This is a genomic window from Sphingomonas yabuuchiae, from assembly GCF_001477495.1.
In the GTDB taxonomy this organism is placed as follows: domain Bacteria; phylum Pseudomonadota; class Alphaproteobacteria; order Sphingomonadales; family Sphingomonadaceae; genus Sphingomonas; species Sphingomonas yabuuchiae_A.
Genome location: NZ_LDTF01000095.1, coordinates 1 through 42,282, shown reverse-complemented (window position 1 = coordinate 42,282; position 42,282 = coordinate 1). Strand labels below are relative to the sequence as shown.

The 42,282-nt window shown below is 65.5% G+C and carries 54 protein-coding genes and 1 tRNA gene; 35 read left to right on the top strand and 20 right to left on the bottom strand.

Annotation, left to right across the window (positions count from 1 at the left end; genetic code table 11):
- The 13 genes from NS355_RS15375 to NS355_RS15315 all read right to left on the bottom strand — a co-directional run.
- Positions 1-1,141: M16 family metallopeptidase (locus NS355_RS15375; RefSeq protein ID WP_167345472.1), on the bottom strand; the 1,141-nt coding region annotated here is incomplete at its 3' end.
- A 27-nt stretch (positions 1,142-1,168) separates the two neighbouring features.
- On the bottom strand, positions 1,169-1,381 hold the full coding sequence (locus NS355_RS15370; RefSeq protein WP_058746482.1) for a hypothetical protein: 213 nt from the start codon (positions 1,379-1,381) through the stop codon (positions 1,169-1,171).
- A gap of 9 nt (positions 1,382-1,390) precedes the next feature.
- The gene (gene tgt / locus NS355_RS15365) at positions 1,391-2,521 is read right to left on the bottom strand and encodes a tRNA guanosine(34) transglycosylase Tgt (RefSeq protein ID WP_058746481.1); all 1,131 of its coding nucleotides are present in this window, start codon (positions 2,519-2,521) and stop codon (positions 1,391-1,393) included.
- A complete protein-coding gene (locus NS355_RS15360) occupies positions 2,518-3,024 on the bottom strand; it encodes an EF-hand domain-containing protein (protein ID WP_058746480.1) in 507 nt (168 codons plus the stop codon). The genes tgt and NS355_RS15360 overlap by 4 nt, the downstream gene beginning before the upstream one ends.
- On the bottom strand, positions 3,021-4,058 hold the full coding sequence (gene queA / locus NS355_RS15355) for a tRNA preQ1(34) S-adenosylmethionine ribosyltransferase-isomerase QueA (RefSeq protein WP_058746479.1): 1,038 nt from the start codon (positions 4,056-4,058) through the stop codon (positions 3,021-3,023). Before queA ends, NS355_RS15360 begins: the two co-directional genes overlap by 4 nt.
- Positions 4,055-4,837 (bottom strand): peptidylprolyl isomerase, encoded by a 783-nt coding sequence (locus tag NS355_RS15350; RefSeq protein WP_209445114.1) that lies wholly within the window; start codon positions 4,835-4,837, stop codon positions 4,055-4,057. Before NS355_RS15350 ends, queA begins: the two co-directional genes overlap by 4 nt.
- A 214-nt stretch (positions 4,838-5,051) precedes the next feature.
- Positions 5,052-5,555 (bottom strand): pantetheine-phosphate adenylyltransferase, encoded by a 504-nt coding sequence (gene coaD / locus NS355_RS15345; protein ID WP_084788008.1) that lies wholly within the window; start codon positions 5,553-5,555, stop codon positions 5,052-5,054.
- Complete coding sequence (locus NS355_RS15340) at positions 5,552-6,451, bottom strand: polyprenyl synthetase family protein (protein WP_058746477.1); 900 nt, start codon at positions 6,449-6,451, stop codon at positions 5,552-5,554. The genes coaD and NS355_RS15340 overlap by 4 nt, the downstream gene beginning before the upstream one ends.
- A 2-nt stretch (positions 6,452-6,453) precedes the next feature.
- The gene (locus tag NS355_RS15335) at positions 6,454-6,693 is read right to left on the bottom strand and encodes an exodeoxyribonuclease VII small subunit (protein ID WP_007406073.1); all 240 of its coding nucleotides are present in this window, start codon (positions 6,691-6,693) and stop codon (positions 6,454-6,456) included.
- Positions 6,694-6,740: 47 nt separating this feature from the next.
- The gene (locus tag NS355_RS15330; RefSeq protein ID WP_082442044.1) at positions 6,741-6,920 is read right to left on the bottom strand and encodes a hypothetical protein; all 180 of its coding nucleotides are present in this window, start codon (positions 6,918-6,920) and stop codon (positions 6,741-6,743) included.
- Positions 6,917-8,689 (bottom strand): sensor domain-containing diguanylate cyclase, encoded by a 1,773-nt coding sequence (locus tag NS355_RS15325; RefSeq protein WP_084788010.1) that lies wholly within the window; start codon positions 8,687-8,689, stop codon positions 6,917-6,919. Before NS355_RS15325 ends, NS355_RS15330 begins: the two co-directional genes overlap by 4 nt.
- Before the next feature lie 165 nt (positions 8,690-8,854).
- A complete protein-coding gene (clpA, locus tag NS355_RS15320; protein ID WP_058746476.1) occupies positions 8,855-11,173 on the bottom strand; it encodes an ATP-dependent Clp protease ATP-binding subunit ClpA in 2,319 nt (772 codons plus the stop codon).
- A gap of 188 nt (positions 11,174-11,361) precedes the next feature.
- A complete protein-coding gene (locus NS355_RS15315) occupies positions 11,362-11,556 on the bottom strand; it encodes a DUF1192 domain-containing protein (RefSeq protein WP_056430762.1) in 195 nt (64 codons plus the stop codon).
- A 127-nt stretch (positions 11,557-11,683) separates the two neighbouring features.
- On the opposite strand from NS355_RS15315, the gene NS355_RS15310 reads away from it, so the two are divergent.
- The 4 genes from NS355_RS15310 (at position 11,684) to NS355_RS15295 (ending at position 14,748) form a co-directional block, all read left to right on the top strand.
- Positions 11,684-12,691: an NAD(P)H-quinone oxidoreductase gene (locus NS355_RS15310; RefSeq protein ID WP_058746488.1), complete on the top strand. Its 1,008-nt coding sequence runs from the start codon at positions 11,684-11,686 to the stop codon at positions 12,689-12,691.
- A gap of 94 nt (positions 12,692-12,785) precedes the next feature.
- Positions 12,786-13,490: a hypothetical protein gene (locus NS355_RS15305; protein ID WP_058746487.1), complete on the top strand. Its 705-nt coding sequence runs from the start codon at positions 12,786-12,788 to the stop codon at positions 13,488-13,490.
- A 157-nt stretch (positions 13,491-13,647) separates the two neighbouring features.
- Entirely contained in the window at positions 13,648-14,325 is a 678-nt protein-coding gene (locus NS355_RS15300; RefSeq protein WP_058746486.1) for a DUF1013 domain-containing protein, read from the top strand.
- A 114-nt stretch (positions 14,326-14,439) separates the two neighbouring features.
- Positions 14,440-14,748, top strand: coding sequence for a hypothetical protein (locus NS355_RS15295; protein ID WP_058746475.1), 309 nt, complete (start codon positions 14,440-14,442; stop codon positions 14,746-14,748).
- A gap of 194 nt (positions 14,749-14,942) precedes the next feature.
- Here the strand turns inward: NS355_RS15295 and NS355_RS15290 are convergent.
- A tRNA-Trp gene (locus tag NS355_RS15290) sits at positions 14,943-15,018 on the bottom strand.
- Positions 15,019-15,322: 304 nt separating this feature from the next.
- Between NS355_RS15290 and rpsL the strand changes: the two genes are divergently transcribed.
- The 27 genes from rpsL (at position 15,323) to NS355_RS15155 (ending at position 32,699) form a co-directional block, all read left to right on the top strand.
- Complete coding sequence (gene rpsL, locus NS355_RS15285) at positions 15,323-15,694, top strand: 30S ribosomal protein S12 (RefSeq protein ID WP_007406072.1); 372 nt, start codon at positions 15,323-15,325, stop codon at positions 15,692-15,694.
- A 66-nt stretch (positions 15,695-15,760) separates the two neighbouring features.
- Complete coding sequence (rpsG, locus tag NS355_RS15280; protein ID WP_042491196.1) at positions 15,761-16,231, top strand: 30S ribosomal protein S7; 471 nt, start codon at positions 15,761-15,763, stop codon at positions 16,229-16,231.
- 147 nt (positions 16,232-16,378) lie between these two features.
- Complete coding sequence (gene fusA, locus NS355_RS15275; protein WP_058746474.1) at positions 16,379-18,454, top strand: elongation factor G; 2,076 nt, start codon at positions 16,379-16,381, stop codon at positions 18,452-18,454.
- 135 nt (positions 18,455-18,589) lie between these two features.
- Positions 18,590-19,783 (top strand): elongation factor Tu, encoded by a 1,194-nt coding sequence (gene tuf / locus NS355_RS15270; RefSeq protein WP_058746473.1) that lies wholly within the window; start codon positions 18,590-18,592, stop codon positions 19,781-19,783.
- 541 nt (positions 19,784-20,324) lie between these two features.
- Positions 20,325-20,633: a 30S ribosomal protein S10 gene (rpsJ, locus tag NS355_RS15265; protein WP_007406109.1), complete on the top strand. Its 309-nt coding sequence runs from the start codon at positions 20,325-20,327 to the stop codon at positions 20,631-20,633.
- A gap of 285 nt (positions 20,634-20,918) precedes the next feature.
- Positions 20,919-21,653, top strand: coding sequence for a 50S ribosomal protein L3 (rplC, locus tag NS355_RS15260; protein ID WP_056430750.1), 735 nt, complete (start codon positions 20,919-20,921; stop codon positions 21,651-21,653).
- A 3-nt stretch (positions 21,654-21,656) separates the two neighbouring features.
- The gene (rplD, locus tag NS355_RS15255; protein WP_056430747.1) at positions 21,657-22,283 is read left to right on the top strand and encodes a 50S ribosomal protein L4; all 627 of its coding nucleotides are present in this window, start codon (positions 21,657-21,659) and stop codon (positions 22,281-22,283) included.
- Positions 22,276-22,587, top strand: coding sequence for a 50S ribosomal protein L23 (locus tag NS355_RS15250; RefSeq protein WP_058746472.1), 312 nt, complete (start codon positions 22,276-22,278; stop codon positions 22,585-22,587). Before rplD ends, NS355_RS15250 begins: the two co-directional genes overlap by 8 nt.
- Positions 22,588-22,591: 4 nt before the next feature.
- On the top strand, positions 22,592-23,443 hold the full coding sequence (gene rplB, locus NS355_RS15245) for a 50S ribosomal protein L2 (RefSeq protein WP_042491179.1): 852 nt from the start codon (positions 22,592-22,594) through the stop codon (positions 23,441-23,443).
- Between the two features lie 6 nt (positions 23,444-23,449).
- The gene (gene rpsS, locus NS355_RS15240; RefSeq protein ID WP_037569384.1) at positions 23,450-23,728 is read left to right on the top strand and encodes a 30S ribosomal protein S19; all 279 of its coding nucleotides are present in this window, start codon (positions 23,450-23,452) and stop codon (positions 23,726-23,728) included.
- Positions 23,728-24,105, top strand: coding sequence for a 50S ribosomal protein L22 (gene rplV / locus NS355_RS15235; RefSeq protein ID WP_042491177.1), 378 nt, complete (start codon positions 23,728-23,730; stop codon positions 24,103-24,105). The genes rpsS and rplV overlap by 1 nt, the downstream gene beginning before the upstream one ends.
- A complete protein-coding gene (gene rpsC / locus NS355_RS15230; RefSeq protein WP_056430744.1) occupies positions 24,105-24,815 on the top strand; it encodes a 30S ribosomal protein S3 in 711 nt (236 codons plus the stop codon). The genes rplV and rpsC overlap by 1 nt, the downstream gene beginning before the upstream one ends.
- 12 nt (positions 24,816-24,827) lie before the next feature.
- Positions 24,828-25,262, top strand: coding sequence for a 50S ribosomal protein L16 (gene rplP, locus NS355_RS15225; RefSeq protein ID WP_007406071.1), 435 nt, complete (start codon positions 24,828-24,830; stop codon positions 25,260-25,262).
- Positions 25,262-25,462: a 50S ribosomal protein L29 gene (gene rpmC / locus NS355_RS15220; protein WP_007406063.1), complete on the top strand. Its 201-nt coding sequence runs from the start codon at positions 25,262-25,264 to the stop codon at positions 25,460-25,462. The genes rplP and rpmC overlap by 1 nt, the downstream gene beginning before the upstream one ends.
- A 12-nt stretch (positions 25,463-25,474) precedes the next feature.
- The gene (rpsQ, locus tag NS355_RS15215; protein ID WP_058746471.1) at positions 25,475-25,747 is read left to right on the top strand and encodes a 30S ribosomal protein S17; all 273 of its coding nucleotides are present in this window, start codon (positions 25,475-25,477) and stop codon (positions 25,745-25,747) included.
- Between the two features lie 234 nt (positions 25,748-25,981).
- Positions 25,982-26,350: a 50S ribosomal protein L14 gene (gene rplN / locus NS355_RS15210; RefSeq protein ID WP_007406105.1), complete on the top strand. Its 369-nt coding sequence runs from the start codon at positions 25,982-25,984 to the stop codon at positions 26,348-26,350.
- Positions 26,350-26,667 carry a 50S ribosomal protein L24 gene (rplX, locus tag NS355_RS15205; RefSeq protein ID WP_007406132.1) on the top strand — a complete coding sequence of 106 codons (318 nt, stop codon included), beginning with the start codon at positions 26,350-26,352 and terminating at the stop codon, positions 26,665-26,667. Before rplN ends, rplX begins: the two co-directional genes overlap by 1 nt.
- Positions 26,660-27,241: a 50S ribosomal protein L5 gene (rplE, locus tag NS355_RS15200; protein ID WP_042491169.1), complete on the top strand. Its 582-nt coding sequence runs from the start codon at positions 26,660-26,662 to the stop codon at positions 27,239-27,241. The genes rplX and rplE overlap by 8 nt, the downstream gene beginning before the upstream one ends.
- Before the next feature lie 57 nt (positions 27,242-27,298).
- On the top strand, positions 27,299-27,604 hold the full coding sequence (rpsN, locus tag NS355_RS15195; RefSeq protein ID WP_042491166.1) for a 30S ribosomal protein S14: 306 nt from the start codon (positions 27,299-27,301) through the stop codon (positions 27,602-27,604).
- Positions 27,605-27,616: 12 nt separating this feature from the next.
- Positions 27,617-28,012, top strand: coding sequence for a 30S ribosomal protein S8 (rpsH, locus tag NS355_RS15190; protein WP_042491163.1), 396 nt, complete (start codon positions 27,617-27,619; stop codon positions 28,010-28,012).
- Positions 28,012-28,545 (top strand): 50S ribosomal protein L6, encoded by a 534-nt coding sequence (gene rplF / locus NS355_RS15185; protein ID WP_042491159.1) that lies wholly within the window; start codon positions 28,012-28,014, stop codon positions 28,543-28,545. Before rpsH ends, rplF begins: the two co-directional genes overlap by 1 nt.
- On the top strand, positions 28,545-28,901 hold the full coding sequence (rplR, locus tag NS355_RS15180; protein WP_058746470.1) for a 50S ribosomal protein L18: 357 nt from the start codon (positions 28,545-28,547) through the stop codon (positions 28,899-28,901). Before rplF ends, rplR begins: the two co-directional genes overlap by 1 nt.
- Position 28,902: 1 nt before the next feature.
- Positions 28,903-29,622 carry a 30S ribosomal protein S5 gene (gene rpsE, locus NS355_RS15175; RefSeq protein ID WP_076714917.1) on the top strand — a complete coding sequence of 240 codons (720 nt, stop codon included), beginning with the start codon at positions 28,903-28,905 and terminating at the stop codon, positions 29,620-29,622.
- Positions 29,623-29,628: 6 nt separating this feature from the next.
- Entirely contained in the window at positions 29,629-29,805 is a 177-nt protein-coding gene (rpmD, locus tag NS355_RS15170) for a 50S ribosomal protein L30 (protein WP_007406145.1), read from the top strand.
- 149 nt (positions 29,806-29,954) lie between these two features.
- Positions 29,955-30,485, top strand: a complete 531-nt coding sequence (rplO, locus tag NS355_RS15165; protein WP_058746469.1) for a 50S ribosomal protein L15 — start codon at positions 29,955-29,957, stop codon at positions 30,483-30,485.
- A 157-nt stretch (positions 30,486-30,642) separates the two neighbouring features.
- Positions 30,643-32,007 carry a preprotein translocase subunit SecY gene (gene secY, locus NS355_RS15160; protein WP_058746468.1) on the top strand — a complete coding sequence of 455 codons (1,365 nt, stop codon included), beginning with the start codon at positions 30,643-30,645 and terminating at the stop codon, positions 32,005-32,007.
- Between the two features lie 44 nt (positions 32,008-32,051).
- The gene (locus NS355_RS15155; RefSeq protein ID WP_058746484.1) at positions 32,052-32,699 is read left to right on the top strand and encodes an adenylate kinase; all 648 of its coding nucleotides are present in this window, start codon (positions 32,052-32,054) and stop codon (positions 32,697-32,699) included.
- Between the two features lie 290 nt (positions 32,700-32,989).
- On the opposite strand, the gene argB is transcribed toward NS355_RS15155, so the two are convergent.
- Both argB and NS355_RS15145 read right to left on the bottom strand, forming a co-directional pair.
- Positions 32,990-33,889 carry an acetylglutamate kinase gene (gene argB / locus NS355_RS15150; RefSeq protein WP_058746467.1) on the bottom strand — a complete coding sequence of 300 codons (900 nt, stop codon included), beginning with the start codon at positions 33,887-33,889 and terminating at the stop codon, positions 32,990-32,992.
- 49 nt (positions 33,890-33,938) lie between these two features.
- Positions 33,939-34,592 (bottom strand): queuosine precursor transporter, encoded by a 654-nt coding sequence (locus NS355_RS15145; RefSeq protein WP_058746466.1) that lies wholly within the window; start codon positions 34,590-34,592, stop codon positions 33,939-33,941.
- 246 nt (positions 34,593-34,838) lie between these two features.
- On the opposite strand from NS355_RS15145, the gene NS355_RS15140 reads away from it, so the two are divergent.
- On the top strand, positions 34,839-36,248 hold the full coding sequence (locus NS355_RS15140; protein ID WP_058746465.1) for a M20/M25/M40 family metallo-hydrolase: 1,410 nt from the start codon (positions 34,839-34,841) through the stop codon (positions 36,246-36,248).
- A 90-nt stretch (positions 36,249-36,338) separates the two neighbouring features.
- On the opposite strand, the gene NS355_RS15135 is transcribed toward NS355_RS15140, so the two are convergent.
- Both NS355_RS15135 and NS355_RS15130 read right to left on the bottom strand, forming a co-directional pair.
- Entirely contained in the window at positions 36,339-38,171 is a 1,833-nt protein-coding gene (locus NS355_RS15135) for a methyl-accepting chemotaxis protein (protein ID WP_058746464.1), read from the bottom strand.
- Between the two features lie 137 nt (positions 38,172-38,308).
- Positions 38,309-38,782 carry a hypothetical protein gene (locus tag NS355_RS15130; RefSeq protein ID WP_058746463.1) on the bottom strand — a complete coding sequence of 158 codons (474 nt, stop codon included), beginning with the start codon at positions 38,780-38,782 and terminating at the stop codon, positions 38,309-38,311.
- A 145-nt stretch (positions 38,783-38,927) separates the two neighbouring features.
- Here NS355_RS15130 and NS355_RS15125 point away from each other — a divergent pair, with 145 nt between their 5' ends.
- Entirely contained in the window at positions 38,928-39,254 is a 327-nt protein-coding gene (locus tag NS355_RS15125) for a hypothetical protein (protein WP_058746462.1), read from the top strand.
- Between the two features lie 97 nt (positions 39,255-39,351).
- On the opposite strand, the gene rpoZ is transcribed toward NS355_RS15125, so the two are convergent.
- On the bottom strand, positions 39,352-39,696 hold the full coding sequence (gene rpoZ, locus NS355_RS15120) for a DNA-directed RNA polymerase subunit omega (RefSeq protein WP_042486773.1): 345 nt from the start codon (positions 39,694-39,696) through the stop codon (positions 39,352-39,354).
- A 147-nt stretch (positions 39,697-39,843) separates the two neighbouring features.
- Here rpoZ and NS355_RS15115 point away from each other — a divergent pair, with 147 nt between their 5' ends.
- On the top strand, positions 39,844-41,031 hold the full coding sequence (locus tag NS355_RS15115; protein ID WP_058746483.1) for a phospholipase D-like domain-containing protein: 1,188 nt from the start codon (positions 39,844-39,846) through the stop codon (positions 41,029-41,031).
- 133 nt (positions 41,032-41,164) lie between these two features.
- On the opposite strand, the gene NS355_RS15110 is transcribed toward NS355_RS15115, so the two are convergent.
- Positions 41,165-41,779 (bottom strand): class I SAM-dependent methyltransferase, encoded by a 615-nt coding sequence (locus NS355_RS15110; RefSeq protein WP_056438713.1) that lies wholly within the window; start codon positions 41,777-41,779, stop codon positions 41,165-41,167.
- 144 nt (positions 41,780-41,923) lie between these two features.
- Between NS355_RS15110 and NS355_RS15105 the strand changes: the two genes are divergently transcribed.
- Entirely contained in the window at positions 41,924-42,247 is a 324-nt protein-coding gene (locus NS355_RS15105; RefSeq protein ID WP_058746461.1) for an antibiotic biosynthesis monooxygenase family protein, read from the top strand.
- Positions 42,248-42,282: the final 35 nt, after the last annotated feature.

The window sequence follows — 42,282 nt, the reverse complement described above, 5'->3', positions numbered from 1 at the left end:
TCTTCGCCTCGGCCAGTTCGGTGGCGGAGACGGGCGCGTCGCGCAGTCGGGCGACTTCCTTCTTCAGCGCGGCCTCGCCCTCGGCCACCGGCTTGCCGCTCGCCATCATCGCATAGAGGACGATGTTGCCGGTCGATTGCTTGGTGTCGAGGAAGGTCGCGGCCGACTGCGCCAGCTGGTCGCGGTACACCAGGTCCTCGTACAGCCGCGAGCTTTCGCCCGCCGACAGGATCGCGTTCAGCACCATCAGCGCAGGGGTGTCGGCGCTGCGCTCGGGCGGGATGTGATAGCTGATCAGGACGGCGGGCAGCGGCGTATTGGGCTCGTAGACGGTGCGCGATACCGCCTCCGTCCGTGCCGGTTCCTGCACGGTGACGCGCGGGATGGCGGTCGCGGGCCGCTTGATGTTCGCGAAATACTGATCGACCCAGCGGTTCAGCTGCGCGGGGTCGAAATTGCCCGAGACGACCAGCACCGCATTGTCGGGCCGGTAATAGGTCGCGTGGAAGGCACGCACATCGTCGATGCCCGCCGATTCCAGTTCCTCCAGGCTGCCGATACCCGGCCGCGCATAGGGGTGCACGCTGTACGCCAGCTTGGGGTAATAGATGGAGAACAGCTTGCCGTATGGCTGGGCGAGGGTGCGCTGGCGCAGTTCTTCCTTCACCACGTCGCGCTCGCTGGCGAAGCTCTTGGGCTCGACGACCAGCGCGGCCATGCGGTCGGCTTCCGCGAACAGCAGGCGCTGCAGGTGGTTGGCGGGTACCACCTCGAAATAATTGGTGTAGTCGTCGGCGGTGGAGGCGTTGTTGTAGCCGCCGACATCCTCGGTCAGGCGATCCATCTGTTCGGGGACGAGATTGCGCGTCGCCTTGAACATCAGATGTTCGAACATGTGCGCAAAGCCCGAGCGGCCCTTGGGATCGTCCTTCGACCCGACATCATACCAGACCTGGACCGAGACGTTGGGCGTCGTCGTGTCGCGAATGGCATAGACGCGCAGGCCGTTGGGCAGGGTGCGCGTGGTGAAATCGATGGGCTTCACGCTTTCCGTGCGCGCCGGACTTGGCGCGGTCTGCGCCCCGGCCAGCGAGGGAAGGGCGGCAACGCCGAGCAGAAGCGCGGCACGGAAAAGGCGCATGAAAACCCTCGTTTCAGTGGATGCGGATTATTTGGACTTGTTGCGCGTGCCGTACAGCACGGCCGCCGCGATCGCGGCCGAGCCGATGCCGACGCCCAGGCCGATCTTGCCCATCGGCCAGTTGCGCGTCTTGTCCTTGATCGACGTGGCGGTCGCCTCGGCGGCGGCGACGGCGTGATCCTTGGCCTCCTTGGCGGCGGCGAGGATTTCGTTGGGGGCGTCTTCGCTATGATCGGTCATGCTACTCTCCTACTGGCCCGCAGCGTAGCGCGAGCGGAAGTCGTCCGCAAAGGCTGTGAGGCGACCCTCGCCGATGGCGGCGCGCAGATCGGCCATCATCTGCTGATAGAACCAGATATTATGCTCGGTCATCAGCATCGCGCCCAGGATTTCGCCCGCGCGGACCAGATGGTGCAGATAGGCGCGGCTCCAGGTCCCACAGACCGGGCAGCCACAGGCGGGATCGAGCGGCCCCTGATCCTCGGCGAAGCGCGCGTTGCGGATGTTGATCGGCCCCTGCCGCGTAAAGGCCTGCCCCGTTCGGCCCGAGCGGGTCGGCAGCACGCAATCGAACATGTCGACGCCGCGCTCGACCGCACCGACGATATCGGTCGGCTTACCCACGCCCATCAGATAACGCGGCTTTTCGACCGGCAGCTGACCCGGCGCGAAGTCGAGGCAGCCGAACATCGCCTCCTGCCCCTCACCGACCGCGAGGCCGCCGATCGCATAGCCGTCGAAGCCGATATCGATCAGCGCGTCGGCGGAGGACTTGCGGAATCCTTCGTCCAGCGCACCCTGCTGGATACCGAAGATCGCATTGTCCTCGGCATGCTGCCCGCCTGCGTCGAAGGCATCGCGGCTTCGCTTCGCCCAGCGCATCGAGCGTTCCATGGCGCTGGCCTGCACCTCGCGCGTCGAGGTCGTCGGGACCAGTTCGTCGAACGCCATGACGATGTTGCTGCCCAGCAGCCGCTGGATTTCGATCGAGCGTTCGGGACTGAGCAGATGGCGGGTGCCGTCGAGATGGCTCTTGAACGCGACGCCGTCCTCGGATCGCTTGGTCAGCTCGGCCAGGCTCATCACCTGATAGCCGCCCGAGTCGGTCAGGATCGGCCGGTCCCAGCCCATGAAGCCGTGCAGGCCGCCCAACCGGTCCACCCGCTCGGCGCCGGGGCGCAGCATCAGGTGATAGGTATTCCCCAGGATGATGTCCGCGCCGCTGGCGCGCACGTCGCCAGGCTTCATCGCCTTGACGGTCGCCGCGGTGCCGACAGGCATGAAGGCAGGCGTGCGGATTTCGCCGCGCTTCATGGTGATGGTGCCGGTGCGGGCGCGGCCATCGGTGGCGTGGATTGCGAACGAAAAGCGGGCGGTCATTTCTTGTCTCGGGGTCGGAGCGGGCCGGTCGGGCCATTGGCGTCGGCGGGGGTGGTTCGGATGGTCAGCGCCTCGGCACGGCTGATCGCGCCGTCCCGGTCGCGGTCGAAGCGCGAGAACAGGCGCGAGAAATGGGCCTGGAGTTCGGCCAGGGTGATGCGGTCGTCGCTGTTCTTGTCGACATCGAACGGGCTGGGCAGCGCATTACGATCCCCCAGCCAGCGTTCGGCCCAGTCGGCGAACTGGAGATAGCCGATCGATCCCTGATGCGCGGTGTCGATCGCATCATAGCTGCGCTTGACGCCCGCCTCCATCTCGGCACGGCTGGTCTTGCCGTCGCCGTCGCTGTCGAGCGTCGCGATCATCATCGCCACCGGCTCGACCACCATGGTCGCGGGCGTCTGCGCGAAGGGCCTGGGCCGCGCGGTGACGACGACCGTATTGTCCGCCTCCTGTGCGAGGGACTGTGTCGCCTGCATCAGAAGCAGTGCGAACAGGATCATGCACAGCGTTCCGGCAGCAGCAGCGAGGCATCGCCATAGGAATAGAAGCGGTAGTCGTTGGCGACCGCATGGGCATAGGCGGCCTGCATCCGATCCAGTCCCATCAGCGCGGAGACCAGCATGAACAAGGTCGAGCGCGGCAGGTGGAAATTGGTCATCAGCCCGTCGATGCCGCGAAAGCGATAACCCGGTGTGATGAAGATCGCGGTATCGCCCTCGAACGGACGGATCACGCCGTCCTCTCCCGCCGCACTCTCGATCAGGCGCAGCGAGGTGGTGCCGACCGCGATCACCCGGCCGCCGCGTGCCTTCACCGCGTTCAGCCGGTCGGCGGTGGCGGCGTCGATGCGGCCCCATTCGGCGTGCATCTTGTGGTCGACCGTATCCTCCGCCTTGACCGGCAGGAAGGTGCCCGCGCCGACATGCAGGGTCAGCGTGGCATGCTCGATCCCCGCCGCCGCCAGCGATGCCAGCAGCTCGGGCGTGAAGTGCAGCGCCGCCGTGGGCGCGGCGACCGCACCGGGCTCGTTGGCGAACATGGTCTGATAGTCGTCGGCGTCCTTCTCGGTGACGCCGCGCTTCTGCGCGATATAGGGGGGCAGGGGCATGGTGCCCGCCCGCTCCAGCAGCAGCTCGACCGGCTCGTCCCCGGCGAAGTCGAGCGCGAAGCTGCCATCCTCGGCCCGGTCGCGCGCCGTGGCGGATACGCCCGCGCCGAAGTCGATCACGTCGCCGTCGCGCAACCGCTTGGCGTTGCGGATGAAGGCGCGCCAGCGCCGTGTGCCTTCGCGCTTGTGCAGGGTCGCGCCGATCCGCGCCTCGCCCCGCACGCCTTCCAACTGCGCGGGGATGACGCGGGTGTCGTTGAACACCAGCAGGTCGCCCGCGCGCAGGGCCGCGGGCAGGTCGCTCACCCGCTGGTCGCGGGTGGCCTCACCGTCGAGGAGCAGCATCCGCGCCGAATCGCGCGGGGATGCCGGGTACAGCGCGATCCGCTCGGGCGGCAGCGCGAAGTCGAACAGATCTACGTTCACTTGATGGCCGTCGCCGCCTTCTTGGCCGGAGCCGCCTTGGGGGCGGCGCGGCGCGCCGGGGTGATGGCGACGGGCTTGGGGGCCGCGCCCGGCAGGGTCACGGGCGCACCCAGATTGGGAGCCGGCGCGGGAGCCATCGGCACATAGGCCGGGGGATTGTCCGCCGCGACATAGGCATGGACGATCCGGCTCGGGTTCGCAGGCGGCTCGCCCCGTTCGATCCGGTCGACATATTGCATGCCGTCGATCACCCGGCCGAACACCGTGTATTTCTTGTCGAGCGCGAAGCGCGGCTGGAAGACGATATAGAACTGGCTGTTCGCGCTGTTGGGATCGTCGGCGCGGGCGGCGGCCACCGATCCGCGGACGTGCGGCAGATAGTTGAATTCGGACGGCACGTTGGGCAGGTCCGACCCGCCGGTGCCGTCGCCCTTGGGATCGCCGCCCTGCGCCATGAAGCCGTCGATCACGCGGTGGAAGACGAGGCCGTCATAGAAGTGACGGCGGGTCAGCGTCTTGATCCGCTCGACCATCTTGGGCGCGACATCGGGGCGCAGCCAGATCGTCACCCGGCCGCCGGTCGACAGGTCGAGCAGCCAGAGATTCTCCTTGTCGGTGACGGGCGGCGGCGTGGCGCGGCCGCTGACATTGTCCTCCAGAACCTGGGCGGCCTTGGCGGGGGAGGTGAATTTGGGTGGGGTCTGGGACTGTTTCTGCGCCTGTGCCGGAACGGCGACCAGGCTGGCCATCATCATGGCAAGAGCGGCGAGAACGCGCATCATATCTCTACGACAAGGGGAGGAATGGGGAGGCTGTAGAGCAAATCGCCCCTTGCGCCAATCTGAACCTTCGACCTGATTTTCCTCCCCGGCACGGGGAGGGGGACCGTCGCGAAGCGATGGTGGAGGGGGCGTGCGGCAAAGGACGTCAGTTGCGGAGAGCCCCCTCCGTCAGGGCTTCGCCCTGCCAGCTCCCCGCAAGCGGGGAGGAGCTTCAGGAGCCCTTCCGCCCAATCTTCTCGACCCGTGCCACCACATCCGCGCATACGGTGGGCGTCACGAACTTGGCGATGTTGCCGCCGTACATCGCGATTTCCTTGACCAGCCGGCTGGCGATGGGTTGCAGCGCGACATCGGCCATCAGGAAGACGGTCTCGACCCGCGGATTGATCTGCTGGTTCATGCCCGCCATCTGGTACTCGTATTCGAAGTCGGCGACGGCGCGCAGGCCCCGGACGATGACGCGGGCGCCTTCGCGCTCGGCGAAATCCATCAACAGCGAATCGAAGGCGACGACGTGAATCTCGCCCGCGACATCCGCCACCTCGCGCCGGACCATCTCCATCCGTTCGTCCAGCGTGAACATGGGCGATTTGGACGGATTGGTGGTGACGCCGATCACCAGCCGGTCGACCAGCTTCGCGCCGCGCCGGATGATGTCCATATGGCCGAGCGTCACGGGGTCGAAGGTGCCGGGATAGACGCCGATGCGGGTCACCGGTCGCGCTCCACCACATAGGCGGCGATGGCACGGAGCAGATCGGCCTCGGGGCCATAGTCGCGGAGGTGCTCGATCGCCTGGGCGACCAGCATCCGGCATTGTTCGCGTGCCCGCTCGACGCCGAGCAGGCTGAGGAAGGTCGCCTTGCCCGCCTCCTGGTCCTTGCGCAGCTTCTTGCCCGCCGCCGCCTCGTCGCCTTCGGCGTCGAGCAGATCGTCGGCGATCTGGAAGGCGAGGCCCAGATCATGCGCATAGCCGCGCAAATGGGTGCGGCCCTCGGGGGGAACACGACCCAGGATTGCGCCCGCCTCGACCGCCGCGCAGATCAGCGCGCCGGTCTTCATTTGCTGAAGCCGGGTGACGGTGGCGAGGTCGAAGACCTGCCGCTCGGCCTCCAGGTCCATCTGTTGCCCGCCCGCCATGCCGCTGGGGCCGGAGGCGCGCGCCAGGTCGAGGATCAGCTCGGAGCGGACGAAGGGATCGGCATGCGTCGACGGATCGGCCAAAATCTCGAAGGCCAGCGCATGGAGGCAGTCGCCCGCCAGGATCGCGGTGGCCTCGTCGAACGCCTTGTGCACGGTCGGCTTGCCGCGCCGCATATCGTCATCGTCCATCGCGGGCAGATCGTCATGGATCAGCGAATAGACGTGGATCGCCTCCAGCGCGGTGGCGACCCAGCCCGCGCAATCGCGGTCCACGGCAAACAGGTGCGCGGTGGCGAACACGAGCAGCGGACGCAGCCGCTTGCCGCCGCCGATCGCGGCGTGGCGCATCGCGGCATAGAGCGAAGCACGCGGATCGCCCGGATCGGCGAGCAGCTCGGCAAAGCGGCGGTCGATATCCTCTGCGACTTCGGCCAAAGCCTCGGGCAGGGTGGCGGCGGCGAGCGTCACCCTCAACCCGCCTGAAACGGGCGCGTGCCCGCGGCCTTGCCCTCGGCATCCAGGCGTATCGCCTCGATCCGGGCCTGGGCGGCGTCGAGCCGTTCGGCGCAGCGCTGGCGCAGACGATCGCCGCGCTCATAGAGGCGGATCGATTCGTCGAGCGTCGCTTCGCCGCTTTCCAGTCGGCCGACGATCCTCTCCAATTCCTTGAGGGCGTCCTCGAACGTCAGTTCTTCGATGGGCGTATCCATGACGCCGCTATGCGTCACGCCCGGCGGGTGCGCAAGCAGCGTCGCGCTCAGCGCAGGCGGTTGACGGTCCAGGTGTAGAGAAACGACACACCGAACAGGCCCAGGTCGAGTGCGGCCTGCACCCGGCGGGGCGAGCGGTCGGTCAGGTCGTGGGTGATGAGGCGGACATCGGCCGTGGGATGGCGATAGGCCAGCGCGATCAGCGCCAGCACCAGTCCAGCCATCATGATCCGCCGTTCGCGCACAGTCCCTTCCCCTTGTGCACCGTCTTACGATGCGGGCGGATCGCGGGCAATAGGCCGCTCGGCGGCGGTGCGGGGTCGATCGGGACACCCCAGCAGGCGCGGTCGCGCCCGCCGTCCTTGGCGGCAAACAGGGCCTGATCCGCCTCGCGGTACAACAGGCGCCAGTCCGACTCGTCGGCAATCGGGCCGGTGCACAACCCCAGGCTGGCCGTGACGGTCAGCCCCGACGGATAGCCGGTGCCGCGCAGCCGGGCGAGCAGCGTTTCGGGGTCGGGCGCGCGTTCGGCATCGGCCAGCAGCGCGAACTCCTCGCCGCCGATCCGGGCGACCAGCATGTCGAGGCCCACCGCCTCGCCCAGCGTCCGGGCAAAGATGCGCAGCACCTCGTCGCCACCGTCATGGCCCAGCGTGTCGTTGATCCGCTTGAAATGATCAATATCCGCCAGGATCAGCGTCTGCGGACCGCTCCGCCCGATCGCCTGTTCCAGGAAGGCGCGGCGGTTGAACAGCCCGGTCAGCGGATCGGTATCGGCCAGACGGCGCGCCACCCGTTCGTCGGCGCGCGCCAGATCGCGTTCGCGGCTGAGCAGGTAGATGCGATAGGCGACGCCCAGGCTGGCGATCAGCGCCTCAACCCCCATCGACAACACGGTCGACTGGTCGATCCAGGGCCGCCACTCGATCAGGTGCAGCGCGTTGAGTACCCGGAACATCGCCAGCCCGATCGGCGTGCCCCAGGCGATGGCGAAGGCCCACAGGAAATTGCTCCGCCGCCGCCAGGCCCGCGCCAGCACCGCGATCAGGAAGATCAGCAGCACCATGAAGCCCATCAGCACCGCCTGATCCAGTGCGATGATCCAGCGCGGAGCGAGCAGCGCGAAGGCGATGTTGGGAATGGCGATCAGGATGAAACAGATCACCGCCATGCGGTCGAGCCAGCCTGAGAACACCTTCCGTTCGAAGAAATGGCGCGAGAAGATGACCAGGGTCATCGCGACCCCGCCCAGCATGATCGCGTTCCATCGATGCCGCTCGTTATTGTCGAGCCAAGGCAGCCACTGGCCGATCAGCCCCGAGGAGGACAGGGTATAGCCGGTGATGAAGAACAGCAGCAGGCAATAGACCGGCTGGAGCGGCTGGCGGAGCGCTGGCCACAGGGCCATGTTGTACACCGCCAGGCCGACCACGACGCCGATGATGACGCCATAGATCAGTCCGAGCGAGGACTCGACCGCCAGCATGTCGGCATGGATGCCGATCCGGGCGCCGCGCACGACGCCGCGCATATTGGCCGCGCCGTGTGCTTCCCACAGGATCCGCACGGGCCGGGTCCCCTCATGGGGCAGGGGCACCGCGATCATCGGGCCGAGCAGCAGATAGGGGGCAGTCGTCGCGCTGGTGAAGGCGACGGTACGGATTTTCCCATCGGCATACAGGATGTGCAGCGCCGTCGCGTCCTGCCACGTGCTGGCGAAGCTGACGGCCAGGCGGTCGCGAAGGTCGCCCGCCACCGGCGGCAGCGGTTGCGAGAGGACCCAGAAATCGCCGACGCCATAGGCGGACTGGTCGCCGGTGCAATCGAAACCGCGCGGCTGGGTCAGTTGGGTGCGGGCATCGTCGCCCGCGCGGATCGGGCGAATACAGGTGGTCAGGCTCTGGCCGACCTGGGCCTGGGCGTCCGCCAACGGCCACAGAACTGCCAGCACCGCCAGCAGCAACGCGCCTATCGTGATCGGCCAAGCGCCCTTCATGTGGTCCATCTGTCTGTGAAAGGCCGAAAATAGAGTTAACGGCGGCGTAACACAGATTGCATGTATCACCGCGCCTCATGGATGAGACAGCCTAAAATGCACATGAAAAGGGCCGGGTGTCGCCACCCGGCCCTTCTTCAATCGTCACCATTTTGGTGCAGTCGATCAGTTTGCGTCGATCGCGGCAGGCTTGCCACCCTTCTTGCGCGGCTTCTTGGGCGCCGCCGGTTCGATCGCGAAGGACAGCGCGCCGTCCTTCATCTTCACCGTCACTTCGCCGCCATGGACCAGCTTGCCGAACAACAGTTCCTCCGCCAGCGGCTGCTTGATCTTCTCCTGGATCAGGCGGCCCATCGGACGCGCGCCATACAGACGGTCATAGCCCTTTTCGGTGAGCCAGCTCTTCGCCGCCTCGTCCAGGCTGATATGGACGTGACGGTCGGCCAGCTGGAGTTCGAGCTGGAGGATGAACTTGTCCACCACTCGCGCCACGACCTCGGGCGGCAGGTAGCCGAAGGGCACGATCGCATCCAGGCGGTTGCGGAATTCCGGCGTAAACATCTTCTGCACCGCCTGCTCGTCCTCGCCCTCGCGGGTGAGAGTGCCGAAGCCGACCGTCTCGCGCGCCATGTCGGCGGCTCCCGCATTGGTCGTCATGATCAGGATCGTGTTGCGGAAATCGACCGTCTTGCCGTGGTGATCGGTCAGCTTCCCATTGTCCATCACCTGCAACAGGATGTTGAACAGATCGGGATGCGCCTTCTCGATCTCGTCGAGCAGCAGCACCGAATGCGGATTCTGGTCGACCGCATCGGTCAGCAGACCGCCCTGATCATAACCGACATAGCCCGGGGGGGCACCGATCAGGCGGCTGACCGAGTGACGCTCCATATATTCGGACATGTCGAACCGCTGGAGCGGAATGCCCAGGATCGTCGCCAGCTGGCGCGCGACCTCGGTCTTGCCGACGCCGGTGGGGCCGGTGAACAGATAGTTGCCGATCGGCTTGTCCGGATCGCGAAGGCCCGCCCGGCTGAGCTTGATCGCCGAGGACAGATTCTCGATCGCAGCGTTTTGGCCGAACACCACGCGCTTCAGGTCGGTTTCCAGCGTTTCCAGCTGCTGGCGGTCGTCGGTCGACACGCTTTTCGGCGGGATGCGCGCCATGGTGGCGATCACGGCCTCGATCTCCTTGGGCGTGATCGTCTTCTTGCGCTTGCTGACCGGCACCAGCATCTGCATCGCGCCGACCTCGTCGATCACGTCGATCGCCTTGTCGGGCAGCTTGCGGTCGTTGATGTAGCGCGCCGACAGCTCGACCGCCGACTTGATCGCATCGGGGGTGTACTTGACCTGATGGTGATCCTCGAACGCCGAGCGGAGCCCTGCCAGGATCTTGATCGTATCCTCGATCGTCGGTTCGTTCACGTCGATCTTCTGGAACCGGCGCAGCAGGGCGCGGTCCTTTTCGAAGTGATTGCGGAACTCCTTATAGGTGGTCGAGCCGATGCAGCGGATCGTGCCGCCCGACAGAGCGGGCTTGAGCAGGTTCGACGCATCCATCGCCCCGCCGCTGGTCGCGCCAGCGCCGATGACGGTGTGGATCTCGTCGATGAAGAGCACCGCGTGGGGCAGCTTCTCCAGTTCGTTGACGACCGCCTTGAGCCGCTCCTCGAAATCGCCGCGATACCGCGTGCCCGCCAGCAGCGCGCCCATGTCGAGCGAATAGATGACGGCGTTGAGCAGCACCTCGGGAACGTCGCCCTCGACGATCTTGCGCGCCAGGCCTTCCGCGATGGCGGTCTTGCCCACACCGGGATCGCCCACATAGAGCGGGTTGTTCTTCGACCGGCGGCACAGGATCTGGACGGTACGGTCCACCTCGGGGCCGCGCCCGATCAGCGGATCGACCTTGCCGATCTTGGCCTTTTCGTTGAGGTCGACGGTGAACTGCTTGAGCGCGCTTTCCGCCTTGCCCTTCTCAGGCGCTTTGGCGGGCTTTTCCTCCTCGACCCCCTTGGGCGGGGTGGATTCGCTCGTCGCGCCGCCCTTGCCGACGCCGTGGCTGATGAAGCTGACGGCATCCAGGCGGCTCATGTCCTGCTGCTGCAGGAAATAGACGGCGTAGGATTCACGTTCGGAGAACAGCGCGACCAGCACGTTCGCGCCGGTCACTTCGTCGCGGCCCGACGACTGGACGTGCAGGATCGCGCGCTGGACCACGCGCTGGAACCCGCTGGTGGGGGAGGGGTCGGTCGCCGCCTCGACCTTCAGCGCGTCGAGTTCGGTGTCGAGATACTGGGCGACCGTCGCCTTCAACTCGCCCGTGTCGACATGGCAGGCTTCCATCACCTTGGAGGCGTGTTCGTCGTCGATCAGCGCGAGAAGCAGGTGCTCCAGCGTGGCATATTCGTGGCGCCGCACGGTCGCGGCTTCCAGCGCCTTGTGAAGCGTGGTCTCGAGCGCGGGGGCGAAAGATGGCATCTACGATACTCCTTCCGAAGCGCCATGGACTGACGCCTCGTTTCGACCAATGTCGGGACGGGGAGGCCCGGCATCAAGCGGGTGTAACGCGCGGCCGCTGAACAAAGCGTATCGCGCGAAGCAAAAAACATTGTGCGACGAATAGGGGGCCGCCCGGGTGCATGCGCGCCGGGTGAGGCCCGCCCGCGTCACCGCTTGAAGAGCGCGTCGGCGCTGGCGCGGTGGAGCGTGGCGCGCTCCATATGGCGGCGGGTCCGCGCGATCTCCTGCTCCAGCACCGCGATCCGCGTCTCCAACTCGGCGAGCGAGAGCGGATCGAGATCGGTCTGGACCAATGCGGCCAGGGCGTCGGGAAGGCGGATCGGAGAATCGTCCTGTTCCATAATGGGATGCAGCGTTGACCCGGTGGCCGCCGATGTCAATAACGGTGCGACGAGAGCCGACGATGGGGGATGGCAGCCGGTGCACACGTTTGGCGAGGGAATGGGGATCGGCGATATCCCGACGACGATGACCGCCATCGACCCCGAAGAGGCGGGCGGTCCCGAGGTGCTGGTGCCTGTCCGGCGCCCGACGCCCAGTCCGGGCGCGGGCGAGGTGCTGATCCGCGTCGCCGCCGCCGGGGTGAATCGGCCCGACGTCATGCAGCGCCAGGGCCTTTACCCGCCGCCGCCGGGCGCCCCCTCGATCCCGGGGCTGGAAATCGCGGGCCAGATCGTCGCGGTCGGTGAGGGCGTGGGGCCGGAAATGCTCGGCCAGCCGGTCTGTGCGCTGATCGGCGGCGGCGGCTATGCCGAATATGCGGTGGCGGTCGCCGACCATTGCCTGACCGTCCCCCATGGACTGTCGATGGTGCAGGCCGCCGCCCTTCCCGAGACGCTGTTCACCGTGTGGACCAACGTCTTCGAGCGCGCCTATGCCGACCAGGGCGATACGCTGCTGGTGCATGGCGGGACCAGCGGTATTGGCACCATGGCGATCCTGCTGGGCCGCATCTTCGGGCTGACGGTGATCGTCACGGCGGGCTCGGACGAGAAATGCGCGGCGGCCGAAAAGCTGGGCGCGGCCAAGGCGATCAACTACAAGGCGGTCGATTTCGTCGAGGCGGTGAAGGACTTCACCGAGGGGCGCGGCGTCGACATCGTGCTCGACATGGTCGGCGGCGATTATGTGCCGCGCAACCTGAAATGTCTGGCCGAGGATGGCCGCCACGTCTCGATCGCGGTGCAGCGGGGCGCCAAGGCCGAAATCTCGATCTGGGAGATCATGCGCCGCCGCCTGATCCTGACCGGCTCGACGCTGCGCGGGCGGGACCGGGATTTCAAGGCGATGGTCGCCGACGAATTGTCGCGGCTGGTCTGGCCGCATGTCGAGGAGGGGCGGTTGCGCCCGGTCATCGATCGCAGCTTCCCGCTGGCCGAGGCCGCCGAGGCGCATCGTCGGATGGAGGCGGGCGACCATCTGGGCAAGATCGTCCTGACGATGGACGGGGCGGCGGACGGGGCGGCCGCCGACTAACCGGGACGCCGGTCTTGATCCCGCTGCAAAAGATTGCAACGGATCGCACGACCGGATCGGCCGTCTCCCCGCGCCGAGTCCATGGGGGATGGCGATGGTGCAGCGTGGTGGCCGGATCGGGCTGGTTTGCATGGGTCTGGCGACCGGATTGGCGATGGCCGCTCCGGCCCGAGCGCAGTCGGCCCGCGACCTGCTGACCCAGGCGTCGTTCGGCGATTCCGACGAGGCGAGCGCGCTGCGCCGGGTGTCGGGTGCCTATATGGTGGCGGCCAATGCCCTGAAGCGGACGCCGGACGATCACGAATCCCTGCTGATGCGGGCCACTGCACTCGGCTACCGCGCCAAGCTGACCGGCAATCGCAGCGACGCGATCACCGCCCGCCGCCAGTTCGAGGCGCTGGTCGCGCAGAATCCGCGCGATGCCGAGGCGCAACTCGCGCTGGGCGCCTGGCATATCGGCGCGGTCAAGAAACTGGGGGCGATCATGGGTCGCGCGGCGCTGGGCGCGCAGAAGGGCGTCGGCTTCGCCTCGCTCGACCGGGCGATCGCGCTGGGCGGCGACCGGGCGCTGTTTCCGGGACTGTCGGCGCTGCTGCGGCTGGAGCTGGACCCGCGCGACGCGCGCGGGCGGACCCTGGCGGAGGCGGCGGTGCGCGCCGGGACGGTGACGCCGATCGACCGGATCCTGCAACGCGCCTGCGCCGCCATCCTGACCTCGCTGCGCACCGGCGACGTGGCGAAGACGCGGGCGCTGGCCTCGCAATCGCTGCCTTTCGGGCGATTCGACGACGACAACTGACCGGCTGGACGCGGGCGTCGCCAACGTCTATCGCGCCATGTCCCGGCAGTTTGTGGCAGCGCACCTTGCTCTCGGGGACGGCTTTCATTAGATTTGTCGCAGCTACGGCCGCTCCGATGAGGGGCGGCTCTTTTATTTTCCGACTGGAGTGATCCCCGTGGCCCAGCCGCTCATGCCCCATGCGACCGCTTCCTGGCTGGTCGACAATACGTCGCTCTCGTTCGAGCAGATCGCGGATTTCTGCGGCCTCCACATCCTGGAAGTCCAGGCGATCGCCGACGACACGGCGGCGACCAAGCTGACCGGCCGTGACCCCGTGCGTGCGCACGAGCTGAACCAGAGCGAGATCGAGAAGGCGCAGGCCAACCCCGATTACCGCATGAAGATGACCAAGGGCCCCGAACAGGTCCGCCGCACCAAGGGCCCGCGCTACACGCCGGTCAGCAAGCGGCAGGACAAGCCGGACGGCATCGCCTGGATCATTCGCAACCACCCGGAAATCTCGGACGGCGCGATCTCGAACCTGATCGGCACGACCCGCACGACGATTGCCGCGATCCGCGACCGCAGCCACTGGAACATCGCCAACATCACCCCGAAGGACCCGGTGACCCTGGGCCTGACCACCCAGCGCGAGCTGGACTCGGCGGTGGCCAAGGCGGCCAAGGCGACCGGCGGCAATGCCGAGGCGCAGCCGACCGACACCCGTCTGGAAGGCGACCGCGAAGCCCTGCTCGCCTCGCTGCGCGCCGAGCGCGAACAGCAGAGCCGCGACGTCGACTCGGTCGGCCATCATGACGATGTGATCGACCCGCACTCACTGTTCCGCAGCTGAGCGCCGGCGACAGCTCGACGAAAAGGGGCGCCCACCATGGCGGTGGGTGCCCCTTTTGCATTTGGGGGAACGGCGTCTCCCCAGCCCCGTTGAACGGGCCAAAGGAGACCATGCATGTCCGAGCAGGAAAAGCCCTTCGACCATGATCGCGGCCATAGCGGCCAAGGCTATCACCGCGACGATGAGCGGGCGATGGGGCGTGCGGAACCCTCGGGCAGCGTGACCACCACACCCCCCGCGCCGGGAGAGGGCAATACGGATACGTCGCTGCCGGACGACAACGGCAAGCGCGCCACCGTCGATCCGAAGACGGGGGAGGTGCATGGCAGCGGGGCAGGGGCCGGTGGCGGCAATCGCGGCGACGAGATCGACGAAGTAGACCCCGCGACTCCGCCAGGTGTCGGGCCGCGCCCGGTAAACTGACAATCCTCCCCGCTCGCGGGGAGGGGGACCGCCGCGAAGCGGTGGTGGAGGGGGTGTACCGCAAGGGGTGTCCTGTGCGGAGGCCCCCCTCCGTCAGACCTGCGGTCTGCCACCTCCCCGTTCCGGGGAGGATGTACACGGAACGACGGCCACCGCGTAAGCAGTGTCGGGTAATCCGTCGATGTCATGAAAAGTGGCAGGAGTGCACGGACTCGAACCGTGGGCCCTCGGTTTTGGAGACCGATGCTCTACCAACTGAGCTACACTCCTGCGAGGCGGCCGCCATTAGCCCGGCTGATCGGGCGGGACAAGGCCAAATTTGCGATTTTCGCAAATCGTCCCGAAAGAGCAGGGGAGCGCCCTCTCGCGTCGACATTGACCATCGGCCGACTCCCGCGTATAGCCCGCCGCTGCACGAAGGGGATTTCTCGGGATTCGGGACTTATCCGTCGGGCAAGCTTGAACATTGCTGGATGCGAATAGGGCCGGGCGAAAGCCACGATGGCCCCTTTTTGTATTCCGAAGTGCTGTGATGGCTCCAGCAAAGTAACCTCATGGAAAGGTGAAGGCTTCAATGCCGACGATCAACCAGCTGGTCCGCAAGGGCCGCGAACTGCAGAAGGCCAAGTCCAAGGTCCCTGCAATGGAGCAGAACCCGCAGAAGCGCGGCGTTTGCACCCGTGTCTACACGACGACCCCGAAGAAGCCGAACTCGGCGCTTCGCAAGGTGGCCAAGGTCCGTCTGACCAACAGCCGCGAAGTCATTTCGTACATCCCGGGCGAAGGCCATAACCTGCAGGAGCACTCGGTCGTGCTCATCCGCGGCGGCCGTGTGCGCGACCTTCCCGGCGTGCGCTACCACGTGCTGCGCGGCGTTCTCGACACGCAGGGCGTGAAGGATCGCAAGCAGTCCCGCTCGAAGTACGGCGCGAAGCGTCCGAAGTAAGCCGGTCGGGCCTCTGCCGAGGCTCCTCGACCATCAAAGGCTGAAGTTTTGTAAGGAAATACGAGAATGGCTCGTCGTCGTCGTCCCGAAAAGCGGGAAATTCTGCCGGACCCCAAGTTCGGAGATGAGGTCCTGTCGAAGTTCATGAATTCGGTCATGCTGGACGGTAAGAAGTCCGTGGCCGAAGCCATCGTTTACGGTGCTCTGGAAACCGTCGAGACGCGCGCCAAGCGCGATCCGATCGGCGTGTTCCACGATGCGCTGAACAACATCAAGCCGGGCATCGAAGTCCGTTCGCGCCGCGTCGGCGGTGCGACCTACCAGGTTCCGGTTGAAGTCCGTCCGGAGCGTGCCCAGGCTCTGGCCATCCGTTGGCTGATCGGCGCGTCGCGCGCCCGTTCGGAGAACACGATGGCCGCCCGTCTGTCGGGTGAGCTGATGGACGCCGCGAACAACCGCGGCAACGCGGTCAAGAAGCGCGAAGATACGCACCGCATGGCGGAAGCGAATCGCGCCTTCTCGCACTACCGCTGGTAAGGGTCTTGCGGCGGACCGGATATATTTCCGGTCTGCCGCAACCTTTTCAGGGTGCGGTGCCGGCGGTCTTCCGCTGGTCACGCAAACAGCCTATATAAGGGGGAGCCGGGCCAACCGGCTCCCCCCTACGCTTGAGGAAGATCGATCATGGCCCGCAGCCATCCGCTCGAGAAGTATCGCAACATCGGCATCATGGCGCACATCGATGCCGGCAAGACGACCACGACCGAGCGCATTCTTTATTACACCGGCAAGTCCTACAAGATCGGCGAAGTGCACGAAGGCACCGCCACCATGGACTGGATGGAGCAGGAGCAGGAGCGCGGCATCACGATCACGTCGGCCGCGACGACCTGTTTCTGGAATGACAACCGCATCAACATCATCGACACCCCCGGGCACGTCGACTTCACCATCGAAGTGGAGCGTTCGCTCCGCGTGCTCGACGGGGCGGTCGCCTGCTTCGACGGCGTGGCGGGTGTTGAGCCGCAGTCGGAAACCGTGTGGCGTCAGGCCGACAAGTACGGCGTGCCGCGCATGTGCTTCGTCAACAAGCTCGACCGCACCGGCGCCGACTTCTATTTCTGCGTGAACTCGATCATCGAGCGTCTCGGCGCGCGTCCGGCGGTCCTGTATCTGCCGATCGGCATCGAGGGCGGCTTCAAGGGTCTTGTCGACCTGGTCGAGAACCGCGCGATCATCTGGCTCGAAGAGTCGCTGGGCGCGAAGTTCGAATATCAGGACATCCCTGAAGAGCTGGCCGAGAAGGCTGCGAAGTATCGCAGCGACCTGATCGAAATGGCCGTCGAGCAGGACGACGCCGCGATGGAAGCGTATCTGGAAGGCAATGAGCCGACCGTCGCCGAACTCAAGGCGCTGATCCGCAAGGGCACGCTGGAAATGGCGTTCGTCCCCGTGGTCTGCGGCTCGGCGTTCAAGAACAAGGGCGTGCAGCCCCTGCTCGACGCGGTCATCGATTATCTGCCTAGCCCGCTCGACGTTCCGGCCATCAAGGGCGTGAAGCTCGACGGCGAGACGCCGGACGAGCGTCCTTCGTCGGACACCGAGCCCTTCTCGGCGCTGGCGTTCAAGATCATGAACGACCCGTTCGTCGGTTCGCTGACCTTCGCCCGCATCTATTCGGGCAAGCTCGAGACCTCGTCGCAGGTCCTGAACTCGGTCAAGGACAAGAAGGAAAAGATCGGCCGCATGCTGCTGATGCATGCGAACAGCCGTGAGGACATCCAGGAAGCCTATGCGGGCGACATCGTCGCGCTGGCGGGCCTCAAGGATACCACGACCGGTGACACGCTCTGCGCGCAGAACGCCCCGATCATCCTGGAGCGCATGGAATTCCCCGAGCCCGTGATCGAGCTGTCGGTGGAGCCGAAGACCAAGGCCGACCAGGAGAAGATGGGCGTCGCGCTCAATCGTCTCGCTCGCGAGGACCCCTCGTTCCGCGTGACCTCGGACGCCGAGTCGGGCCAGACCATCATCAAGGGCATGGGCGAGCTCCATCTCGAGATCCTGGTCGACCGCATGAAGCGCGAGTTCAAGGTCGAGGCGAACGTCGGTGCGCCGCAGGTGGCGTATCGCGAATACCTCAAGAAGCCGGTCGACATCGACTACACGCACAAGAAGCAGTCGGGCGGCACCGGCCAGTTCGGCCGCGTCAAGGTCAAGCTGACCCCGGGCGAGCGTGGTTCGGGCTTCGTCTTCAAGGACGAGATCAAGGGCGGTAACATTCCGAAGGAATATATCCCCGCGATCGAGAAGGGCTTCCGTGAGACCGCGGAAACCGGTTCGCTGGTCGGCTTCCCGATCATCGACTTCGAAGTCCTGCTGTATGACGGTGCGTACCACGACGTCGACTCGTCGGCGCTGGCGTTCGAAATCTGTGCCCGCGGCGCCATGCGCGAAGCGGCCCAGAAGTCGGGCATCACGCTGCTCGAGCCGGTCATGAAGGTCGAAGTCGTGACCCCGGAAGACTATCTGGGCGACGTCATCGGCGACATGAACAGCCGTCGTGGCCAGATTCAGGGCACCGATACGCGCGGCAACGCGCAGACGGTCGAGGCGATGGTCCCGCTGGCGAACATGTTCGGCTATGTGAACGCGCTCCGCTCGTTCACCCAGGGCCGTGCGCAGTACTCGATGCAGTTCTCGCACTATGACGAAGTGCCGCAGAACGTTGCGGACGAGGTCAAGGCGAAGATGGCCTAATGGCGTCCGTCGCGCTCCCGGGGCAACCCGGGGCGCGACGATGCTAGGGGCTGGCAATCGCTTCAAACACCCGCTATGGGGCCGCGTTCGCGTGGCCTCGGATGCGGCACCGAATTCGATTCAGAAGGTAGGAAAATGGCAAAGGCAAAATTCGAGCGGAACAAGCCGCACCTCAACATCGGCACCATCGGCCACGTCGACCATGGCAAGACCTCGCTGACCGCGGCGATCACCAAGGTTCTGGCGGACAACGTCGCCGGCAACGCGGCGGTGGACTTCGCGAACATCGACAAGGCTCCGGAAGAGCGTGAGCGCGGCATCACCATCTCGACCGCGCACGTCGAGTATGAGACCGAATCGCGCCATTATGCGCACGTCGACTGCCCGGGCCACGCCGACTATGTGAAGAACATGATCACCGGCGCGGCGCAGATGGACGGCGCCATCCTGGTCGTGTCGTCGACCGACGGCCCGATGCCGCAGACCCGCGAGCACATCCTGCTCGCCCGCCAGGTCGGCGTGCCCGCGATGGTCGTGTTCATGAACAAGGTCGACCTGGTCGACGACGAGGAAATCCTCGAGCTGGTCGAGCTGGAAATCCGCGAGCTGCTCAGCTCGTACGAATTCCCGGGCGACGACATCCCCGTCGTCAAGGGTTCGGCGACCTGCGCGCTGTCGGGTTCGAACGACAAGTTTGGCAAGGATGCCGTTCTCGAGCTGATGAAGCAGGTCGACGAATATATCCCGCAGCCGGAGCGTCCGCTCGACAAGCCGTTCATGATGCCGATCGAAGACGTGTTCTCGATCTCGGGTCGCGGCACCGTCGTCACCGGCCGCGTCGAGACCGGCATCGTCAAGGTTGGTGAAGAAGTCGAGATCGTCGGCATCAACAACACCCGCAAGACGACCGTCACCGGCGTTGAAATGTTCCGCAAGCTGCTCGACTCGGGCCAGGCCGGCGACAACATCGGCGCGCTGATCCGTGGCGTGGCGCGTGACGAAGTCGAGCGTGGTCAGGTTCTGGCCAAGCCGGGTTCGATCACCCCGCACACCGACTTCCAGTCGGAAGTGTACGTCCTGTCGAAGGAAGAAGGCGGCCGTCACACCCCGTTCTTCGCGAACTACCGTCCGCAGTTCTACTTCCGCACGACCGACGTCACCGGCACCGTCGAGCTGCCTGAGGGTACCGAGATGGTCATGCCGGGCGACAACGTCGCTCTCGGCGTGAAGCTGATCGCTCCGATCGCCATGGACATCGGTCAGCGCTTCACTATCCGTGAAGGCGGCCGTACCGTCGGCGCGGGCGTCGTCAGCTCGATCGACAAGTAAGTCTCGGGCGAAAGCCTGAAACTTCTTCGGAATGGGCCGGCCCCGGCGACGGGGTCGGCCTTTTTTGTTTTTGTCTGGGGTCGATGACGCAACGCCCTCGCTCTCCCGCCGGGAGAGGGAAGGGGTCGGCCAACTCCCCCACCTCCGTTCGCACTGAGCGAAGGCGAAGTGCACGCCCGGCGGCCCGACCAAAGCGTGGCCTTCGACTTCGCTCAGGCTGAACGGAGGGCGGGGTTTGGGGCAATCGCCGCCCGGTTCCGTCCCCTCCAACAAAAACCGGTCGCCACCCCTTGCGGGCCCCGGTCCATATGCGTATAGGCACACGCCTTGAGGGAATCGGCTGGCACCGGAAACACCGGAGTCGGCCTTTTGCTTTTAGTGAGGGCAGGGTGGTTCGCCGCTCCTGTCGTAACCCAGAGTTTGTTTCGGCCCAGGGTCGCCTTCACGGCGGATGGTCGAGTGCCCGGTCGGACAGCCGATCGCACTTGCCGTTCGTCATGGTCGCGAGCCGAAAGCCCGCTCTTTCGCATCGGTAGGGATCATGGACAGCAATATCCGCATTCGTCTGAAGGCGTTCGACCATCGCGTGCTCGATCAGGCCACTGGCGACATCGCCGACACCGCACGCCGCACCGGCGCGCTCATCCGCGGTCCGATCCCGCTTCCGACGCGCATCGAGAAGTTCACGGTCAACCGTGGTCCGCACATCGACAAGAAGTCGCGCGAGCAGTTCGAGGTCCGCACCTACAAGCGGATGCTGGACATCGTGCAGCCGACCCCGCAGACCGTCGATGCGCTGATGAAGCTCGACCTCGCCGCAGGTGTTGATGTCGAGATCAAGCTGGCGTAAGAGGGCCAGCATTCCCGTGGTCGACGATTCCGTCCCACGGGATTTTGGCGTTTCTCCGGCCTGAAGCTTCCGGAAAAACGCGCCGAGGTCGCTCCCGTGATCCGGCACTCTTTAGGGATACCGCCCGGTGGTTTCGCGCAAGCGAGATGGTGCCGGGGCAGCGTCCCCCGTCTGATCGGCTTGCCGGTCGCCAGCCCGGGACGGGGGCTCGTTTCGCTTTAATCGGGCTGGATATGCCCCCCTTGAATGGTTCTTGGGGGCCTCTGTCGAGGAAGGAACAGGATCATGCGTACCGGCGTGATCGCGAAGAAGCTGGGGATGACCCGCCTGTTCCAGGACGATGGTCGGCACGTGCCGGTCACCGTCCTGGCGCTTGAAGGCGTACAGGTCGTCGCTCGCCGCGAGATGGATCGTGACGGCTACACCGCCGTCCAGCTTGGTGCAGGTGTCGCCAAGACCAAGAATGTTGCCAAGCCGCAGCGTGGCCACTTCGGCAAGGCCGAAGTCGAGCCCAAGCAGGTGCTGGTCGAGTTCCGCGTGAACGAAGACGGCCTGCTGGACGTTGGCGCGGAAATCTCCGCCGACCATTTCGTCCCCGGCCAGTATGTCGATATCCAGGGTCGTACCCAGGGTAAGGGCTTTGCCGGTGCGATGAAGCGCTGGAACTTCGGTGGTCTGCGGGCGACCCACGGCGTCTCGGTCTCGCACCGTTCGCATGGTTCGACCGGCAACCGTCAGGATCCGGGCCGCGTCTTCAAGAACAAGAAGATGGCCGGTCACATGGGCGACAAGAACCGCACGCAGCAGAACCTGGAAATCGTGTCGACCGACGTCGAGCGCGGCCTGATCTTCGTCAAGGGCTCGGTGCCCGGCTCGAAGGGTGGCTGGCTGATCGTCAAGGACGCGGTCAAGGTTTCGCGCCACGCGGACGCCCCGTTCCCCGCCAGCATCAAGGCGGCCGCCAACAACAACGCTTCTGCCGAGCCTGCTCCGGAAGCCACCGAGAGCCAGGAGGGCTAAGTCGTGAAGGTCAAGGTTCAATCCTTCGCCGGCACCGACGCCGCGGACATCGAGCTCAACGACGAGGTCTTCGGCCTCGATCCGCGCGCCGACATCCTGCACCGCGTTGTGACCTGGCAGCTGGAAAAGCGTCGCGCCACCGCGCGCGGCACCCGTGAGCGCGCCGATGTCGCCCGTTCGGGCAAGAAGCTCGGTCGCCAGAAGGGCGGCGGTGTCGCTCGTCACGGCGATCGTCGGGCCCCCGTCTTCATCGGCGGTGGTAAGGCGCACGGCGCCCGCGTCCGCGACTTCAATCCGGGTCTGAACAAGAAGGTTCGTGCTCTGGGTCTGAAGATGGCGCTGTCGAGCCATGCCAAGGCCGGTTCGCTGATCGTGATGAACGATCTGGCGGTCGCTGGTAACAAGACGAAGACGCTGCAGGGCGATCTGGCGAAGCTCGGCTTCGGCAAGACCGCGCTGGTCATCGATGGCGACGCCGTCGAGACGTCGTTCGCACTGGCCGCAGGCAACCTGAAGGAAATCAACGTCCTTCCGGCCGCCGGCGCCAATGTCTACGACATTCTGAAGCATGACACCCTGGTGCTGACGCGCTCGGCTGTCGAAAAGCTGGAGGCCCGTTTCCATGGCTAAGCAGCAGAAGGCGGTCGATCCGCGTCATTACGACGTGATCGTTGCGCCGCACATCACCGAGAAGGCGACGCTCCTGAGCGAGCAGAACGCCGTGGTGTTCAAGGTCGCCCCCGGTGCCACCAAGCCCGAGATCAAGGCGGCCGTCGAGGCTCTGTTCGACGTGAACGTCACCGGCGTGAACACGATCGTCCAGAAGGGCAAGACGAAGCGTTGGAAGGGTGCTCCCTACCAGCGTTCCGACATGAAGAAGGCGATCGTCACCCTCAAGGACGGTCAGTCCATTGACGTGACGACGGGGATCTGAGGCGATGGCACTCAAGCATTATAACCCGACGAGCCCGGCCCGCCGCGGCCTGATCCTCGTCGACCGTTCGGCGCTCTGGAAGGGCGCGCCCGTCAAGGCGCTCACCGAAGGCAAGCGCAAGACCGGCGGCCGCAACAACAAGGGCCATGTGACCAGCCGCGGCATCGCGGGCGGCCACAAGCAGCGCTATCGCTTCATCGACTTCAAGCGTCGCCAGTGGGACGTCGAGGGCACCGTGGAGCGGATCGAATATGATCCCAACCGCACCGCCTTCATCGCGCTCATCAACTATGGCACCGACGAAGCCGGCAAGGTCGACCAGTCCTACATCATCGCGCCCCAGCGTCTCGCTGTCGGCGACAAGGTGATCGCGGGCAAGAAGACCGACGTGAAGCCTGGCAACGCCATGGAACTGGGCCAGATGCCGGTCGGCACGATCGTCCACAACGTCGAAATGAAGCCCGGCAAGGGTGGTCAGATCGCACGTTCGGCCGGCACCTATGTGCAGGTCGTGGGCCGCGACAAGGGCATGGTCATCGTCCGTCTGAACTCGGGCGAGCAGCGCTACATCCATGCGAACTGCATGGCGACCGTCGGCGCGGTTTCGAACCCCGACAACGGCAACACCAACCTGGCGAAGGCTGGTCGCAACCGTTGGAAGGGCCATCGCCCGCTGACCCGCGGTGTTGCGAAGAACCCGGTCGACCACCCGCACGGCGGTGGTGAAGGCCGGACCTCGGGCGGCCGTCATCCGGTCACCCCGTGGGGCAAGCCGACGAAGGGTGCGCGCACTCGTCACAACAAGGCGACGGACAAGATGATCATCCGTAGCCGTCACGCCAAGAAGAAGGGCTAACACGCAATGGCTCGTTCCGTTTGGAAGGGTCCTTTCGTGGACCTCCATCTCCTGAAGAAGGCCGAAGTGGCTCAGGATGCTGGCAACCGCGCAGGTCCGATCAAGACCTGGTCGCGTCGCTCGACCATCCTGCCGTCGTTCGTCGGTCTGACCTTCAACGTCTACAATGGTCGCAAGTTCGTTCCCGTCTCGGTGAACGAGGACATGGTCGGCATGAAGCTCGGTGAATTCGCGCCCACGCGCTACTTCCCCGGCCACGCTGCCGACAAGAAGGGTAAGCGCTGATGTCGAAGCCCGCATCCCCCCGCAAGGTCGGTGACAAGGAAGCGCTGTCGGTCGGCACGCAGATCCGTGGTTCGGCGCAGAAGCTGAACCTGGTTGCGGCGCTGATCCGCGGCAAGAAGGTCGGCGACGCGATGAACATCCTCGCCTTCTCGACGAAGGCGATGGCCGTCGACGCGCGCAAGATCCTGGCCTCCGCGATCGCCAATGCCGAGAACAATCACAACCTCGACGTCGACTCGCTCGTCGTCGCCGAGGCGTCGGTCGGCAAGTCGATCACCATGAAGCGTTTCGCGACGCGCGGCCGTGGCAAGTCCACCCGCATCCTGAAGCCGTTTTCGCGGCTCCGCATCGTCGTCCGCGAGCAGGAAGAAGCATAATGGGTCAGAAGAGCAATCCGATCGGCCTGCGTCTCCAGATCAACCGTACCTGGGACAGCCGCTGGTTCGCCGAAGGCCATGACTATGGCCGCCTGCTGCTGGAAGATCTGAAGATCCGCCAGTTCATCATGAAGACGCTGCCCCAGGCCGCGATCTCGAAGGTCGTCATCGAGCGTCCGGCCAAGCTGTGCCGCATCTCGATCTTCGCGGCGCGTCCGGGCGTGATCATCGGCAAGAAGGGCGCCGACATCGAGAAGCTTCGCAAGAAGCTGGGTTCGATGACCTCGTCCGACGTGTCGCTGAACATCGTCGAGATCCGCAAGCCCGAGATCGACGCCAAGCTCGTCGCGCAGGGCGTGGCCGACCAGCTGGAGCGCCGTATCGCGTTCCGCCGCGCCATGAAGCGTGCGGTGCAGTCGGCGCTCCGTCTGGGCGCCGAAGGCATCCGCATCACCTGCGGCGGCCGTCTGGGCGGCGCGGAAATCGCGCGTACCGAATGGTATCGCGAAGGCCGCGTTCCGCTGCACACGCTGCGTGCGAACGTCGACTATGCCGAAGCGCAGGCGCACACCGCTTATGGCGTGTGCGGCGTGAAGGTGTGGATCTTCAAGGGCGAGATCCTGGGTCATGATCCCATGGCGCAGGACCGGCTGATGATGGAGGCTCAGACCTCCGGCGTGCGCCCGGCGCGCGACGATCATCGCCGCTAAGGATCAAAGAACATGCTGCAACCAAAGCGCACCAAGTTCCGCAAGGCCTTCAAGGGCCGCATCCACGGCGATGCGAAGGGCGGCACCAGCCTGAACTTCGGTTCCTATGGCCTGAAGGCCATGGAGCCGGAGCGTATCACGGCTCGCCAGATCGAGGCGGCTCGCCGCGCGATCACGCGTCACATCAAGCGCCAGGGGCGTTTGTGGATCCGCATCTTCCCGGACGTTCCCGTCTCGTCGAAGCCCGCCGAAGTCCGCATGGGCTCGGGTAAGGGTTCGCCGGAATTCTGGGCCGCCCGCGTGAAGCCGGGTCGCATCCTGTTCGAACTCGACGGTGTCGACGGCCCGCTGGCCGCCGAGGCATTCGAGCGCGCCGCGATGAAGCTGCCCATCAAGACCAAGGTCGTTGCCCGCCTGGGCGACACCTCGCACCTCGGAGGCGAGTAATGGCCAAGACTGAATATACCGGCCAGAGCGACGACCAGCTCGTCGAGGCGCTGGGCAACCTGAAGCGTGAGCAGTTCAACCTGCGCTTCCAGGCGGCCACGAGCCAGCTCGAAAAGCCCAGCCGGGTCAAGGAAGTCCGTCGCGACATCGCGCGGATCAAGACCATCCAGGCGCAGCGCACCGCTGCGGCTGCCAAGTAAGGACCGAGACACATGCCGAAGCGCGTGCTGACCGGGGTGATTGTCTCGGACAAGACCGACAAGACGGTCGTCGTCAATGTGGAGCGGAAGGTTAAGCACCCCCTCTACGGCAAGATCATCCGTCGGTCGAAGAAGTATCATGCTCACGATGAGAGCAATGAGTACAAGGCCGGTGAGACGGTGCGGATCGAAGAGACCGCCCCGATCTCGAAGCTGAAGACCTGGAAGGTCGTCGAGCGGGTCGATACCCACATGACGCCGGAACGGGCCTCGGCCGAAGGCTGAACCTTTTGACGTCTGGCCCCGTCTCTCCGGACCGGAGGGGCGGGGTTTGGATGTGAAGGCGCCCTTCGGGGCAAAGAGCGGATTGGTCGAAAGCGGCGGGGCGACTCGCTTGCCTTTCGAGCCAGGAGTGGCTATGGGGCCTCTCCCCCTGGCGCGGACACCCGCGCCGGGGGTCGTTTTTTAAGGCGGGGTAGGGTCGGTATCCTCCCCCAGAAGAGAGAAGGAAGCGGATCCATGATCCAGATGCAGTCCAATCTCGACGTCGCTGACAACAGCGGCGCGAAGCGGGTGCAGTGCATCAAGGTGCTGGGCGGCTCGAAGCGCCGTACGGCATCGGTCGGCGACATCATCGTCGTCAGCGTCAAGGAAGCGCAGCCGCGTGGCCGCGTGAAGAAGGGCGACGTTCACCGCGCGGTGATCGTGCGTACCGCCAAGGACATCCGTCGCGCCGACGGTTCGGTGATCCGTTTCGACGGTAACGCCGCCGTGCTGGTCAACAAGAACGAGGAGCCGATCGGCACCCGTATCTTCGGCCCGGTCGTGCGTGAGCTTCGCGGCAAGAAGCACATGAAGATCATCTCGCTGGCGCCGGAGGTTTTGTAATGGCCGCTGCACGCATCAAGAAGGGTGACAAGGTCATCGTCCTGTCCGGCAAGGACAAGGGCAAGACCGGCACCGTGTCGCTGGCGATGCCGAAGGACGGCAAGGTCGTCGTGGACGGCGTCAACATCGCCACCCGTCACCGCAAGCCGACCCAGGCGAACCCGCAGGGTGGCCTGGAGCGCACCGCTGCTCCGCTGCACATCTCGAAGGTTGCGCACGTGACCGCCGATGGCAAGCCGACCCGCGTCCGTTTCGAGACGCAGGATGGCAAGAAGGTCCGCGTGGCCGTCAAGACCGGGGAGAAGATCGATGGCTGATTACAAGCCCCGCATGAAGGCTATCTATGATGATAGCATCGTCAAGGCGATGACCGACAAGTTCGGTTACAAGAACGTCAACGAGATCCCCCGGATCGAAAAGATCGTGCTCAACATGGGCGTGGGCGAAGCGACGCAGGACAAGAAGCGCGTCGACCAGGCCGCCTCCGAGATGGAGCTGATCGCGGGTCAGAAGCCCGTCATCACCAAGGCGAAGAAGTCGATCGCGCAGTTCAAGCTGCGTGAAGGCATGCCGATCGGTGTGAAGGTCACGCTGCGTCGCGAGCGTATGTACGAGTTCCTGGACCGTTTCATCACGATCGCGCTGCCGCGCGTTCGCGACTTCCGCGGCCTGAACCCGAAGTCCTTCGACGGTCGCGGCAACTATGCCTGCGGCATCAAGGAACAGATCATCTTCCCCGAAATCAACTATGACCGCATCGACAAGGTGCGCGGCATGGATGTGATCGTGACCACCTCGGCGAAGACCGACGACGAAGCGCGCGAGCTGCTCCGTCTCTTCGGCTTCCCGTTCCCCAAGGAAGACGCTGCCGACGAGAAGAAGGCGGCGTAACTGGACTGCCCCCTCTCCACGCCGGGGAGGGGGTCCTTACAGAAAGAGCTTAAGTCCATGGCGAAACTGAGTTCAATCAATAAGAACGAGAAGCGTCGTGCTCTCGTCAAGAAGTATGCGGGCAAGTACGCGAAGCTGAAGGCGATCGCGAACGACCAGAGCCTCGATGAGACCGAGCGTCTGATCGCGCGCCTCAAGATGGCCGAGATCCCCCGCAACGGCAATCCGACCCGTATCCGCAACCGTTGCGAGATCACCGGTCGCCCGCGTGCGTACTACCGCAAGTTCCGTCTCGCTCGCGTCATGCTGCGTGAACTGGCCAACAAGGGCCAGATCCCCGGTGTCACCAAGTCGAGCTGGTAAGGACCATTTGAGATGGCAGTGACCGATCCCCTGGGTGACTTGCTCACCCGCATCCGCAACGGCCAGCGCGCGCGCAAGGACTCCGTCCTGACGCCTGCGTCGAAGCTGCGCGTCCGCGTGCTCGACGTGCTTCAGCGCGAGGGCTATATCCGTGGCTACAGCGAAGAGCAGATGGGCCCCGCGGCCGGCATCCGCATCGAGCTGAAGTATTTCGAAGGCCAGCCCGCGATCAAGCATGTCGCGCGCGTGTCGAAGCCCGGCCGCCGTATCTATTCGGGCGCGCAGGACCTTCCCCGCGTTCGCAACGGCCTGGGCATCACCATCGTGTCGACGCCGCGTGGCGTTCTGTCGGACGCCGAAGCGCGTGAGCAGAACGTCGGTGGCGAAGTCCTGGCGGAGGTGTTCTGATGAGCCGCATCGGTAAGAAGGCGGTCCCGGTTCCGGCCGGCGTCACCGCGACCATCGCCGACAAGGTGCTGAGCGTGAAGGGTCCCAAGGGCACCCTCTCCATGCCGCTCGCCGACGAGATCACCTATGACGTCCAGGCGGACGCCATTGCGGTGCAGCCTGCCAACGCCACGAAGCGCGCCCGCGCGTTCTGGGGCATGCAGCGTACCATGGTGCAGAACCTCGTCACCGGCGTGACCGCAGGCTTCTCGAAGAAGCTGGTCATCACCGGCGTCGGCTACCGCGCCGCCGCGCAGGGCAAGACCCTGAAGCTGCAGCTCGGCTACAGCCACGACGTCAACATCGACGTGCCGGAAGGCCTTGAGGTGAAGACGCCGGACGCCACCACCGTCGAAATCAGCGGTGCGGACAAGCAGAAGGTCGGCCAGCTGGCCGCCGAGATCCGCCGCTGGCGCAAGCCCGAGCCTTATAAGGGCAAGGGCATCAAGTACGACGGCGAGTTCATCTTCCGCAAGGAAGGGAAGAAGAAGTAATGACCAAGGGTCTCTCTCTTTTCGAGAAGCGCCGTCGGCGCAACCGTACCGCGCTGCGTGCGCGTGCGGGCACCCGTCCGCGCCTGTCGGTGCATCGCTCGGGCAAGCACATCTATGCCCAGGTGATCGACGACGAGGCAGGTCGTACCGTGGCTTCGGCCTCGACGCTGGAAAAGGATGCACGCGGCCAGTCGGGCGCGAACATCGCAGCGGCGAGCGAAGTCGGCAAGCGCGTGGCCGAGAAGGCCAAGGCCGCCGGCGTCACGCAGGTCGTTTTCGACCGTGGCGGCTTCCTGTTCCACGGTCGCGTCAAGGCGCTGGCCGAGGCGGCACGCGAAGCGGGATTGGAGTTCTAATATGGCTGACGAGAACAACGTAGCCGTTGCCGGTGCCGAAGGCGCCGCGCAGGACGCGACCCAGGGTCGTGGTCCCCGGGGCGGCCGTGGCCGTGGTCCGGGCGGCGGTGATCGCGGCCGCGGCGGCCGTGACGGCAACCGTGGTCGTCGCGACGACCGTCGCGGTGGCACCGAGGAGCAGGGCGAAGAGCTGATCGAAAAGCTCGTCCACATCAACCGCGTCTCGAAGACCGTGAAGGGCGGTAAGCGTTTCGGCTTCGCCGCGCTCGTCGTGGTCGGCGACGGCAAGGGACGTGCGGGCTTCGGTCATGGCAAGGCGCGCGAAGTGCCGGAAGCCATTTCGAAGGCGACGGCTGCCGCCAAGAAGGCGATGGTCCGCGTTCCGCTGAAGGACGGTCGCACGCTGCATCATGATGGCAACGGCCATTTCGGTGCGGGCCGCGTGACGGTGCGTTCGGCCCCGCAGGGTACCGGCATCATCGCCGGTGGTCCGATGCGCGCCATCTTCGAATCGCTCGGCGTCGCCGACGTGGTGACGAAGTCGGTCGGCACGTCGAACCCGTACAACATGATCCGTGCCACCTTTGAAGCGCTGGGCGACCAGACTTCGCCGAAGGCGGTGGCGCAGCGTCGTGGCAAGAAGATCGCCGACCTGCTGGGTCGCGGTCACGGTGCCACCCAGCAGACTGCCGAGGCGGAAGCCGCGGCCGTCGTGGAGTAAGCGACCATGGCTACCATCAAAGTCAAGCAGACCGGTTCGCCGATCCGCCGCACCAAGGACCAGCGCGCGACCCTCGTCGGCCTGGGCCTGAACAAGATGCACAAGGTCTCCGAGCTTCAGGACAGCCCTGAAGTCCGCGGCATGATCCGCAAGGTGCAGCACATGGTTCAGGTGGTGGACTGAGGCTTGTCGTAAGACAGACTCACATCCGTCACATTGAACGGTGACAAACACGGGGAAGGGGGCTATGCGGCCCCCTTCCTTTTATCCAGCGGCCGTGATTCTTTCCGAGTGACGGCCATGCGCGAAACAAGCGAAAGCGAGTGCAAATCATGAAGCTGAACGAACTTTTCGACAACCAGGGTGCCCGCAAGTCCAAGATCCGCGTCGGTCGCGGTATCGGTTCGGGCAAGGGCAAGACCGGTGGTCGCGGCGTCAAGGGTCAGAAGAGCCGTGAGGGCGTGTCGATCGCGGGCTTCGAGGGCGGTCAGATGCCGCTCCACATGCGTCTGCCGAAGCGTGGCTTCAACAACATCTTCGCCAAGGACTATGCCGAGGTGAACCTAGGTGCCATCCAGAAGGCGATCGACTCGGGCAAGCTAAAGACCGACGGCACGATCGACCACGCCGCGCTGAAGGCCGCTGGCCTGGCCCGTGGCGGCAAGGACGGCGTGCGTCTGCTCGGCAAGGGCGAGCTGACCACCAAGCTGTCGTTCGTCGTGCAGGGCGTGTCGGCCTCGGCGCGTGAAGCGGTCGAGAAGGCCGGTGGTTCGGTCGACGTGCCGCACGTCGTGCCTGCCGCCGAGAAGGCCGCCGCGAAGAAGGGCCAGGCCCGCGCCGCGAAGCTCGCCGCCAAGGCCTGAACCGGATAAGATCCGCCGCTGTCACAGGGCTCAGGCTCGAATGACCGCGGCGGATTTTGCATCCGGGTTAGACAAGCGCGTCTTCGCGCCTATATGAGCGGCGGGGCGGTTCAAAACGCATCCCGCCGTTTTTCGTTTCCAGGATAACGCAACAGCTATGGCATCCGCAGCCGACCAGATGGCGCAAAGCATCAGCCTGGCGAAATTCGCCAAGGCCACCGACCTCAAGAAGCGGCTGTGGTTCACCATCGGCGCGCTGATCGTCTTCCGCCTGCTCAGCTATGTTCCGCTGCCGGGCGTCGACCCGACCGCGCTGGGCCTGCTGAGCCAGAAGACCACGGGCGGCGTGCTCGACTTCTTCAACACCTTCTCGGGCGGTTCGCTCAGCCGCATGTCGCTGATCGCGCTGGGCGTGATGCCGTACATCACGGCGTCGATCGTCGTGCAGCTCGCGACCTCGCTGAGCCCGCAGCTCGCCGCCATCAAGAAGGAAGGCGAGAGCGGCCGTAAGAAGCTGAACCAGTATACCCGCTACGGTACGGTGCTGCTGACCGCGATCCAGGGCTATTTCATCGCCGTGGGTCTCGAGACGCTGGGCGCCAGCCAGGGCATCCAGGCGGTGATCGAACCGGGCATGACCTTCCGCATCGCGGCGGTCATCTCGCTGATCGGCGGTACGATGTTCCTGATGTGGCTGGGTGAGCAGATCACCAGCCGCGGTATCGGCAACGGCGTGTCGCTGATCATCATGGCGGGCATCGTCGCGCATCTGCCGACCACGCTCGTCAACCTGCTCGAGGGCGGCCGTACCGGCAGCATCGATCCGGTCCGTCTGATCGGCATCATCGTCGCGGTCGTCGTCCTCGTCCTGTTCATCTGCTTCATGGAGCGCGCGCAGCGCCGTATCCTGATCCAGTATCCGAAGCGCGCGACGCAGCGCGGGATGCAGGCCGATCGCAGCCACCTGCCGCTGAAGATCAACACGGCGGGCGTGATCCCTCCGATCTTCGCCTCGTCGCTGCTGCTGATGCCACTGACCATCTCGCAATTCGCGGGCCAGCGCGTCGCGGGCGAGAGCCGCTGGGGCGACTTCATCATCAGCCTCAACCAGTATCTGCAGCACGGCAGCCCCGTGTACATGCTGCTCTATGGTGCCGGCATCATCTTCTTCTCGTTCTTCTACACCGCGGTTGTCTTCAACCCGGAGGAGACGGCGGACAATCTGAAGCGCTATGGCGGGTTCATCCCCGGCATTCGTCCGGGCAAGAACACCGAGACCTATCTCGACTATGTCCTGACCCGCATCACGGTGCTCGGCGCGGCCTATCTGACGATCATCTGTCTGCTGCCGGAATATCTGGTCTCGGCGCTCCAGATTCCCTTCTATCTGGGCGGCACCAGCCTGCTGATCGTCGTCAACGTGACGATGGACACGGTGACCCAGATCCAGAGCCATTTGCTGGCGCACCAATATGGCGATTTGATCAAGAAGGCGAAGCTGAAGGGCGGTCGCCTGCGCTGAGGCGCGGGCGGATTTCAGGGTAAAGAGGGGAGAGAGACGTGGGCGTGAACATCATCCTGCTGGGACCGCCGGGCGCGGGCAAGGGAACCCAGGCGCAGCGGCTGGTGGCCAATCGCGGCATGGTGCAGCTGTCGACCGGCGACATGCTGCGCGCGGCGGTCAAGGCGGGCACCCCCGTCGGCCTCCAGGCCAAGGCGGTGATGGACGCGGGCGAGCTGGTGTCGGACGCGATCGTCTCGGCGCTGATCGGCGAGCGGCTGGACGCGGCCGAGGCGGAAGGCGGTGCGATCTTCGACGGCTATCCCCGGACCGAGGCGCAGGCCGAGGCGCTGGACGTGCTGCTCGCCGAGCGCGGCAAGTCGCTCGACCATGTCATCGAGCTGGCGGTGGACGAGGATGCGCTGGTCGAGCGCATCACCGGTCGCTTCACCTGCGCCTCGTGCGGTGCAGGCTATCATGACAGCTTCAAGCCGACCCAGGTCGAGGGTGTCTGCGACGTGTGCGGTTCGACCGAGTTCAAGCGCCGCCCCGACGACAATGCCGAGACGGTGCGCACGCGCATGGCCGAATACCGCGCCAAGACCGCGCCGATCCTGCCCCTCTACGAGGCGCGCGGCATCGTGACGCGGGTCGACGGTATGGCGGCGATGGACGCCGTGGGGGCGGAGATCGACGCGATCCTCGATCGCTGATTCGGTCTCGATGAAATGAAGAGGGGGCGTTTTCCGAGAGGGAGCGTCCCCTTTTTCATTGGGCGTCGCCGGTTCCTCCGGCAGCTCAAGCTTGAGCCCCATTGAAAGCCCCTCTCCCGGCAGGGGGAGGGGTTGGGGAGGGGCAAGGCCACGGGCGATGGTCTCGGTGAGACTCCATTGCCCTCCCCCATCCCCTCCCGCTTGCGGGAGGGGCGTGCTTGGGGCGACCGAGCCTACCCCAGCCTCCGTTCAGCCTGAGCGAAGTCGAAGGCCACGCTCAGGCCAACTCATCACCGCCGCACCAACGTCCCCGCCCCCTGCTTGGTGAATATCTCCAGCAGCATCCCGTGCGGCACGCGCCCGTCCAGGATCACCGCCGCATCCACGCCCGCTTCCACCGCATTGACGCAGGTCTCCAGCTTGGGGATCATGCCCCCCGAAATCGTCCCGTCCGTCCGCAGCTCCGCAATCCGCGCCGGATTCAGGTCGGTCATCAGCTCGCCCTGCTTGTCCAGCACGCCCGCGACATCGGTCAGCAGGAAGAAGCGCGACGCGCCCAGCCGCGCGGCGATCGCGCCCGCCATGGTGTCGGCGTTGATGTTATAGGTATGCCCGTCCAGCCCGATGGCGACCGGCGCGATGACCGGGATGATGCCGTCGGCACACAGGCTTTCGATCAGGCGCGGGTCGACCGCGACCGGCTCGCCGACGAAGCCCAGGTCGACATGGCGCTCGATCCCCTGAAGCGGATCGGCCTCGCGCCCTTGGATCTTCTCGGCGATGACCAGGCCTGCATCCTTGCCCGAGATGCCGACCGCGCGGCCCCCGGCGGCGGAGATCCAGCTGACGATTTCCTTGTTGATCGACCCCGCCAGCACCATCTCGGCGATCTGCGCGGTTTCGCGGTCGGTGACGCGCAGGCCGTTGACGAACTGCGACTCGACCCCCAGCCGCTTGAGCATCGCGCCGATCTGCGGGCCACCGCCATGGACCACGACCGGGTTGATCCCGACCGCCTTCAGCAGCACCATGTCCTCGGCGAAGTCGCGCTGACGCTCCGGATCGCCCATGGCGTGGCCGCCATATTTCACCACGAAGGTCTTGCCCGCGTAACGCTGAAGATAGGGCAGCGCCTCGGTCAGCGTCTCGGCCTTGGCGAGCAGGGCGGCGTCGGGATCGTGGTTGGTCATGGCGGCCCTTTATCGCGCGTGGACGGCGGGGAAAACCGGCAATATGGGGTCAGCCCCGATCCAGCCGCCGACCGATCGCCACGAACACATAGATCAGCGGCGGCACCAGGATGGCCGACAGCGTGACCTTGGCGATCATCTGTCCGATGACCAGCTGGCCGATCGGAAAGGCGCCGTAAAAGGCGATGGTGACGAACAGCAGCGTGTCGACCACCTGGCTGAGCATGCTGGCCACCGCCGCACGCAGCCACAGCATCTTGCTGCCCTCCCGCCCCTTCAGCGCGGCGAAGATGGTGACGTTCAGCGTCTGCGACACGCCATAGGCGACGATCCCGCCCAGCCAGATCCGCCAGGTCGACCCCAGGATCAGCTGGATCGCGTCGCGATTGGCGGGCACCATGTCGGGTGACGGCGGCAGCATCCATACCACCCAGGACAGCGCCAGCGACACGAGCAGCGGCACAAAGCCGACCCGCACCAGTCGACCCGCAACGGCGGGGCCGTGCAATTCGGCCACCGCGCTCGACGTGACGACCAGCAACAGGAAGGCGAAGATACCCGCCTCCACCGCCAGCGGGCCGAGCGCCACCTGCTTGTTGCCCAGCACGCCCGCGATACAGACCATGCCGCCGTAAAAGATCGACAGGGCGAAGAGCGAGGGCGAGATCAGGCGCGGGCGGGCAACGACGTCGGGATGGTCCATCGTCGACTGCTAGCGCGAAAACGGTCCGGGGCAAAGGACTTGCGATCCTCCCCGGCACGGGGAGGGGGACCATCCGCAGGATGGTGGAGGGGGCGTGCCACTAGCGACACCCTTTGCGGCGATCCCCCCTCCACCACCGCTGCGCGGCGGTCCCCCTCCCCGTACCGGGGAGGATATTCGTCGATCGCTTGCACCGCGCCCCGTGACACGCTCTATTCCTGCCAACACAAAAACAAGGGGGATCACATGCGGTTGGCAAAATGGCTCGGCGGGATGGCGGCGGCACTGGCGATTCCCGGGGCGCTGATGCCCGGCATCGCGGCGGCGCAAGGGAGGCCCGACCAGAAGGCATTCTTCGACCTGTACAAGCAGCTGGTCGAAACCAACACCAGCCTGTCGGTCGGCAGCTGCACCCAGGCCTCCGCCCAGATCGCCGACCGATTGAAGGCGGCGGGCTACAAGGATGCCGACATCACCCTATTCTCGGTCCCCGAGCATCCCAAGGACGGCGGCATCGTCGCGGTCCTGCCCGGCACCGACACGCGGTTGAAGCCGATGCTGCTGCTCGGCCATCTCGACGTGGTCGAGGCCAAGCGCGAGGACTGGACGCGCGATCCGTTCAAGCTGATCGAGGAGGACGGTTTCCTCTATGGACGCGGCACCGTCGACGACAAGGCGATGAGCGCGGTCTGGGCCGACACGCTGATCCGCCTGAAAAAAACGCCGCCCAAGCGCACCATCAAGATGGCGCTGACCTGTGGCGAGGAAACGACCTTCGCCTTCAACGGCGCGGAGTGGCTGGCCAAGAACAAGCCCGACCTGATCGCCGCCGAATTCGTCCTGAACGAGGGCGGCGGCGGACGGCTCGATTCGGACGGCAAGCGCGAGTTGCTGGCAGTGCAGGTCGGCGAGAAGGCGGCGCAGAACTATACCTTCCTCGCCACCAATCCGGGCGGGCACAGCTCGCAGCCGACGCCGGAAAACGCGATCTACGAACTCGCCGATGCGGTGAAGGCGGTGCAGGGTTATGAATTCCCGATCCACCTGACCGATACGACCCGCGCCTTCCTGACCGCCACCGCGCAAAAGGTCGGCGGCCAGTTGGGCGATGCGATCACGCGGCTGCTCGCCAACCCGGAGGACAAGGCGGCCGACGCGATCGTCAGCCAGGACAAGGCGCTGCATTCGACGCTACGCACCACCTGCGTCGCGACTTTGCTCCAGGCGGGCCATGCCGAAAACGCGCTGCCCCAGCGCGCGACCGCCAATATCAACTGCCGTATCTTCCCCGGCGAGACGGTCGAGGGGACGCTGGCGAAACTCAAGGAACTGGCGGGGCCGAAGATCACCGTCACCGCCAACCAGCCGGTCCGCCCGACCGCGATCCCGCCCAAGCTCGACCCGAAGATCATCGGCCCGATGAAGACGCTGGCGGCCAAGCACTTCCCCGGTGTGCCGCTGGTCCCGATGATGTCGACCGGCGCGACCGACGGCATCTTCTTCCAGACGATCGGCATTCCCGTCTACGGCGCGCCGGGCATCTTCATCGAGAAGGACATGTCGGGCATCCACGGCCTGAACGAGCGCATCCGGGTCCGCTCGCTCTATGACGGACGGGATTATCTCTACGATCTGGTCCGCGCCTACGCCTATTGAGCGCGGTCTCGCTCTCATAACAAAGGGGTGTCTCCGCCGGGACGGGACACCCCCTTTTTATGGCTCCGCGTTCCGTCTGGCGGTGGTCGGTCAGAAGCTGGACCAGTCGTCCTCGCTCCGTTCGACCAGCGCCAGATTGCCGTGCCGGGCGGGCAGCTTGCGGCTCGGTCGCGGAGCGGTCGGCACCGGGGTCGGCGCCGCCATGGGGGCCGCGGCGGGGCTCGTCCGATCCAGCCGGAAGCGTCCTATCTGATTCGCCAGCATGTCCGCCTCGTTCGCCAGATTGCGCGCGGCCGCATTGGCCTCTTCCACCATCGCCGCATTCTGCTGCGTGACGGTATCCATCTCCGAGACGGCGGTGTTGATCTGTTGCAGGCCGGTCGATTGCTGCTCGGCGGCGCCCGCGATCGTCCGGGTCAGCGCACTGATCTCCCCGACCCGCCCGATGATGCGTTCCAGCGACCGCCCCGTCTCTCCGACCAGCGCGACCCCGGCCTCGACCTGCTGGGCGCTGGCGCTGATCCTCGCCTTGACGTCCTTGGCCGCCTCGGCGGAACGCTGCGCCAGGGCGCGGACCTCGGACGCGACGACCGCGAAGCCCTTGCCGGCGTCGCCTGCGCGCGCCGCCTCGACCCCGGCATTGAGCGCCAGGAGATTGGTCTGGAAGGCGATGCCGTCGATGACCGAGATGATCTCGCTGATTTCGGATGAGGTCTGCTCGACGCGGGCGATCGCCTCGACGGTCCGGCGCACCACCTCGCCACTGCGCTCGGCGTCCTCCTGGGCCTTGCCCACCACCTCGCTCGCCTGGGCGGCGTCCTTCGCCGTGTTGCGGACCGTATCGGTGACCTCGGCCATGGCGGCGGAGCTTTCCTCCAGGCTCGCGGCCTGCTGCTCGGTGCGCTGCGACAGATGGTCGGAGGCCTGGTTGACCTCGCTCGCGCCGGTGCGGATCTGGGTCACGCTGGCCGCCACCTGGGCGAGCGTGGTGTTCAGTTCGGTCACCGTGCTGTTGAAGTCGCTGCGCAGCTTGGCATAGCCGTCGGGGAATTCCGCATCGATCTTGCAGGTCAGGTCGCCCGCCGCCAGCGCGGAAAGGCTACGGCCCAGAATTTCGGTCGCCTCGGACGCGGCGCGGGCTTTTTCCTGTTCGGCATCGACCACCGACTGGCGGAAGGCATCGACTGAGCGCGCGATGTCGCCGATCTCGTCGCGCTGGTCCAGGTGCGGAACGGCGGCGGTCCCCTTCGAGCGCGCTAGGTCACGGATGGTCGTGGCCAGCCGCTTGACCGGAGCCAGCACGGTACGGGCGATGGTCAGGATCGACAGGCCCAGGATCAGGGCGGAAACCAGCATCAGGCCGATCATCAGCTTGCGGTTGAACGCCGCCCGATCGCGCGCCTCGGTGCCGGTTTCTTCGGCGACCTTGATCTGAAGATCGACCAGCTTGCCGATCGATGCCGATACCGGGTCGATGCTGGGATAGAGCTTGCCGATCACGAAGGCGTCGAGCGCTGCACGATCGCCGCGATCCAGAATAGCCGCCAGTTCGGCAACCCGTTGGTCGGCGATCCGCATGTTGCGTGCGGCCTCGTCGGCCAGCACCGCTTCCTGCGCATTGATCTCGGTCGCACGATATAGTTTCCAATGGCGGTGCAGGGTGATGACGCCCTGGCGTACCCGATCGGCCGCGTCCGGAAATGCGAGGTTGCCGTTGCGCGCCTTGTGAGAGGCGTCGACAATGTCGACCGCATATTTGTCCGCCACGATCTTCAGATCGCGCAGAGGAATCACCCGGTCCTGCAACATGGTCGTCAGGGCCGCCTCGCTGCCGGTCATGCTGGTCAATCCCAGCCCGCCCAGCCCCACGATGATCAAACCCAGCGCCAACAAGCACGTGGTCAGTTTCGTGCCGATCGTCATATCATGTCTCCTGATCGGCCTACGCTAATATGAAAACCCTTTCAAATTGATCTACATCATATTTTTCACCGTGTTACACAGGCTTATCAACAGGCGCTGCACCCGAATCATACACCTTGTGCGCTCACTGGTTTGTCTCACACGTCCTTTTCCGGACGAGTCATGGTCCAGCAGGGTTTCAGCATCACGCGCGTCCGGTTCACCCACTCGGCAAGAGGCGTGCCCGCATTCGAATTCAGTTCGAGGGGGAACCCGATCTCTGAGCCGTAATGCGCCCGAAAGCGGACCCGATAGCCCACGCCGTCCAGAATCAGGGCTGTCGCGTTACTGGGCAACGACGGTGTCGGCATGGGGATGAATTGCAAATGGCGAACGGCTTCGGCCGCGCCGGGACATGTCCGGCTGTCGGCCCATGTGGTGACGGTCGGCTTGCCATGTCGCCGTAAGGTCATGCGCAGGATGCGAGGATCCGCCATGCTGCTGGTCTCGTCGCGAAGAAACGCGACGGTTTCCGAACTATAGGCAAGTGACGGCCCATAGGTCATGTCCGCCCAGACATCATCGGGTAACGGCCCGGTGATGCTGGCTTGCAGGATCAATGCTGCGATCATCTCGGCTCTCCCGTTCCTTCAACCGCTGGGGCGTCGCGCCCGTTGCAAGCTGCCAATTGGCTGAACGCCGCCGCCATGCTTCGTTCAGATCAAGTGCTTCAATATCCGCAACATACGGGAGCGAATACGTTTCGAGGAACGGGCAATGAAGATGCTCAAGACCGGATTGCTGGTGGCCCTGGTCGGTGGGGCGATGCTGACGGCCACGGCCGCCAGTGCGCAGGACTGGCGCTATGACGGCTATGTCGCGCAGCAGGCGCATCGGGATGCGCAGTATCGCGCCTATCAGGCGGGCCGGGACCAGCGCGCGGCTGATGAAGCGGCCTATTATGGCGATTACCGCGCCGCCAATGCTTATGCGCACGACGCCTCGATCCGCCGGTCGGAAGCCAGGCGGGCCGCCCATTTCGCGCATGAGGCGAAGAAGGCGGAATATTGGGATTCCTGGCGGCATCGCGGCTGGGGCTGGTAAGCCCCTCCCCGACGCCAACGGAAAAAGGGGCCGACGCTGGGTTAGCGTCGGCCCCTTTTTCCTGTGCGATCACGCGGAGCGATCGGCCCGCAGCCGATCAGCCGTCGTAGTCGGCACCCAGATTCTGGTTGCGCGGCGGCGCCGCGGCGGTCAGGCGCAGCGCCTCGGCCGAAGCCTGCAGGCTGCCGACGTCATCCGCCTCGTCCTCGTCGTCGATCTGGACGCGCTGCAGGCTGTTGACCACGGCTTCTTCCAGATGGGTCGGACGAACCGTTTCCTCGGCGATCTCGCGCAGCGCGACGACCGGGTTTTTGTCGCGATCGCGGTCGACGGTCAGATCCGCCCCGCCCGAAATCTGACGGGCCCGCTGCGCCGCGAACAGCACCAGATCGAAACGGTTGGGAATCTTGTCGACGCAATCTTCGACGGTGACGCGCGCCATGCGTGTGTCCTTCGCAAATAATGCTGGGATGAAAGCGTGCCGCCTAGCAGCAAAGGCTGCCCAAGTCAAAAGCCTTGGGCTTGCAACACCCCCGCCCCCTGGGTCGTTACGTTTTCGACAGGATCATATACGCCAAGGAGCCGCACCATTTTCGCCCCCCATCCGCCCGAACAGCCCGGTTTCCTGGTCGACGGGCAACGGCTGACCCTGCTCGACACGGGGCCGCGGCGACTGGAGGCGGTGCTGGCGCTGATCGACGGGGCGCAGGTCTCACTGCGCATCCTCTATTACATCTATGCCGATGACGGGACCGGGCGGCGGGTTCGCGACGCCATGATCGCGGCGGCCCGGCGCGGCGTTGCGGTGTCGGTGATCGTCGATGGCTTCGGCGCGGGCGCGGACGAGGCGTTCTTCCGCCCGCTGGTCGAGACGGGCGCGCGGCTGTCGCGGTTCGAGCCGCGTTTCGGCCGCCGCTACCTGCTCCGCAACCATCAGAAGCTGGCGCTGGCGGATGCCGAAGGACCCTCCCCCTCGATCATCATCGGCGGCTTCAATATCGAGGATGACTATTTCGGCACCCCCGCCGAGCAGAGCTGGCGCGATCTCGGCCTGCTGGTCGAGGGTTCGGCGGCGGGCAGGCTGGCGGGTTATTTCGACGCGCTGTTCGCCTGGACCGAAAATCCCAAGGGGCGCCTCCGCGACCTGAACAAGGCGCTGGCGCATTGGAGCGAGTCGACGGGCCGATTGCGCTGGCTGATCGGCGGCCCGACCCGGCGGCTGTCGCCCTGGGCGCGGACGGTGCGCGACGATATGCGGCGGGGGCGACGCATCGACGTGATCGCCGCCTATTTCACCCCCAGCCCCACCATGCTCCGTCGCCTCGACCGGGCGGGACGGCGCGACGCCGAGGTGCGGATCGTGACGGCGGGCAAGTCCGACAACGAGGCGACGATCGCGGCCGCGCGCTTCACCTATGCGGGCCTACTTCGCAAGGGCGTCCGGATCTTCGAATATCAGCTGACCAAGCTGCACACGAAATTATACGTCATCGACGATGCGGTGCATGTCGGCTCGGCCAATTTCGACATGCGCAGCCTGTTCGTGAATCTGGAGCTGATGCTGCGGATCGACGACGCCGTCTTTGCGACCCACGTCCGCGCCTATATCGACGGAGAGGTCGCACGATCCGAAGCGATCACGCCCGACTGGTACAAACGGAATACCGGCTGGTTCCAGCGGCTGCGCCAGTTCGCCGCCTATCTGCTGATCGCGGTGATCGATCCGTCGGTATCGCGGGGGCTGAACTTCGGGATCGAGTCGCCTGATGGGGATTGATCCTCCCCGCTCGCGGGGAGGTGGCAGGGTGGAGTCCTGACGGAAGGGGGCTTCCAAACAGGTCGTCCCTATCGGCACGCCCTCTCCACCGTGTTCCGCATGGCCCCCCTCCCCGTGCCGGGGAGGATAAGGTTCAGTCCTTCCAGGCCCAGTAAAGCTGCGCCGGGGGCACGTTCCACCATTCCATGTCGTGGTCGATGTTCGACCAGTGCGGGACCAGGAAATCCTTCACCTTGGGGCTGAACTGATAGACCAGGAACGCGCCGCCGGGACGCAGCACGTCATGCGTGCCTTGTGCGATCGCCGGGCCGACGCCGGGCGGCAGGGTCGAGAAGGGCAGGCCCGACAGGACGTAATCGGCATGGTCGAAACCATGGTCGCGCACGATCTTCTGCACGTCCGCCGCCGATCCGTTCACCGCCTTGAAGCGGGAATCGATGATGGTGTGGCGCAGATAATCGCAGAAATCGGCATTGGTATCGATCGCGATCAGCGTCGCATCGGGTGCCATACGCTCCAGCACCGGGCGGCAGAAGGTGCCGACGCCGGGGCCATATTCCACGAACAGCTTGGTGTTGGCCCAGTCGACGGGGGCGAGCATCTTGCGGATCAGCTTGCCCGACGACGGAATGATCGAGCCCACCATCACCGGATGCTTCAGGAACTGCTGAAAGAACATCTGGCCGGGCGACGGATAACCCGTGGCGTCGGTGCGGGACTTGCGCGCGGCGGTGGTCGAGCTGGGCATCGAGTTCCTGTCGTTCGTGATCCCCGCGTAAGGGACGCGCGAGGGAAACCCCCTCGTCGCACAGGTGCCGAACGACTTTCAAGCTATTGGGTTGCCGCCGACCCGTGCATTCCGTCGCAAAGCGGGTGCGGTGAATGGAGCGTTATGACCGACAGGACGGGACAGATCGCGGTGATCTTCATGTCGACACGAACGGATGACGACCCGCAAGGCTATGCCGCGGCAGCCGAGGCGATGGATCACTTGGCGGCGCAGCAGCCCGGCTATCGCGGGGTCGACAGCGCGCGCGGCGTGGACGGGATCGGAATCACCGTCAGCTGGTGGGCCGACGAAGCCAGCGCCTTGGCGTGGCGGGCGCATCCGGGCCATGCGGCGATCCGGGAGCGCGGACGGGCGGAATGGTATTCGCGCTATGAGGTTGCGGTGGCCCAAGTCGGGCGGAGTTATACGTGGGGCGATAAATCCTGACCGTCGACCTTGCCGCTCCCCTCCCGTAAACGGGA

Excerpts from the sequence above, each read along its gene's own strand:
- NS355_RS15370 (WP_058746482.1), bottom strand. The coding sequence starts at position 1,381 with ATGACCGATCATAGCGAAGACGCCCCCAACGAAATCCTCGCCGCCGCC.
- tgt (WP_058746481.1), bottom strand. The coding sequence starts at position 2,521 with ATGACCGCCCGCTTTTCGTTCGCAATCCACGCCACCGATGGCCGCGCC.
- NS355_RS15360 (WP_058746480.1), bottom strand. The coding sequence starts at position 3,024 with ATGATCCTGTTCGCACTGCTTCTGATGCAGGCGACACAGTCCCTCGCA.
- NS355_RS15350 (WP_209445114.1), bottom strand. The coding sequence starts at position 4,837 with ATGCGCGTTCTCGCCGCTCTTGCCATGATGATGGCCAGCCTGGTCGCC.
- NS355_RS15335 (WP_007406073.1), bottom strand. The coding sequence starts at position 6,693 with ATGGATACGCCCATCGAAGAACTGACGTTCGAGGACGCCCTCAAGGAA.
- NS355_RS15330 (WP_082442044.1), bottom strand. The coding sequence starts at position 6,920 with ATGATGGCTGGACTGGTGCTGGCGCTGATCGCGCTGGCCTATCGCCAT.
- NS355_RS15325 (WP_084788010.1), bottom strand. The coding sequence starts at position 8,689 with ATGAAGGGCGCTTGGCCGATCACGATAGGCGCGTTGCTGCTGGCGGTG.
- clpA (WP_058746476.1), bottom strand. The coding sequence starts at position 11,173 with ATGCCATCTTTCGCCCCCGCGCTCGAGACCACGCTTCACAAGGCGCTG.
- NS355_RS15315 (WP_056430762.1), bottom strand. The coding sequence starts at position 11,556 with ATGGAACAGGACGATTCTCCGATCCGCCTTCCCGACGCCCTGGCCGCA.
- NS355_RS15310 (WP_058746488.1), top strand. The coding sequence starts at position 11,684 with ATGACCGCCATCGACCCCGAAGAGGCGGGCGGTCCCGAGGTGCTGGTG.
- NS355_RS15305 (WP_058746487.1), top strand. The coding sequence starts at position 12,786 with ATGGTGCAGCGTGGTGGCCGGATCGGGCTGGTTTGCATGGGTCTGGCG.
- NS355_RS15295 (WP_058746475.1), top strand. The coding sequence starts at position 14,440 with ATGTCCGAGCAGGAAAAGCCCTTCGACCATGATCGCGGCCATAGCGGC.
- rpsL (WP_007406072.1), top strand. The coding sequence starts at position 15,323 with ATGCCGACGATCAACCAGCTGGTCCGCAAGGGCCGCGAACTGCAGAAG.
- rpsG (WP_042491196.1), top strand. The coding sequence starts at position 15,761 with ATGGCTCGTCGTCGTCGTCCCGAAAAGCGGGAAATTCTGCCGGACCCC.
- fusA (WP_058746474.1), top strand. The coding sequence starts at position 16,379 with ATGGCCCGCAGCCATCCGCTCGAGAAGTATCGCAACATCGGCATCATG.
- tuf (WP_058746473.1), top strand. The coding sequence starts at position 18,590 with ATGGCAAAGGCAAAATTCGAGCGGAACAAGCCGCACCTCAACATCGGC.
- rpsJ (WP_007406109.1), top strand. The coding sequence starts at position 20,325 with ATGGACAGCAATATCCGCATTCGTCTGAAGGCGTTCGACCATCGCGTG.
- rplC (WP_056430750.1), top strand. The coding sequence starts at position 20,919 with ATGCGTACCGGCGTGATCGCGAAGAAGCTGGGGATGACCCGCCTGTTC.
- NS355_RS15250 (WP_058746472.1), top strand. The coding sequence starts at position 22,276 with ATGGCTAAGCAGCAGAAGGCGGTCGATCCGCGTCATTACGACGTGATC.
- rplB (WP_042491179.1), top strand. The coding sequence starts at position 22,592 with ATGGCACTCAAGCATTATAACCCGACGAGCCCGGCCCGCCGCGGCCTG.
- rpsS (WP_037569384.1), top strand. The coding sequence starts at position 23,450 with ATGGCTCGTTCCGTTTGGAAGGGTCCTTTCGTGGACCTCCATCTCCTG.
- rplV (WP_042491177.1), top strand. The coding sequence starts at position 23,728 with ATGTCGAAGCCCGCATCCCCCCGCAAGGTCGGTGACAAGGAAGCGCTG.
- rpsC (WP_056430744.1), top strand. The coding sequence starts at position 24,105 with ATGGGTCAGAAGAGCAATCCGATCGGCCTGCGTCTCCAGATCAACCGT.
- rplP (WP_007406071.1), top strand. The coding sequence starts at position 24,828 with ATGCTGCAACCAAAGCGCACCAAGTTCCGCAAGGCCTTCAAGGGCCGC.
- rpmC (WP_007406063.1), top strand. The coding sequence starts at position 25,262 with ATGGCCAAGACTGAATATACCGGCCAGAGCGACGACCAGCTCGTCGAG.
- rpsQ (WP_058746471.1), top strand. The coding sequence starts at position 25,475 with ATGCCGAAGCGCGTGCTGACCGGGGTGATTGTCTCGGACAAGACCGAC.
- rplN (WP_007406105.1), top strand. The coding sequence starts at position 25,982 with ATGATCCAGATGCAGTCCAATCTCGACGTCGCTGACAACAGCGGCGCG.
- rplX (WP_007406132.1), top strand. The coding sequence starts at position 26,350 with ATGGCCGCTGCACGCATCAAGAAGGGTGACAAGGTCATCGTCCTGTCC.
- rplE (WP_042491169.1), top strand. The coding sequence starts at position 26,660 with ATGGCTGATTACAAGCCCCGCATGAAGGCTATCTATGATGATAGCATC.
- rpsN (WP_042491166.1), top strand. The coding sequence starts at position 27,299 with ATGGCGAAACTGAGTTCAATCAATAAGAACGAGAAGCGTCGTGCTCTC.
- rpsH (WP_042491163.1), top strand. The coding sequence starts at position 27,617 with ATGGCAGTGACCGATCCCCTGGGTGACTTGCTCACCCGCATCCGCAAC.
- rplF (WP_042491159.1), top strand. The coding sequence starts at position 28,012 with ATGAGCCGCATCGGTAAGAAGGCGGTCCCGGTTCCGGCCGGCGTCACC.
- rplR (WP_058746470.1), top strand. The coding sequence starts at position 28,545 with ATGACCAAGGGTCTCTCTCTTTTCGAGAAGCGCCGTCGGCGCAACCGT.
- rpsE (WP_076714917.1), top strand. The coding sequence starts at position 28,903 with ATGGCTGACGAGAACAACGTAGCCGTTGCCGGTGCCGAAGGCGCCGCG.
- rpmD (WP_007406145.1), top strand. The coding sequence starts at position 29,629 with ATGGCTACCATCAAAGTCAAGCAGACCGGTTCGCCGATCCGCCGCACC.
- rplO (WP_058746469.1), top strand. The coding sequence starts at position 29,955 with ATGAAGCTGAACGAACTTTTCGACAACCAGGGTGCCCGCAAGTCCAAG.
- secY (WP_058746468.1), top strand. The coding sequence starts at position 30,643 with ATGGCATCCGCAGCCGACCAGATGGCGCAAAGCATCAGCCTGGCGAAA.
- argB (WP_058746467.1), bottom strand. The coding sequence starts at position 33,889 with ATGACCAACCACGATCCCGACGCCGCCCTGCTCGCCAAGGCCGAGACG.
- NS355_RS15145 (WP_058746466.1), bottom strand. The coding sequence starts at position 34,592 with ATGGACCATCCCGACGTCGTTGCCCGCCCGCGCCTGATCTCGCCCTCG.
- NS355_RS15140 (WP_058746465.1), top strand. The coding sequence starts at position 34,839 with ATGCGGTTGGCAAAATGGCTCGGCGGGATGGCGGCGGCACTGGCGATT.
- NS355_RS15135 (WP_058746464.1), bottom strand. The coding sequence starts at position 38,171 with ATGACGATCGGCACGAAACTGACCACGTGCTTGTTGGCGCTGGGTTTG.
- NS355_RS15130 (WP_058746463.1), bottom strand. The coding sequence starts at position 38,782 with ATGATCGCAGCATTGATCCTGCAAGCCAGCATCACCGGGCCGTTACCC.
- NS355_RS15125 (WP_058746462.1), top strand. The coding sequence starts at position 38,928 with ATGAAGATGCTCAAGACCGGATTGCTGGTGGCCCTGGTCGGTGGGGCG.
- rpoZ (WP_042486773.1), bottom strand. The coding sequence starts at position 39,696 with ATGGCGCGCGTCACCGTCGAAGATTGCGTCGACAAGATTCCCAACCGT.
- NS355_RS15110 (WP_056438713.1), bottom strand. The coding sequence starts at position 41,779 with ATGCCCAGCTCGACCACCGCCGCGCGCAAGTCCCGCACCGACGCCACG.
- NS355_RS15105 (WP_058746461.1), top strand. The coding sequence starts at position 41,924 with ATGACCGACAGGACGGGACAGATCGCGGTGATCTTCATGTCGACACGA.